This is a genomic window from Mycobacterium sp. MUNTM1 (genome assembly GCF_054660795.1).
The window spans coordinates 66,780-122,152 of sequence record NZ_BAAGDE010000007.1 but is presented as its reverse complement, the minus strand read 5'-3'; the positions used below and the strand labels follow the sequence as shown (position 1 = coordinate 122,152).

Below are 55,373 nucleotides of genomic sequence, written 5' to 3'. Positions count from 1 at the left end.
GGGTGGTGCTCAAGTCGACGTCCGAGGTGTACGGCTCGAGCGCGCACGATCCGGTGATGTTCACCGAGGACAGCACCAGCCGCCGACCGTTCCGCAACGGTTTCGCGAAGGACAGCCTCGACATCGAGGCCTACGCACGCGGATTGGGAAGGCGCCGGCCCGATATCGCCGTGACGATTCTGCGGCTGGCCAACATGATCGGCCCGGCGATGGACACCACGCTGTCGCGTTATCTCGCCGGACCTTTGGTGCCCACCATGTTCGGCCGCGACGCGCGTCTACAACTGCTGCACGAGCAGGATGCGCTGGGTGCCCTGGAGCGCGCGGCGATGGCGGGCAAGGCGGGAACGTTCAACATCGGCGCCGACGGCATCATCATGCTGTCGCAGGCGATCCGGCGGGCCGGCCGGATTCCTTTGCCAGTACCGGGTTTCGGCGTGTGGGCTCTGGACTCGTTACGGCGCGCAAACCGTTACAACGAGATCAGTCGCGATCAGTTTGATTACTTGAGTTATGGCCGGGTCATGGATACCGGCCGAATGCGATCAGAACTTGGCTACCAACCGAAATGGACGACGGCGGAGGCGTTCGACGACTACGTTCGCGGCCGCAGCCTGACTCCCATAATTGACCCGCATCGGGTACGCTCCTGGGAAGGTCGCGCCATATCTCTAGCCCAGCGCTGGGGCAGCCGAAATCCAATTCCGTGGGGTGGGGTCAGGTAGGTATCGTGGCGGGTGAAACCAGAGCGAATGTCATTCCACTGCACACTAATCGGGGTCGGGTAGCGGCTCGTCGGAGAGCCGATCAAAGAGCAGAGTCATCTCGCCAGCACCCTTCATTACTGTCGGATCCGAACGGGCGCGCGTCAGCCGAGCAGATCGCCGCGGTGGTCCGCGAAATCGACGAGCACCGCCGCGCCGCCGGCGCCTCGCCCGCCGACGCACCGCTGAACGACCTGGCGCAGCGCGTCGCCTCGGTTGCCGGATTCCTCCGCCAGCGCCTCACCGGCGACTACAGCGTCGACGAGTTCGGCTTCGACCCACACTTCAACAGCGCGATCGTTCGGCCGTTGCTGCGGGTGTTCTTCCGGTCCTGGTTCCGGGTCGAGGTGAGCGGAATCGAGAACCTGCCGGATGAGGGCGCCGCGCTGGTGGTCGCCAACCACGCCGGCGTGCTGCCGTTCGACGGGTTGATGCTGTCGGTGGCCGTCCACGACGAGCACCCCGCGCAGCGGGACATGCGACTGTTGGCCGCCGACATGGTGTTCGATCTGCCCGTGGTGGGGGAGGCGGCCCGCAAGGCCGGCCACACCATGGCCTGCACGACGGACGCGCACAAGTTGCTCGCCGCCGGCGAGCTCACCGCCGTGTTCCCGGAGGGCTACAAGGGGCTGGGCAAGCGGTTCGAGGACCGCTACCGGCTGCAGAGGTTCGGCCGTGGCGGATTCGTCACCGCGGCGCTGCGGACCAAGGCGCCGATCATTCCCTGCTCGATCATCGGGTCCGAGGAGATCTACCCGATGCTGACCGACGTCAAGCTGCTGGCGCGGTTGTTCGGGCTGCCGTACTTCCCGATCACACCGCTGTTCCCGTTGGCCGGGCCCGTCGGTCTGGTGCCGCTGCCGTCGAAATGGCACATCGCGTTCGGTGAGCCGATCTACACCGACGACTACTCGGCCTCCGACGCCGACGATCCGATGGTCACCTTCGAACTGACCGACCAGGTGCGCGAGACCATCCAGCAGACGCTGTACCGCCTGCTCGCCGGCCGCCGCAACATCTTCTTCGGCTGAGCCGCGCACTCGGCTGAGCCGAGCAAAAGGAAACGCCACCGCGAAAACCCGCGGTGGCGTTGACCTTTCGAAATCCGATTACTTGACCATCGTGAACTGGCAGACGTTGGTGTAGCCGTCGCGGAACAGGTCCGAGCAGCCCCGCAAGTACTTCAGGTAGATGTCGTAGGTCTCCTGCCCCTTCAGGGCGATCGCCTCCTCCTTGTGCGCCTCGAGGGCATCGCCCCAGGCGGTCAGAGTCGGCACGTAGTTCTTGCCGATGAAGTGGTGGCGCTCGATCTTGAAACCCGCGTCCGTGGAGTATTTGTCGACCAAATTGACCTGGGGCAACTTTCCACCCGGGTAGATCTCCTTCAGGATGAAGCTGATGAAGCGCAGCAGGGTCATGTTCACCTGCAGACCCATCGCTTTGCCCTCTTCGGCGGTGGGCACCACGATGCTGTGCAGCAGCATCCGGCCGTCGTCGGGCAGCAGGTCGTAGTACTTCTTGAAGAAGGTGGCGTAACGCTCATACCCGGCGTCGCCGGCGCCGTCGGCGAAGTGCTCGAACGCACCCAGCGACACGATGCGGTCGATCGGTACGTCGCCGGGGAATTCCTCCCAGCCCTGGATCCGCACCTCCTTGCGGCGGGGGCTGTCCATCTTCTCGAACTCCGCCACGCAGTGGGCGTACTGGTTCTCGCTGAGCGTCAGGCCGATGACGTTGACGTCATACTCGGCGACGGCGTGCCGCATGGTCGAGCCCCAGCCGCTGCCGATGTCGAGCAGCGTCATACCGGGCTCGAGGTTCAGCTTGTCCAGTGCGAGCTTGCGCTTGGCGTACTGCGCCTCTTCCAGCGTCTTGGTCAGATTCTGCGGATCGGGGTTTTCGTCGAAGTAACCGCAGCTGTAGGTCATCGACGGGTCAAGCCAGAGCTTGAAGAACTCATTCGACTTGTCGTAGTGCGACCGGACCTTTTCGACCGGTGGTTTCAGTTGCGTGCTTCCCGTGTCCCCGTGTGCAGACATTTACAACGCCCCTAACTTCCCTGCAGATATGGATGCCACTGCCGCGGCGGTAGCTTCGACGTCCTCTTGATTTGAAGACTCTCCCAGCATTGTGACAACACTCGTGACGATCGGCTTTCCATCGGCATCGGTAACTTCGCTGCGGATCTCCGCGAGCACGGTGCCGTGGGACTCAATCACCGAGTCGAGATAGGTGTCGAAGTACAGCCTATCGTGGGCGAGGATCGGCCGGTGGAACTTGAATTTCTGGTCGCGGTGAATGACCCGGGCGATGTTGATCGGAATGCTGAACTTGGTGAAGATCTCCAGCTGAACGCGGCGCCCAGCGATCGCGAGGAACGTCAGCGGCGCCACCATGTCCGGGTACCCGGCATTCTCGGATTCACTCTCGTCGAAGTGGGCCGGGTGGTCGTCCTTGATCGCCAGCGCGAACTCGCGGATCTTCTCGCGACCGACCTCGAAGTAGTCCGGTGCGCGGTAATGGCTGCCGATGAGCCCTTCGGCTTCCTTGGGGGTTGTCATCGCGTATGCCTTCCGCTCGATTGTGCCTGCGCGGCGCAGCCTATCAGCGTGATTGCCGCCGAGAGGCCAGCGCGGCCAGCGCACCACCGGCGGCGCCCAGCGCCAACGCCGAGGGCACCCCGATCCGGGCCGCTTTGCGAGCGGTGCGGAAATCGCGAATCTCCCAGCCGCGCTCCCGGGCCAGGGCGCGCAGGCGGGCATCGGGGTTGATGGCGACGGCGGTGCCCACCAGCGACAGCATCGGGACGTCGTTGAAGCTGTCCGAGTACGCGGTGCAGCGTTTCAGGTTGAGCCCCTCGCGAATTGCCAGCGACCGAACCGCGTGCGCCTTGCCGGTGCCGTGCAAGATGTCGCCGACCAGCCTGCCGGTGAAGACGCCGTCGACCGATTCCGCGACCGTGCCCAGCGCGCCGGTCAGGCCGAGCCGCCGCGCGATGGTCGCGGCGAGCTCGTAGGGCGTGGCGGTGATCAGCCATACCTGTTGGCCGGCGTCCAGATGCATCTGGGTGAGCTCGCGGGTGCCGGGCCAGATCTTGTCGGCGATGATCTCGTCGTAGATCTCCTCGCCCAGGGCGACCAGTTGTTCGACCGATCGGCCTTCGATGAAGGCGAGCGCCTTGCGGCGGCCGGCCGCGACGTCGTTGCTGTTTTCCGTCCCGAGAATCTGGAACTTGGCCTGCGCGTAGATGAATCCGACCACGTCGCGGTAGGTGAAGTAGTTGCGCGTGGCCAGGCCGCGCCCGAAATGAACCGCCGACGAGCCCTGCACGAGGGTGTTGTCTACGTCGAAGAAGGCGGCGGCGGTCAGGTCGATGGGGGGCTGCGGCCGGTCTTCGGAGGCGGCGGCTTCCCGCATGCCCTCGATCGCGCGGGCGGCGCTGGCGTCCGCAGCCAGCGACTCCGGGTCGACGTAACCGGATTGGTCCGCGCTGAGCGGGTCAGAGGAAGTCATCGTCAAACCTCCTAGATCGCTGTGTTGCCTGGCGACCCAGCGGGTGCCCGATCTCCAACCCTATCGGGCAGATGACGTGCGGGCGTTGACGTGTCCGGGATGGCGGAGCGTGACACTAGCGTCACGTTCGGTGCCGAGTGTGACGCCAGTGTCACGTTGGGGACCGGGACCGGGTTTCCTCAGTCGAACGACTTGCCATACATACCAAGACTTCACAATCTGTGGAGAGATTTCGGAAACATGGTGAGATCGACAACGAAATCTGCCATCACGAATACTCGTCTCTAGGGTTCATTCAAGAAGAACCGATCCATCAGGCCGCCGCGGCGGTGCCCGTCCACGATGTGTGTAAACGAGTTACGCGAGAATCGATTTCGGCGATCATGTCTTCGGCGTAGCGTTGAAACGCCGCCATCCGCTGCACCGCTTCGGCCAACGCCTGCGGATCGACCTGAAACGCCTCAGCCACCGCGCACCGCCCGCTCCGCCTGGGCGGACCCCTCCTCGGTGCTCTGATACGCCCCGCCGGCCTGACCCACCAGGTGCGCCAGCATCGACAACCCGAACTCGACCTCGCGGGCGCCCTTGTGCCACAACTCCCACGCGGACCCGTACGCGGTGCCCGCCGCGCCCTGCCAACCGCCCAACATCTGACCCACCTGATCGTCGAGCTGGGACAGCTGCGCCGAAAGATGCTCGGCCGCACCGCTGAGCGAGACGGCAGCGCCCTGCATGACGACGGGATCGACCCGTAACGTTTCGTCGGCCATAGTCGGAACATAATGCCTGGTAGATAGCCCCACAAGTCACCGATGACAGACTGGTGCCCATGACTGGGGCGACCGGCCGGCGGCAGGTGGAGCTGTTGACCCGCGACGGCTGCACCATCTGCGAACGCGTACACGCCCGGCTGGCCGAACTGGCCGGTGAGTTGGGCTTCGAGTTGTCGATGACCGACGTCGACGCGGCGGCCGCGGCGGGCGACACCGCGCTGCGGGCCGAGTTCGGCGACCGGCTGCCGGTGATCCTGCTCGACGGGCGCGAACACAGCTATTGGGAGATCGATGAGCCCCGGCTGCGGGCCGATCTCGGCGGCTGACCCGTGCCGCGCCGCCCGGGCGGCCGGCGCGGGGCAATTATTTGGTAGCCCAGCTGATAAACGTTTACCGTGGACAGCAGTTCAGTTACTGGAGGAAGCAAGGGAGCTGGCCAGGTGATGCTGCCGTGAGCGTCTTGCTCTTCGGGGTTTCGCACCGTAGTGCGCCGGTCTCCGTCCTGGAACAACTCAGCATCGACGAGGCCGATCAGGGCAAGATCGTCGACCGGGTGTTGCAGTCACCCCTGGTGACCGAGGCGATGGTGCTGTCGACATGCAACCGGGTCGAGGTTTACGCGGTGGTGGACGCGTTCCACGGCGGGTTAGCGGTGATCGGGCAGGTGCTGTCGGAACAGTCCGGGATGTCGATGACCGACCTCACCAAGTATGCGTACGTCCGCTACAGCGAGGCCGCCGTCGAGCACCTGTTCGCGGTCGCCAGCGGGCTGGATTCCGCCGTGATCGGCGAGCAGCAGGTGCTCGGCCAGGTCCGTCGCGCCTATGCCAACGCCGAGACCAACCGCACCGTGGGCCGGATTCTGCACGAGCTGGCCCAGCGGGCCCTGTCGGTGGGCAAGCGGGTGCATTCCGAGACCGCCATCGACGCCGCCGGCGCCTCGGTGGTGTCCGTCGCCCTGAACATGGCCGAACGCCGCCTGAACGGCTTGTCGGGCAAGACCGCCGTCCTGGTCGGCGCCGGAGCGATGGGCGCCCTGGCCGCGGCGCACCTTTCTCGAGCCGGCATCGGGCAGGTCCATGTGGTCAACCGGTCGCTGTCCCGGGGCCAGCGCCTGGTCCGCAAGATCCGTGACGTCGGCGTGCGGGCGGACGCCGTGCCCCTGGATCGTCTGCCCGACACCCTGGCGGGCGCCGACGTCGTCGTCAGCTGTACCGGCGCGGTGACCCCGGTGGTCTCGCTGGCCGACGTGCACCACGCGCTGGCCGCCGCGCACCGCGACGAAGAGGCGAACCCGCTGGTGATCTGCGACCTGGGCATGCCGCGCGACGTCGACCCGGCGGTGGCCGGCCTGCCCGGCGTCTGGGTCGTCGACGTGGACCGCGTGCAGCACGAGCCCTCGGCCCACGCCGCGGCCGCGGACGTCGACGCCGCCCGTACCATCGTCGCCACCGAAGTTGCTGCCTACCTGGCCGGACAGCGGATGGCCGAGGTCACGCCGACCGTCACGGCGCTGCGCCAGCGCGCCGCCGATGTGGTCGAAGCCGAACTGCTGCGCCTCGACAACCGGCTGCCCGGCCTCGAGAGCGCCCAGCGCGAAGAGGTGGCGCGCACCGTGCGACGGGTGGTGGACAAGCTGCTCCACGCGCCGACCGTGCGGATCAAACAGCTCGCCAGCGCGCCCGGCGGCGACAGCTACGCCGAGGCGTTGCGCGAACTCTTCGAACTCGACCAGACCGCCGTCGATGCCGTGGCCGCGGGCGAATTGCCAGTCATTGCAAACGGATTCGACGCGGGTACCCCGCAGCAGACCGCCGAGTAGGCGATTGGCGAACGTGATCCGGATAGGCACCCGGGGCAGCCTGCTGGCCACCACCCAGGCCGGGGGTGTCAGAGACGCTTTGATCGCGCTGGGACACCCGGCTGAGCTGGTGACCATCAGCACCGAGGGCGACCGCTCGTCGGCGCCCATCGAGTCGCTCGGGGTGGGTGTCTTCACCACCGCACTGCGCGAGGCCATGGAGGAGGGCCGCGTCGACGCCGCCGTGCACTCCCACAAGGACCTGCCGACCGCCGACGACCCTAGGTTTGCTGTGGCGGCCATCCCGGTGCGCAACGATCCGCGCGACGCGGTGGTCGCGCGCGACGGGCTGGTGCTCGCGGAGTTGCCAGCCGGTTCGCTGGTGGGGACCTCGTCGCCGCGGCGGGCCGCGCAGCTTAGAGCATTGGGTCTCGGTTTGGAAATCCGCCCCCTACGAGGCAACCTAGATACCAGGTTGAACAGGGTAAGCAGTGGTGATCTCGACGCGATCGTGGTAGCCCGGGCGGGACTGGCCCGGATCGGTCGCCTCGACGATGTCACCGAGACGCTAGAGCCGGTGCAGATGTTGCCAGCACCGGCTCAGGGCGCGCTCGCCGTCGAATGCCGCGCCGGCGACAGCCGGTTAGCGGCAGTGCTGGCGGAACTGGACGACGCCGACACGCGTGCGGCGGTCGCCGCGGAGCGAGCCCTGTTGGCCGAACTGGAGGCCGGTTGCTCCGCACCGGTGGGCGCGATCGCCGAAGTGGTCGAGTCCATCGATGAGGAAGGCCGGATCTTCGAAGAGCTGTCGCTGCGCGGCTGCGTGGCGGCGCTGGACGGGTCCGACGTGATCCGCGCGTCCGGTATCGGCAGTCCCGGTCGGGCACGAGAGCTCGGGCTTTCGGTGGCCGCGGAGCTGTTCGAGCTGGGCGCCCGAGAACTGATGAGCGAAGCGCGGCAAGACCCGGCGCGAGGAAATTAAATGCGAGTTACGTGGGAGCGACAATGACGACGCGAGGGCGTAAGCCGACACCCGGCCGCATCACGTACGTGGGCTCCGGCCCGGGTGACCCGGGACTGCTGACGACCCGGGCCGCGACGGTGTTGGCGAACGCCGCTTTGGTGTTCACCGACCCCGACGTGCCTGAGCCGGTGCTGGCCCTGATCGGCAAAGACCTGCCGCCGGTGTCCGGTCCGGCTCCGGCCGAACCGGCCGCCACCAACGGCGACGGCGGCCCCGACCAGGGCAAGGCGCAGCCGGCGGTGATCTCCGGTGGCCCCGATATCCGCCCGGCGCTGGGTGACCCCGCCGAGGTGGCCAAGACGCTGACCACCGAGGCACGCACGGGTGTGGACGTGGTGCGGCTGGTGGCCGGCGACCCGCTGACGGTCGACGCGGTCATCACGGAGGTCAACGCCATCGCGCGGAGCCACCTGCACATCGAGATCGTGCCCGGGCTGGCTCCCAGCGATGCCGTCCCGACGTATGCGGGGTTGCCGCTGGGCTCCTCGCACACGGTCGCCGACGTGCGCGGCGACGTCGACTGGGAGGCGCTGGCGGCGGCGCCCGGCCCGCTGATTCTGCAGGCCACGTCGTCGCATCTGGCCGACGCGGCGCGCACCCTGATCGAGCACGAGCTCGCCGAGAGCACCCCGTGCGTGGTGACCGCGCAGGGCACCACCTGTCAGCAGCGTTCCATCGAGACCACGCTGCACGGCCTGACCGACTCGGCGGTGCTAGGCGGTACCGACCCCGCCGGCCCGTTGACCGGTCCGCTGGTGGTGACCATCGGCAAGACGGTGGCCAGCCGGGCGAAGCTGAACTGGTGGGAGAGCCGCGCGCTGTACGGCTGGACCGTGCTGGTGCCCCGCACCAAGGACCAGGCCGGCGAGATGAGCGAGCGGCTGACCTCCTACGGCGCGCTGCCGATCGAGGTGCCGACCATCGCGGTCGAGCCGCCGCGCAGTCCCGCCCAGATGGAAAGGGCCGTCAAGGGTTTGGTCGACGGCCGCTTCCAGTGGGTGGTGTTCACCTCCACCAACGCGGTGCGCGCGGTGTGGGAGAAGTTCGGCGAGTTCGGTCTGGACGCGCGCGCGTTCTCCGGAGTGAAGATCGCGTGTGTGGGCGAGTCGACCGCCGACCGGGTCCGGGCGTTCGGGATCAGCCCCGAACTGGTGCCGGCCGGCGAGCAGTCCTCCCTGGGCCTGCTCGACGACTTCCCGCCCTACGACAGCATTTTCGACCCGGTCAACCGGGTGCTGCTGCCGCGCGCCGACATCGCCACCGAGACGCTGGCCGAGGGCCTGCGCGAACGTGGTTGGGAGATCGAGGATGTCACCGCCTACCGGACGGTGCGGGCCGCCCCGCCGCCGGCGGAGACGCGGGAGATGATCAAGACCGGTGGGTTCGACGCGGTGTGCTTCACGTCCAGCTCCACGGTGCGAAACCTGGTCGGCATCGCCGGCAAGCCGCACGCTCGGACGATCATCGCCTGCATCGGTCCCAAGACCGCGGAGACCGCGGCCGAATTCGGTCTGCGGGTGGATGTCCAGCCCGAGACCGCCGCGGTCGGCCCGCTGGTCGACGCGCTGGCCGAACACGCCGCGCGGTTGCGCGCCGAGGGTGCGCTGCCGCCGCCGCGCAAAAAGAGCCGCAGGCGCTAGTGGCCGGCCGGCAGCCGAGCGCGCGTGTTTGTGCAGCGACACGCCGTCGAAGCTGGCAGTCTGTGCACGCTCGCGGTGCGACGTGAGCGGTAGCGGTTACCCGCGGCACCGTCCGCGCCGGCTGCGCACCACCCCGGCCTTACGCCGTTTGGTGGCCCAAACGTCTTTGGAGCCAAGACATTTGGTGTTGCCGATGTTCGTCGCCGACGGCATCGACGAACCACGGCCGATCACGTCCATGCCGGGCGTGGTGCAGCACACCCGTGATTCGTTGCGCAGCGCGGCCGCCGATGCCGTCGCCGCGGGCGTGGGGGGGCTGATGCTGTTCGGCGTGCCCCGTGACGAGGACAAGGATTCGATCGGGTCGGCCGGGACCGACCCCGACGGCGTCCTCAATGTCGCGCTGCGGGACTTGGCCAAAGACCTCGGCGAGGCCACCGTGTTGATGGCCGACACCTGCCTGGACGAATTCACCGACCACGGGCACTGCGGCGTCCTGGACGACCGGGGTCGGGTCGACAACGATGCCACCGTGGACCGGTATGTGGATCTTGCTGTGGCGCAAGCTGAATCGGGTGCTCACGTGGTGGGCCCGAGCGGCATGATGGACGGACAGGTGGGCGCGATTCGCGACGGGCTGGACGCCGCCGGCTTCACCGACGTGGCGATCCTGGCCTACGCCGCCAAGTTCGCCTCGGTGTTCTATGGCCCGTTTCGTGAGGCGGTCGGCTCCAGCCTCTCCGGGGACCGGCGTACCTATCAGCAGGAGGCCGGCAACGCCCGCGAGGCACTGCGCGAGGTCGAGCTCGACCTCGACGAAGGCGCCGACATTGTCATGATCAAGCCGGCGATGAGTTACCTCGACGTGGTCGCGGCCGCGGCCGACGTCTCGCCCGTTCCCGTCGCCGCCTATCAAGTGTCGGGGGAGTACGCCATGATTTGTGCTGCGGCCGCGAATAATTGGATCGACGAGCGCGCCGCGGCGCTGGAGTCACTGACCAGCATCCGGCGCGCCGGGGCGGATATCGTTCTCACCTATTGGGCTGCGGATGCGGCAGGGTGGCTCTCGTGAGATGGGGCTTGCGATGACTACCGGCGGCGACACCGAACCCAAGCGGTTGTTCTACGAACCCGGCGCCAGCTGGTGGTGGCTGGCGTGCGGCCCGGCCGCCGCGGTGGCGATGGTGTTGATCGAGATCTGGAGCGGTGCCCCGGTGTCGCTGGTGGTCCCCGCGATCTTCCTGGTGCTCGTATCGGCGTTCCTAGGGATACAGGTGAAGGCCGCGCGCATCCACGTCTCGGTCGAGCTCACCGAGGACGCCCTGCGCCAGGGCACCGAAACAATTCTGGTCCGCGAAATCATCAAGGTGTATCCCGAGCCGGAGAACCACGAAGCCTCCGGGAAAGACCTGGCGCGGTGGCAGTCGTCGCGGGCGCTCGGCGAACTGGTCGGCGTGCCGCGCAAGCGCGTCGGCATCGGTCTCAAGCTCACCGGCGACCGCACGGCCCAGGCCTGGGCGCGTCGCCATCGTCAGCTGCGCGCCGCCCTGACCCCACTGGTCCAGGAGCGGGTGGAGCCCAGCCGATCGATCGACGGAGACTGGGACGACGACACCGGGACGACGCAATGAACACCCGCTACCGCGCGCTGCTCGAGCTCGGCCTGGCCTGCGTCGCGTTGGTGTGCTCGGGACTGACCTGGTGGCACTCGCATCACACGGTGGTCGTGGCACCGATCGCCGACGGGCAGCCCTCCACCACGTCGCTGTTGTACGACCCGCAGCTGCTGCTGCTGACGCTGGTGCTGCTGACGAGCGCCGGGGTACTGGCGGTCATCGGGGTTGCCAGGCTGCGACGCGTGCGCTCGGGCGCTAAGACGGCTTCCTGACGAGCGGCAACGCCATCCGACGGCGCAGCGCGATGGCGTCGGCCCTGCCCTGCAGCGCCTCGTGGACCGAACGCATGATCGGAAAACTGGCGTCGTGACCGGTGTCATCCAGCACCCCGGTCACCGCTGAGCTGGCGACCAGGGTCCAATCCACCCCGGCGGCACGACAATCGGCATCGAATGCATAGAGCAGCGAGATGCCGGCCTCAGCAAATTCATTGACATCGGCCACGTCGAGCACCACGGGATTTTCTCCGAGCGTGAAGCGCGCAATGTGGTCGCTGAGGCGATCGACATTTCTTTCGTCGATTTCGCCGCGAATGTGCACCACCGTCGCCAGGTGGCGGTGGTGCGCCCGGACCTGTGCGCCGTCGCAGTCAAACACGCAGTTGTCGTGGCCAGCTCGGCTGCCTGCGACCGTCATGAGGACCCCTCACTCTCCGTGGCGCTCGCGCCGCCTTCGGAAGCGCCTGCACGCTCACCAAAGAGTGTTTACGACGTTAGGCCGCAAGCCTAAGGAGACCGGAAGCCGTTTCTAACGCTTTGCTAAGAAGCGATTGGGGGTATATCGCGAATCGGCGGCTGAGCAAACGCCCAGCGGCTTATTGGGGCACAGGAATACCCCGGAAAGCCGTATGCCACACCACAACCGTCCACGCGTGCCGCCGATTCCGCTGCTAGGCTGCCTAGGCTGCCGGTTGCTAGTCGGGGGGCTTGTGAAAAGGCGAGTTTTCCCGCTCAGCCGAAGTAGCGGCAGGACGAAACGCCAGGATTCGGACGGGAAGAGCAGCGTGCGGGGCGGAGAGATCAAGGGCGAGATCACCGCCCTGACGGGGCTCCGCATCGTCGCCGCGCTGTGGGTGGTGCTGTTCCACTTCCGGCCGATGCTCGGCGATGTCTCACCCGACTTCCGCGACGCGCTCGCGCCGGTGCTCAACTGTGGCGCCCAGGGCGTCGACCTTTTCTTCATCCTCAGCGGCTTCGTGCTGACGTACAACTATCTCGACCGCATGGGCCGGTCGTGGTCGACCCGCGCGACTTTGCATTTCCTGTGGCTGCGCCTGGCCCGGGTGTGGCCGGTGTACCTGGTCACCCTGCACCTCGCCGCCCTGTGGGTGATCTTCACGCTGCACGTCGGTCATGTGCCGTCGCCGGATGCGGCCTCGCTGACCGCGATCAGCTACGTGCGCCAGATCCTGTTGGTGCAGTTGTGGTTTGTGCCGTTCTTCGACGACTCGAGTTGGGACGGGCCGGCCTGGTCGATCAGCGCGGAATGGCTGGCCTATGTGCTCTTCGCCGTCCTGGTGTTGGTCCTGTTGAGGATGAAACAGGCGACCAGGGCGCGCAGCCTGATGGTTCTGGCCTTCGCGGCATCGCTGCCGCCCGTGGTGATGCTGCTCGCCAGCGGCCACTTCTACACACCGTGGAGCTGGCTGCCCCGCATTGTCACGCAATTCACGGCGGGCGCGCTGGCCTGTGTCGCGGTGCGCAGGCTGCGGCTGAGCGATCGTGGCCGCCGTGTCGCCGGGTACGTCTCTTTGCTGCTCCTGGCGGCGATGGTCGGCGTGCTGTATTGGTTTGGCGCGCACCCGATATCGGGAGTGGTGGAGAACGACAGCGGCGGTGTCGTCGACGTGTTGTTCGTTCCGCTGGTGATATCGCTGGCCATCGGGCTGGGCAGCCTGCCGCGGGTGTTGTCGACGCGGGCGATGGTGTACGGCGGCAAGATCTCGTTCTGCCTGTACATGGTGCATGAGCTGGTGCACACCGCCTGGGGTTGGGCCGTCGAGCAATTCGAGCTTCCGACCCTGGACAACCCGTGGAAATGGAACGTCATCGGCCTGCTCGCGATTGCCCTGGGCTTGTCGGTGCTGCTGTATCACGGTGTCGAAGAGCCCGCCCGCCGCTGGATGCGCAAGATGGTCGACGTCAGGGCCGTCGACGCTCGAAGCGATCCCGGCGAATCACACAGTAAGCTGCATCCGATCGACCGTCCGCTGGAAGCGGTTTCGGCCCGCGCGGTGTGATGGCCGCCTCAGCGGCCGGCCGCGTCTTACGGGGAACACTTGATGAGGACGCGGCGGCACCCGACGATGCCGTTGACAGTGGAGGTGAGAGTGAGTCGTCTGGCCACCTTTCTCATTGGGTTGAGTTTTCTGGCGGGCGTAGGCATGGCATACCCGGCGCAGGTGCGCACCTACGAGACACTGACGCTCGACTTCCGGCTGAATCATGTGGCGGTGGTGGGGGATTCGTATACCACCGGAACGAACGAGGGCGGTCTGGGCTCGAGGTCGTGGCCGGTGCGCGCCTGGCAGGTGCTCGGTTCGCGGGGTTCGCGGATCTCGGGCAGCGTGGCGGCCGAAGGTCGAGCCGGTTATGCCACGCCCGGTGACCACGGCAGCATCTTCGAGGACCTGACCGCCAGGGCGGTCCAGCCCGACGATGCGCTGGTGGTGTTCTTCGGCTCCCGCAACGACCAGGGTGTCGATCCCGCGACCTTGACCGTAAAGACCCATGCCGCTTTGGATGTGGCGCGCCAACTCGCGCCGGCGGCACGGCTGCTGGTGATCGGACCGCCGTGGCCGACCGCCGATGTGCCGCCGTCGATGTTTTTGATCCGCGACGTCCTCGCCGGCGCCGCCGGCGCCGCGGGGGCGACGTTCATCGACCCGATCGCCGAAAACTGGTTCGTCGGCCGCCCCGACCTGATCGGCGCGGATGGCGTGCATCCCAACGACGCGGGCCATCAATACATGGCGGACAAGATCGCACCGCTCATCCGTACGCAGCTGTCGACCTGACTCAGGTGTGGCGGCCGCGGGTGTCAGTCGTTGGCGTGCCGGTCGTAATCCCAGCGCTCCAAGCGGTCTTGCACGTGCAGGAAGGCGATGCCGGCGAAGGGCGCGGCTACTGCGATGCAGACCAGCAACAGCGGAGACATGACACTAAAACCTCCAAAAACCCTTCACTGATCTGACGTTGGTCAGCCTCGAGAAGTTCATTGCTTACCCGCCCGCTTCCAGGGCGCGGTCCGCGAGCGCACCCATCAGCGGTGCCACCAACTGCGCGTACTCGGTTGTCACATGGTTGTCGTCGCGGAACACGAGCGTGTTGCCGACGATGAGGGGGCAGCGGTCTGGGGTGCAGAACATGTCGGTCAGATCGGCGTAGTGCCCGCCGCTGCGGGTGGTCGCGGCCTGCTCGGCGGCGATCCCGTCGCCGTCCACCGCCGCGGGTTTGGTTGGCGTGCAAGCGTTCACGTCGTCGAGGTGGGTGGATAGGCACGCCGGCGCCGACGAGCGCGGGTCGGGGGCGGGCCCCAGCACCAGGACGGTCGCGCCGGTGCCGCGCAGCTGCGCCACGGTGCGTCCGAGGGTGTCGATCCAGGCCGGGTCGTAGGAGGTGAACCCGAAGTCCCCGCCGTAGCGCCGGCTCATGTCCAGCACGATCAGGCGCGGGTGTTCGGCGTTCATCCGGCTCATGATCTGGGCGCGCCACTGTTCGCACTCGGTGTACTCGCGGCCCAGATACGGGCTCGTGATGTGCAGGTCCTGCAGCGGGCAGGTCACCTTGGCCAGGGTCTCCAACCGCCAGTGCCGCTGCTCGGCGAGCCGCTCGAAGGCGGGATTCCACATGGCGGCGTGCGAGTCGCCGATCAGGGCGACCGTGGTCGGTGAGGCGGTGTCGCCGGACGCGCATTCGCTTTGTCCGACGTCGCGCCAGGAACGTACGCAGCCGTTGACGAACACGACGGCCTTGTCGGCGGGCGCCTTGGCCAGCGGCGGGTCCAGGTTCGACGGGACGACACGCAGGCCGACGGCCGCCGCGAGCGCCACCCGGGCCTGGTCGAATGCCTGACGCACCGCCGCTTCCTGGGGAGTGACGGCGGGAACATTGGCCGGCGGCGTCGCGATGATGTTGGCGCGCGGGGCGGCGACCCCGTGGCCGACCGGGGCCGGGATCACGTTCAGCAGCACCATGCATGCGCACGCGGTGGCGGCACTGGCACCGCCGGCAACGGCCAGGCTGACTTTCGCCGACCGGCGCAGCGCCGCGGCGAAGCGGCCCGGGTTCTCCACCAGGTGCAGGGTGATGACGGCGAGTCCGGCGGAGACGGCCGTGGCGCTGAGCCTGGCCGGCAGCCCCGCGGGCTCGCCGAGCAGCGCGGGCATCAGCAGCAGCACCGGCCAGTGCCACAGGTACCACGAGTACGAGATCCGGCCGATGGCGCGCATCGCCGGCCGGGACAGCAGGCGACCGGGCCCGAGCCCGCCGGTGACGGCGCCGCCGCCGATGATCAGCGCGGTGCCCAGCACCGGCAGCAGCGCCTCGGTGCCGGGATATGGGGTGTGGGAGTTGAGTTGGGTGCAGGTCAGCAGGATCAAAGCCAGGCCGCCCCAGCCGGCGATCGACGCGGTCCGCAGCGACAGCCGGCGCCACTGCTGCAGCGACAGGGCCACCAGGCCACCGGCGGCCAGTTCCCACGCGCGGGTGGGCAGCGAGAAGAACGCCCACGATGGCGACGTGCGGGTCCACAGGGCGCCCGCCGTCAACGACGCCGCGGCGACCACCGCGAGGACCACCGCACACGGGGTCGCGCGCGTCGCGGCCCCGCGAAGGCGCGGGACCCGCCGGACCGCCCAGGCGACCGCGATGATCAGCACCGGCCACACCAGGTAGAACTGTTCCTCCACGCCCAGTGACCAGTAGTGCTGGAACGGCGACGGGGCGTCGGCGGTCAGGTAGTCGGTGCCCCGCTGGGCGAACCGGTAGTTGCCGACGTACAGGGCGCTGGCGATGCCGTCGAGGAACACGCTGCGCGCCTGCAGCGGGGGCAGCACCGCGGCCGCGCCGATCGCGGTGATGGTGCCGACGATGGCCGCGGCCGGCAGCAGGCGCCGGGCGCGCGCACCGTAAAACCGGCCCAGCGCAACGGTATTCGTGGTGCTCGCCTCGCGAAAGAGCAGCCCGGTGATGAGGAAGCCGGAGATGACGAAGAAGACGTCCACACCGATGTAGCCGCCGGAGATTCCCGGGATGCCGGCGTGGTAGAGCACGACGGCGATCACCGCGACGGCGCGCAGCCCCTCGATGTCGGGCCGGAATCCGTTCCGGGAAGTCCGCCGCGCAGGTGGCTGTGGGCTGCCGGCGACTGATTCCTCCCGAAGTGTCATTTGCGTGGGCTAGGTCGCCATCCAGGCCAGCTCACCGGGCAGTTGACTGCGCCAGTAGGCGATGTCGTGTCCGCCGAGGGAGAAGCTGCCCGCCGGTTGGGTCTTCAACTGGTAGACGAATTGCTTTGTGGCGAAATAGAAGCGGTCGAAGTTGCCGCAGTCCACGCGCAGCGGAATCGCGTTCAGTGCGGGCAGGCCCAGCACGCTGTTCTGCACGAAGTCGTCGTTGCTGTCGAACGCCCCCGGCGCACTCAGCGGATACGAGGTGTACAGCGCCGGGCTGATCGCGCAGATGCCGGCGGTCCGCGCCGGCCCCAGCTTGGCGCCCAGGCGAAGCGCCCCGTACCCGCCCATCGACCACCCCATGAAACCGACCCGGGAGGTGTCGAAACCCATGGTGGACAGCATCGGCAGCAGCTCGTCGAGCACCATGGCACCGGAGTCCTCGCCGGAAGTCCTTTTGTGCCAGTAGGTGTTGCCGCCGTCGACGCCGACCACGGCGAACGGCGGCTTGCCCTCCTTGGCCAGTTGGGCCAGCCCGTCCGGGACGCCCATGTCGAGCATCTGGTTGGCGTCGCCGTCCACGCCGTGCAGCGCGATCACCGGGCGCAGCGAGCCGGTCTGGCCCGGCGGCATGGCGATCACATAGTTGGTCTTGATCCCCCCGCGGGCGGCTGACACGAACGACCCGGTGAGCCGGGTCGGCAGGGACTTGCCCGCCGTCGGCGGCTCGAACGGCGCGGGCGCCTGCGGCAGCGTCGCGGCGCGCGAAGCGGCCGGAGCCAGCAGGGAGCTGAAGGAGAGCACGCCGGCGGCTCCGAGGCTGGCACCGGCGCCCATCCGGAGCACCGCTCGGCGTGTGAGGTCAGGCATGATCGCAATAATGCCGCGCTGAGCGGGGATTACCGGCCGAGCCACGCCGTATTGGAAGCATTGTGTGATCTGGCGTGATCTTCCGGTGCCGAAGCGGTGATCTTTTCGGCGTCGTCCGGCGCCCGTGGCGGCGCCGAGTTGCGGCATCGCACGAGATCGTGATCATGGTAGCGCCGAATCCGCCGGTTGCCCCCGGCCGAATGATTGCGATCGTATTGCCTTCTGGGACAGTGGGAGACGCGGTGACGCCGGCCGCGTGCCCGGCGCCTCGCCGTCGCGAACCGACGCACGCGGCCGCCGGCCGGCGCGCCGACGGCGTCGTCCGGCCGGGATGCAATCTCGCAGGTTTCAACCCTCGCCCATCGGCGCGGACTTCAGAAGGATGTAACGGGCCTCTGCCACGGGGCGAAAGCGGAGCGGAAAAAGGATTGTGAATTGAGTCTCGCGTTTCATTGGTTTCTGCCGACCTACGGCGATTCGCGGAATCTGGTCGCGGGCGGGCACGGCACGTCGATGTCCGGCGACCGGCCGGCCACGCTGAAGTACCTGCACCAGATCTGCACGGCCGCCGAGGACAACGGTTTCGAGGCCGTCCTCACGCCCACCGGATTGTGGTGTGAGGACGCGTGGTTGACGACGGCGATGCTGGTCGAATCGACCGAGACGCTGAAGTTCTTGGTTGCGTTCCGTCCCGGGATGCTGAGTCCGACCCTGGCCGCGCAGATGGCCGGCACCTTCCAGCGGCACTCGGAGGGACGGCTGCTGCTCAACGTGGTCACCGGCGGCGAACCGCACGAGCAACGGGCCTACGGTGACTTCCTGGACAAGGAGGCGCGGTACGCCCGCACCGCCGAGTTCCTGCACGTGGTGCGCCAGCTGTGGACCGCCAAGGAGCCGGTCACCTTTGCGGGAGAACACATTCAGGTCGAGGGCGCCCAGCTGAACAACCCGCCCGATCCGATCCCGGCGGTGTTTTTCGGCGGGTCCTCGGCAGCGGCCGGGCCGGTGGCGGCCAAGCACTCCGACGTGTATCTCACCTGGGGCGAGCCGCTGACGGCGGTCGCCAAGAAGCTCGACTGGATCCGCGGACTGGCCGTCGACGAAGGCCGGATCCTGCAGTACGGCTTGCGGATTCACGTGATCAGCCGCGACACGGCCGCTGAGGCGTGGGCCGAGGCCGACCGGTTGCTGGCCGCGATCGACCCGGCCGATGTCGAGCGGGTGCAGGCGAGCCTGGCGCGCAGCGAATCCGAAGGCCAGCGCCGCATGCTGGACCTGCACGGCGGCAACAGCAGCAAATTGCTGGTCGCGCCCAACCTGTGGGCGGGGGTGGGTCTGGTCCGTGGCGGAGCGGGCACCGCCCTGGTCGGGTCGCACGCCGAGGTCGCGGAGCGGTTGGCCGAATACGCCAAATTGGGCATCAGCCATTTCATTCTGTCGGGTTATCCGCATCTGGAAGAGGCCTACTGGTTCGGCGAGGGCGTGCTGCCGATCCTGGAGCGGATGGGTTTGTGGCGGCACCCCAACCGCCAATCGCATCCGGCGGGGGCCACGCCGTTCGCCGTCGCCTCGGCGCACTAAGGGGCCATGGCGTCCACCCTGCCCGCGTCCGCGGTCACCACCCCGGGACCCGATGCGGTCGACGAATCCTTCGAGCAGCAGCGCCGGCGGTTGCGCATCGTCGTCGCGGCGAGCTTGCTGGGCACCACGGTCGAGTGGTACGACTTCTTCCTGTACGCCACCGCGGCCGGCCTGGTCTTCAATAAGGTGTTCTTTCCCAACGAAAGTTCTTTGGTGGGAACGCTATTGGCGTTCGCTACCTTCGCCGTGGGGTTCGTCATGCGACCCATCGGCGGCCTGGTGTTCGGCCACATCGGCGACCGGATCGGCCGCAAGCGCAGCCTGGCGCTGACGATGCTCATCATGGGCGGCGCGACGGCGCTGATCGGGGCCTTGCCGACGGCCGCCCAGATCGGCGCTTGGGCGCCGGTGCTGCTGCTGGCTTTGCGCGTGCTGCAGGGTTTTGCGCTCGGGGGCGAGTGGGGCGGGGCGGTGCTGCTGGCCGTCGAACACAGCCCCGGCGACCGGCGCGGACGCTACGGGGCGATCCCGCAGGTCGGGTTGGCGCTGGGCCTGGCACTGGGCACCGGCGTATTCGCGTTCCTGCAGGTTGCCTTGGGTCAGACGCGATTTCTGTCCTACGGTTGGCGCATCGGCTTCCTGCTGAGCGTGTTGCTGGTGGCGATCGGCGTAGTGGTGCGGCTGCGGGTCGAAGAAACGCCGGCGTTCCGTCAGTTGAGCGACCTCGAGGCCGCGTCCACCGTGCCCATCCGCGACATCGTCCGCGAACCCCGTTCTCGGCGAAACACCTTGCTGGGACTGCTGTCTCGCTGGGCGGAGGGCTCGGCCTTCAACACCTGGGGCGTTTTCGCGATCAGCTACGCGACCGGGGCGCTGGGCTTCAACAAGGTCTCGGTCCTGGTCGTGGTCACCATCGCCGCCTTGCTGATGGCGGTGCTGCTGCCCGTCTCGGGAGCGTTGACCGACCGGTATGGTGCACGACGGGTATACCTGGTGGGCGTGGCCCTCTACGGCCTGGCGGCGTTTCCCGCGTTCGCCCTGTTCGGCACCAAAAACCTGGTCTGGTTCGGGCTGGCCATGATCCTCGTGTTCGGCGTGGTGCACGCGCTGTTCTACGGCGCGCAAGGCACCCTCTATTCCTCGCTGTATCCCACCGGCACCCGCTACACCGGTTTATCGTTCGTCTACCAGTTCTCGGGCGTGTACGCGTCCGGGGTGACGCCGATGATTCTGACCGCGCTGATCGCGGCCGTCGGCGGCGCGCCGTGGCTGGCCTGTGGATATCTGGTCGCCACTGCGGTGATCAGCGTGATCGCCACGGCGCTGATCCGCGACCGCGACCTGTACCTTTAGGCGACGCCGAAGGCGCAGTCCAGTCTCTGAGGTCCGCGGATGGCAGGGTTGTCTCGCCATACTGGCGTGCCTCGCAGCGTGGGTCCGCGTGCCAGGATGTGTTGCAGCGCAATGATCACCTCGAGGCGGGCGAGTGCGGCCCCAAGGCAAAAGTGGGCGCCGTAGCCGAATGTGATCGGCGCCGGGCCTGAGCGGTGTGTTCGAAATTGGCCGGGCTCGTCGAAGACGGCCGGATCCCGGTTGGCAGCGGCCAGCGCCACGAGGGCGGACTCGCCGGCGCGAATGGTCACACGGTTGATGACGTGGTCTTGCGTGGCGGTGCGCATTACGGCCTGCACGGGACTGTCCAGGCGTAGCAATTCGGTGACCAGCCGACCACCGACGGAGTCGATGGTATCAATCGGTCGGACACCGGTGGGCGTTGTCGTCATCAGCCGAACCATGGCTGCGCCCAGTAGGTTTGCGGTGGTCTCGTGTCCGGCGATGGCGATGATGATCGCAGTCATGACGACGTCGTCGAGTTCCAGAGCCGGGTCGGCGCCGATGAAGCTGAGCAGGTCGTCACCGGGATTGGCGCGACGGTCGGCCGCCAAAGGAAGGATTTCAGTCAGCAGGTTCGCGAACGCCGCAGTACCTGCTTCGAGAGCACCGATGTCGTTGAATTCGGCCAACATTCGGCTGATGGCCGGTGACTCTTCGCGTAACAGCCATGTCGAGTCAACGTCCAGTCCGAGCCACGCCGCTGCGATGGCGATCGGCACAGGCAGTGCGACCTCGAGCATGAAGTCGAAATCGACTCGGGCTGGGACGAGGCCGATCGTCTGAGCGGCGATGGCATCGACGCCCTCCCGGAGCCCGGCGATGAATGATCGAGTAAAGACGTCACGGACCGCGCCGCGTAGCCTGCTGTGGGCGTCGCCGTCTGTCATCAACATGTTGCGCCGCAATATATCTCGGACAGACTCTCTGGCACCGACTGGGGCATTCGGGTTCGCCAGCGGATCGCTCGACCAGCCGGCCCCACCAAGGATCTGTCGCGCCGGGTGGTAGCCGAGGATCAGCCAGGCGGCGGCGGTGTCGTCCCAGACTACGTCGCCTTCGAGACGCCGCCGCTCGTAATAACGGTAGGGGTCGGCCGCGTCCCAGGGCAGCCTCGGCTTGATCTGGGCATCAGGGGTGGTCATGATGGTCCAATGCGCCGGGGAGACCACGCTCCCGCACCCAGGCGTGGTGCAGCTTGCCCAGTTCGGTGACGGGCTCGGTGACTCCGTCCATGTCGTCAAAGATTGCCCGGATGGGCAGAGTCGCCTGCAAACCCGCGGCGACACTATTGAATGCGAGAACGATCCGGGAAGTGAAGACATGTTCTCGCGGAACAGTGATCTTTGCCACCGGGTGATCGCGGTCGCGAACATCGAAGAACCCGCCGACGACCCGCGCGACGGCATCGGGTGTGAACGTAACCGGTTGCGGCAGGGTCATCGGATAGTTCGTGTAGGAGATCCATTCCCGCAATTGGTCGTTCGTCAGACCTGAGTCAGCAGTGATGATGCCCAATTCTGTCAACAATTCGTGGCTGTCGTTCGTATGCTCTTCGACCGCGGCGCGCAGAAATGAAACCCAAAGCCAGCGCTGTGTTTCGGGAAGTGTTGACGTGCAACCGAAATCAAGAAATCCGACGGTGCCGTCGGGATTGAATCGATAATTTCCTGGATGGGGATCGGCGTGGACCAAGTTGGCGTGTCGGAAGTTGCCGTTCATGAACCTTGTCATCACCTCGGCCCAGGTGTTCTTCAGGTCCTGGTCGGCCTGTTGCGCTGCCGGATAGTCCAATCCCTCGAGGTAGGTCATCGTCAGCACGCGATCACCAGATGTTTCAGATATGACATCGGGGACACGGATGAACGGGTGGCCACGATACAGCTCACTGACGGTGGTGATCATGTCGGCTTCGTGGCGGTAGTCGACCTCCTCCGCGATCCGGGCCGATGCTTCTCGGGCGAGGCTTTTGATGTCGACCTTCATTCCTGACGCGGCGACCACAAACCTCAGGAACGTGGCGATAAGTTCAGTGTTGGCCAGGTCGTCGCGGATCGCTTGAGCCACACCGGGGTATTGAATTTTCACGACGACCTCGCGGCCGTCGCGCATTAAGGCGCGGTGCACCTGACCGACCGATGCTGCGGCCATCGGCTCCTCGGAGATGGCCTCGAAATGATCAACTGCGGAACCCAATTCGTCGTGTAGAACTTTTCGCACAAGCGTGGGGTGCATCGGTGGTGCATCGGCATGAAGTCGGGCGAGCGCCTTCTGATACGGCCAGTAGCCTCCGGTGCCGACAGCGCGGGCATCTACCATCGACAAGATCTGACCGGCCTTCATCAGAACACCTTTGGAGTGGCCCAGCAATTCGGCATAGCGCTCGGCGGTGCGTTCATGGAATCGCGCGACCGCGCCATCGTTGCCCGTTTTCTCCCGAAGTCCGGCGACCAGCCGTCCTCCAGCGGCTCGGGCGGTGAAACCTGCTAGCGGCATGGTCCGCCGGATGCGGCCGCGTGGCACGGAATCGTCGTGCTGCGACATCCAGTCCCCCCCAGCGCGGTTGGCCCGTAATAAAGTATGCTCTTGCTAAATGTAAGTGATCACTTTGGAGAGGTCAATGGCTGCACCGGTTCGAACTCGCGAGCGGCTGGTCATCGAGGCGATGCGGCTGTTCAGCGCCAAAGGATTTGAGGCGACCAGCGTGTCCCAGATCGAGGCCGCAGCTGGCCTGGCGCCGGGGTCGGGAGCCCTGTATCGCCACTTCAGATCCAAGGACGCGCTGCTCGATGCGGGCATTGATCGGCAACTGGACCGGCGCCGCGCAATGCGGGACATCCGCGCGCTCTTCGCCGGACTGGGGGATCTGCGTGCGGAACTGACTGCGCTGGGCCGCTACCTGCTCAGCGTGGTCGACGAAGAGATCCAACTGCTCCAGATCGCCGCCCGCACGCCGGCCGGTCAATCCGACCGGCTCGACACGGCCTACGCAGCACTTCTCGACGGGCTCAATGCGGAGCTGGCCGACTGGATCGGCGCCTGGACGCCAAAGCTCGCCGAGCAGGACCGCATCGTACTGGCCGCACTGGGGGTCAACGCCATTCTTGGAGCCCGCCTGACGCACAGGCTATTTCACGAACTCGGGGACCGCGATGCGGACGACCGGTATCTCACGGAGTGGACGGCGTTGCTAGCCTGCCGTATCGAGGCGCTCACCTCACCCTGACCGCGTGATGCCCGTGCGTTGGCGCCGAGAACACCGATATGTTGTGGTTAGTGACAAATAGCAGGTGGCGGGCATCGCCGGAATGGGCTCAGGAGGTGGCTAGCCATGGCTAGCAATCCACAACTGCGCCAAGGATTGTCGCAGCGCCAGCTGAGCATGATCGCGCTCGGCGGCGTGATCGGTGCCGGCCTGTTCGTCGGCTCCGGCGTGGTGATCAAGGACACCGGCCCGGCCGCGTTCCTCACCTACGCCCTCTGCGGGCTGCTCATCGTCCTGGTGATGCGGATGCTGGGCGAGATGGCGGCCGCCAACCCGTCGACAGGATCGTTCGCCGACTACGCGGCCAAGGCCCTGGGCGGCTGGGCGGGATTCTCGGTCGCCTGGCTGTATTGGTACTTCTGGGTGATCGTGGTGGGCTTCGAGGCGGTCGCCGGCGGCAAAGTGCTCAACTACTGGTTCCACGCGCCGCTGTGGCTGCTGTCGCTGTGCCTGATGCTGTTGATGACCGCAACCAACCTGTTCTCGGTGTCGTCCTTCGGCGAATTCGAATTCTGGTTCGCCGGAATCAAAGTCGCGACGATCGTGATCTTTCTGGTCGTGGGGACGGTCTATGTCCTGGGATTGGTGCCGGGCCATCACGGAGGTCTGGCCAATTTGGGATCACACGGCGGCTTCTTTCCGCACGGGGTTGGCGCGGTGTTCGCCGCCATCGTGGTGGTGATCTTTTCCATGGTGGGCGCCGAGATCGTCACCGTCGCCGCCGCCGAAAGCCGCGACCCCGAGCTCGCGGTGCAGAAGGCGACCCGGTCGGTCGTGGCCCGCATCGCGATCTTCTTCGTCGGTTCGGTCTTCCTGCTCGTGGTGCTGTTGCCCTGGGACTCGGTCGAACTCGGCGCCTCGCCGTACGTGGCCGCGCTCAAACACATGGGGCTTTCCGGCGCCGATCAGGTGATGAACGCCGTCGTTCTGACCGCGGTGCTGTCCTGCCTGAACTCCGGTCTCTACACCGCGTCGCGCATGCTATTCGTGCTCGCCGAGCGGGGCGAGGCGCCGACGCGGTTGGTCAAACTGAGCGGACGCGGCGTTCCGCACTTCGCGATCTTGTGTTCGTCGGCGGTCGGGTTCGGCTGCGTCATCATGGCGCGCGTCGCGCCGAACACGGTGTTCCTCTTCCTGCTCAACTCGTCGGGCGCCATCATCCTGTTCGTCTATTGGCTGATCGCGTGCTCGCAGATCATCCTGCGCCGCCGCACGCCCGCGGAAAAGCTGACGGTGAAGATGTGGTTCTACCCGGTGCTGTCGATTCTCACGCTGACCGGAATCACCGCCGTGCTGGTGCAAATGGCGTTCGACCACACGGCGCGCAGCCAGCTATGGCTCAGCCTGCTGTCCTGGGCGGTGGTGATCGGCCTGTACTTCCTCGCCCGATCGCGCGGCCGCGTCGGCGCGATCTCCGGGGAATAGGTCATTCCGAAACGCGCCAGCACAGTCGCTATCGGATTCTGGACACACACAATCCCCGAGTTCTCGGCGCCCGGTCGCGCACGTGACCAAGGAACAGTTACCCCGCGTGCGCCTCGGTGCGCGTCCTCAGCAGGCCGAGCCGCTGCAGATCGGTGACGTATTTGTCGATCAGGGCCTCGGTCACGTGCGGGACGTCCTTGAAGCTTCCGATGCCGGCGGATTGGACTGCGGCACGGAACTTTTCGGCGGGCATGCCGGTGCCGTGCGTCGGCTCACCGGGCTTCGCGTAGGCGTTCATCAGCGGCAGCAGGGAGCTCTTGCGCTGCTTCTCCGGCAGCGCGTTCATCGCCTCGGTGAATCTGGCCAGCCACTGCCGGTAATCGTCGATGCGCTCGATCTTGTGCCCGTCGGCGATGAGCCAGTCGACGAAGGTGTCCAGCGAGACGCCGTCGTCGTGGGTGTTGAGCACGTTGTAGGTGTGGTAGCCCTGCCGGGCGCGGGCCCCGAGCGTAGTGATGGCCTCGGCGGTGAAATCAGCCGGCAGCCCGTCGTAATGGGCGCGCTGCGGATTGCCGGACGCATCGAGTTGATAGAACGAGCGCGGTGCGAGCCCGGTGGCCACCAGGCTCAGGATCAGGCGGGTGAACATGTCGGGCACATTGAGCTGGCCGGCGAAGTCGCTGTGCGCCAAAATCATGTCGGACCGGAACACCGCCACCGGCAGCCCACACAGGTCGTGTGCCTCCCTCAGCAGCACCTCGCCCGCCCATTTACTCGTGGCGTAGCCGCTGGCATACGACTCGTCCAGGGACCGCGACGGGCTGGCCACCCGGACGTCGACGTCCTCGCCGATGAAGCTGCCGTCGGGCAGCGCGGTCACCGCGACCGTGGAGATGTAGTTGATCGGCTTGAGCCGCTTGGTGATTGCGAGTTTGATGATCTCGGCGGTGCCCACCACGTTGGGCCCGAACAGCTGGCTGTAGGGCAGCACGTGGTTAACCAGGGCGGCCGAATGCACGACGAGGTCGACCGACTCGGCGAGACGCTGGTAGGTGGGCGTGTCCAGGCCGAGGTTGGGCGCTCCCACGTCGCCGACCAGCACCCGCAGATGCTTGTCGGCCAATCGCCGGAACCGCTCGGACAGTTCGGTGTCACCGCTGTCGATCGCGGCCTCGATGCGCTGACGCCCGGCCGTCGGGTCGGCGCCGCGGGCCAGGCAGATCACCGTGCCGCCGTCCGGGGCCAGGCGTTCCAGCCAATCCAGGCACAGGAAGCGGCCGAGATAGCCGTTGGCTCCGGTCAGCAGCACGGTGTCGATCACGCCCGCCGCGGCGGGCAGCCGGGGTGCGGCGGCCAACGTCTCGGCGTCGATGAAGTTGTCCAGCGTCAGGTCCGCCGCGCGGGCCACCGCGGTGCCGCGGCCGTGCACGGACGCGAACGTCGGCCGCGTCGACACCGAAGTGCGTTCGCCGTCAACGAAGTTCGCGACCGTGGTCAGGTCCGCGGTCGGGCTGACGATGGTTTGCACCGGCACGTCGATGTGGAAGATCTCCGACAGCAGTGTGGCAAAGGAGAACGCCGACAGCGAATCACCGCCGAGCTCAATGAATTTCGCGTCGGCGCGCAGCGTGGTGTCCGCAGGTAGGCCCAGGGTGGCGGCGGCCGCGCGCCGGACCGTGTCGATGGTGGGCAGCTCGGTGCTCGCGGCGCGGAGCTCGTCGAGCTGGTTGCCGTGGCTGGCCTCGATGTCGTCGTACATGGCGTCGAGGCGTTCCCCGTAGTGGGCCTTCAGGGCCGGCCGCAGCAGCTTGCCGACCCCGGACAGCAGCCCGTTGTCGCGGGTGAAACGTTGTGACTCCAGCAGGAAGTCGCGCGGGATCTCGTACGGCTGAAGGTGGTTGTCGGCGGCGATCCGCTGCAGCGATTCGGCGATTAGGGCGCGCGCATCCCCGTCGCCGACGGTGTCGGTATTCGGCACGACGACCGCGAGCAAAAACGGCTGCTCGCTGCTGCCGTAGAGGAAGATCTGCCGGATGTATGGGCTGGTCGAGAAGGTCGCCTCCAACTGGGAGACCGCGACGAATTCACCCTGCGAGAGCTTGATCACGTTGTTGCTGCGATCCAGATACATCAGGTGGTCGGGCCCCAGCTCGGCCATGATGTCGCCGGTCTTGTAGAACCCCTCGTCGTCGAAGATCTTCGCCGACAGCTCGGGGTGCTTGAAATAGCCGGGAATCACGTTGCTGGCCTTGAGGCGTAGCTCGCCGCGCGGGTAGGGCTTGTCGGTGGTGAGGTAGCCCAGCTCGGGGACGTCGACCAGTTTGTAGTCGGTGACCGGTGGGCGCCTGATCCGGCCGCTGCGCATGATGCCGCCGCCGGTCTCGGTGGCGCCGTAGCCGTCGGCCACCGGGATGTCGAGCAGCGATTCCATGAAAGCATGCATCTGCTTGGACAGCGGGGCGCTGCCGCACATCGCCGATATCACCCGCCCGCCGATGAAGTCCTGCCGCAGTTCGGCTTTCACGGCGTCATCGAGCTGCTCACCGGAGAGCTCATCGCCGGAGCGCTGGTCGAGCTCCTTGCGATAGCGCCGAAAGAACATGTCGCACACCCGGGGAACGAGGTTCAGGGCCGTGGGCCGGACCAGGCCGATGTCGTCGAACAGGGTGGACATGTCACTCTTGGCGGCGAAGTAGCCGATGCCCCCGGAGGACAGCGTGGCGATCAGCCACTCCAGCCCGTACACGTGCGACAGCGGCATGTACTGCAGGTGGATCGCCGGGATCGGCCTGCCGATGTCCACCGAGGGACTGTGCGGACGCTGCCAGGTCCGGGTCATCATGTCGGCGGTGTACATGGCGCCCTTCGGGGCGCCGGTGCTCCCCGAGGTGTAAATCAGTGTGGCAAGCGGGTTTTCGCCATCCTGCGGGAGGAATGCGGTGGGCGGTGGGAGCTGGCGGCCGGACTCGAGCTCGGCGGACAGCGACACCACCTGTGCGCGGTGTCCGGCGTCGCGCAGCCGGGCGCGGGCGTCGTCGTAGTGGCCGCGCTGTTCGTCGTCGTCGCTGGTGTAGTCGAATACCACCAGGCGTTCGACCGAGCGCGCTCCGGCAACTACATCGACTGCGGTGCCCAGGGATTCGACGCTCACGGCGAGGATACGCGGTGCCGTCTCGGCGACGATCGGGCCGAGCTGGGCCGCCGTGGAACTGGTCTGCAGCGGTACGAACACCGCACCCAGCCGGATGCACGCCAGGTAGTGCACGACGTAGTCGATGCTGGTGAAGCCCAGGACGCCGACGAAGTCGCCCGGGCTGAAGCCGCCGGGCAGACCGGACTGCCACGCGGCGGCCAGCGCCGCGACCCGCTCGCCCAGCTCACGGTAGGTGATGGTGCCGAACCCGGACAGCAGCGTCGTCGCCGCCCGGCCGGTCGCCGGATCGCGCACCACCTCGCAGGCGCGCTGCCCCAGCGCGGGCCGGTCGGCGTAACCGCTCAGGTAGGTGTCGACGACCTCGGCCAGCCGCAGACCCGGATGATGTGCGGCGTCGGTCACCTCCGGCAGCGATGCGGCGGCCCTAAACTGCGGATCGTTGGCGTACAGCTGTTCGACGCGCTCGGTTATCCGCTGCTCGCGGTCCGAGTCGGTGACGGTCTCGGTCATCGGCGGCTTCCTCTCATCGCGGCGTATGCCGGTGCCGTATACCCGCCCTGGCTGCGCCCAGTCAGCTCCATCGGCTTTCGATCGCTTTGATCAGCGCGGTCAGGGTCGCGTTCACCGGCGCCGCGACACCGACGCGGGCGCCCTGGCGCGGGACCGCGCCGTTGATGACGTCGATCTCGCTGACCCGGTGCGCCTCGTGGTCCAGCAGCGCCGACGGTTTGGCGTCGGGCATCTGCGCGCCGAAGGCGCGCACGTGTTCGACGGCATCGGTGACGGCGACCGCGATGCCCGACGCCCGCGCGACCGTCCACGCCTCCGTCGCGGCCGCCTGGCTGACCGGCGCCATGTCCGGGTCGTCCATCACCTGCCCGACGGTCATGCCGGTCAGCGCGCACGGTGCGCTGTAGGCGGCGTTGCAGATGAGCTTCTCCCATTGCATGGCCGCGATGTCGGTGACCGCGGCCGCATCGAACCCGGCGTCGCGCCACGCCCGCGCGATCGACTCGACGGTGGCGAGCGGCAGCGACGAGTAGGCGCCGAACCGCATCGCTTTCATGGCGTTGTGGCGGACATGCCCGGGGGCCACGGTCGCCGCGCCGAATCCGCTGGCGATCCCGACCGCGACCCGCTCCGCGCCGACGATGCCCGCCACGGTCTCCGCCGATCCCAGGCCGTTCTGGATGGTCAGCACCGGCGTGGAGGCGCCCAACATCGAAAGGGCTTGTCGCGCACCGGCTGTCACGTCGGCCGCCGTTACGGCCAGCACGATCAGGTCCATCGCCTCGTCCGGCGCGGTGGTGCTCGCCCGCAGCGGCACCACCCGGTCGTAGCCCGGACCGGTGACCCGCAGCCCGTGTTCGGCGATCCGATCGATGCCGGGCTGGTAGCGGTCGATGGCCAGCACGTCGTTGCCCGCGGCGGCCAGCCGGGCGGCATAGATGGAACCCATTGCACCGCAGCCGATTACCGCGATCTTCATCCCTGCGCTCTCCCGTCGGTCAGCTCGGCGATCAGTTCGGCCAGGCCGGTCTTCTGCTCGAGCCCGAAGCCCGCGGCGTCGGTCGGCGAGATCCGGCCCTCCGACAGCGCGCAGGCGTCGGGGTAGCCGCCGAACGGCGCGAACACGCCGGGGTAGGCCTCGCAGCCGCCCAGGCCCAGCCCGGCCGCGACGTGCAGGTTGATCAGATGACCGCCGTGCGGGAAGGCGAAGCGGCGGTCGAAGCCGTGCGACGCCGCGACGTCGAGCATCCGGATGTACTCGGTCAGCCCGTAGCTCAGGCCCGGATCCATTTGGAAGACATCATGATTGGGCCGCATGCCGCCGTAACGCAGCAGATTGGTCGCATCCGACACCGAGAAGAGGTTCTCCCCGGTGGCCACCGCACCGTCATAGCAGTCCGTCACCGCCCGGTTCAGCGCGTAATCCAGCGGGTCGCCCGGCTCCTCGTACCAGCGCAGGCTGTACGGGGCCAGCGCGCCCGCCCAGCGGGTGGCCTCGGCCCGGTCGAACCGGCCGTTCGCGTCGACCGCGACCCGCTTCCCGTCGCCGACGATGTCGATGACGGCCTCGATCCTTGCGAGGTCCTCGCCCAGCTCGGCGCCGCCGATCTTCATCTTGACCGCGTCATAACCCGCGTCGAGGTATCCCCGCATTTCGGCGCACAGCGAATCGACCCCGCCGTCGGCGTAGTAATAGCCGCCGGCGGCGTACACCGGCACCGACGATTCGGGTTCTCGTCCGGCGTGGCGGGCGATGGTCGCGCAGGCCGGCTCGTCACGCAGTTTGGCGTTCAGGTCCCAGCAGGCCAACTCGAGCGCGGCCGCGGCCGCCGCGCGGTCGCCGTGCCCACCGGGCTTCTCATCGGTGAGCGCGCACGCCAAAACCGCGGCGGGATCGACGGATCCGGAGGCATCCAGCAGGGCGTCGGGGGAAGCGGCCAGCACGCGCGGGATCATCCGGTCGCGCAAGATCCCGCTCTGGGCGAACCGGCCGATCGAGTCGAAAGCCACGCCGACGACGGGCCGTCCGTGCCGCATCGCGTCGGTGACCACCGCGACCAGAGAGACCGTGTGGTGGGCGAAATTGACCACCGCATTGGCGGGCCCCCCGCGTCGGCCGCCGTCCAGGCCCACCGCCCGCTCGACGATCGCGGTGATTCGCATCACCCGGTGGTCAGGAGGTCTTGGTGAGCAAAACCGCCTGCTCGAACGGCAGCCGCGCGAAAACCGGTCGCACCCCGCGGGTTACGTGCGCCGCCGCTTCCTCCTTGGTGACCACCCGCGGATCGGCGATGCCGATTTCCTTGCCCTTGCTGCGCAGCCGCCCGCCTCCCGCGGCCTTCAGGTTCTTCAGCCAATCCCGGTCGGGCCCGTAGGTCAGCAAAATGGCCACCCCGGGTTTGCCGTCGACATCGGTGCTGAACACGTTGACTGGTGTGCGGTACGCCTTGCCCGAGCGCCGCCCGACATGCTCGACGATCCCGAACGGCGGGAGCCAACCGGCCCACATCCGCTGAATCGGGTTGGTGACGTGACGGTTGAACCGGGCAAGTCCTTGTGGGAGTTGCATACCGCTATCCAACTCGCAGGCGCCGGGCGAGGACAACCCCCGGCTTCGGCGCGGCAAAGGGTCTACTGTCGTCTCATGGGAGAGGCGGCAGGTAACGAGGCGGCCCGGCGCGCCCAGGAGCTGTTGCACCGGGGACAGGAACTCGCGTCCGGCAAGGCCATCACCGCCGCGGACGTCAAGCGCGCCGCCGAGCGCGCCGAGGCTTCTCGTGAGCGCGACCAGGCGGCGCACCGCCGCGAAGTGGATCGCCACTATCAAGCCGGCGTCGCACACGAGCGTGCCGCGGAAGTCGAGGAACGCGCGGTCGCCGAGGGCCTCGGCGATGTCGCCGCGCATCGGCGGGCGGCGGACAAAGAACGCGAGGCCGCGCGCCGCAACTTCATCGCGGCCCAGGAAGCCGGGCAGCAGGACGCCGATTAACCCGCACACCGGCACCCCCCTTTAGCACGTTCTGCTACACCCTGTAGTTGAATGGCCCGCGCGGGCTGGGACACTAGTCGTCATGGGAAGCAGTGATCAGGCGACCGCGCACGCCACCGGGGCCCCGCGGGCCACGGCGGCGTCGGCCCGCTTGTTCGAGGATGCCTGCGCCGTCATTCCCGGTGGGGTGAACTCGCCGGTCCGCGCATTCAGCGCGGTGGGCGGGACGCCGCCGTTCATCACCGAGGCGCGCGGGTGCCGGCTGACCGACGCCGACGGCAACCAGTACGTGGACCTGGTCTGCTCGTGGGGGCCGATGATTTTGGGTCACGCGCACCCGGCCGTCGTCGAGGCGGTCGCCAAGGCCGCCGCCTCGGGTCTGTCGTTCGGGGCGCCCACGCCGGCCGAGAGCGAGCTGGCGGCCGAGATGATCGGGCGGGTGGCGCCGGTCGAGCGGATCCGGCTGGTCAACTCCGGCACCGAGGCGACCATGAGCGCGGTGCGGCTGGCCCGCGGCTTCACCGGTCGCGCGAAGGTCATCAAGTTCTCCGGCTGCTACCACGGCCACGTCGACGCGTTGCTCGCCGACGCGGGCTCCGGGGTGGCGACGCTGGGCCTGCCGTCCTCGCCGGGAGTCACCGGCGCCACGGCGGCCGACACGATCGTGTTGCCCTACAACGACATCGACGCCGTGCGGCAGAGCTTCGCGAAGTTCGGCGACCAGATCGCGGCGGTGATCACCGAGGCCAGCCCCGGCAACATGGGCGTGGTGCCGCCCGCGCCCGGCTACAACGCGGCGTTGCGCGCGATCACCGCCGAGCACGGCGCGCTGCTGATCATCGACGAGGTGATGACCGGCTTCCGGGTCAGCCGAAGCGGTTGGTACGGAATCGATCCCGTCGAGGCCGACCTGTTCACCTTCGGCAAGGTGATGAGCGGCGGCCTGCCCGCCGCCGCATTCGGCGGGCGGGCCGAGGTGATGGAGCGCCTCGCCCCGCTGGGCCCGGTGTATCAGGCCGGCACGCTGTCGGGTAACCCGGTGGCGATGGCGGCCGGGCTGGCCACGTTGCGCAACGCCGACGCCGCCGCCTACGCGACGTTGGACGCCAACGCCGACCGCCTGGCCGGGCTGTTCTCCGAGGCGCTCACGAAAGCCGGTGTGGCGCACCAGATTCCGCGGGCCGGCAACATGCTGAGCGTGTTCTTCGCCGAAACGCCGGTGACGGACTTCGCGTCCGCGCGGGCCACCCAGACGTGGCGGTATCCGCCGTTCTTTCATGCGCTGCTGGACGCGGGGGTCTACCCGCCGTGCAGCGCCTTCGAGGCGTGGTTCGTCTCAACCGCGCTCGACGACAGCGCGTTCGACCGGATCGCCGCCGCCCTGCCCGCGGCGGCCGGGGCCGCCGCGCGGGCCGAGGAGGGGAAGTCCTGATGGCCGAGCTCACCCGGGTGCACGTCGTGCGGCACGGCGAGGTCTACAACCCGAGCGGCATACTCTACGGGCGCCTGCCCGGATTTCACCTCTCCGACAACGGCCGCGCCCAGGCGGTCGCGGTGGCCGACGCGCTGGCCGGCCGCGACATCGTCGCGGTGATCGCCTCGCCGCTACAGCGGGCGCAGGAGACCGCCGCGCCCGTCGCCGCCCAGCACGGCCTGGCCGTGGACACCGACCCGGACCTGATCGAATCGGCCAACTTCTTCGAGGGCAAACGGGTCAGCCCGGGCGACGGCGCCTGGCGCGACCCGCGGGTGTGGTGGCAACTGCGCAACCCCTTCCGGCCGTCCTGGGGCGAGCCGTACGCCGAGATCGCGGCCCGGATGCAGACGGCGGTGGACAAGGCCCGCGCCCGGGGCGCCGGCCACGAGGTGGTGTGCGTCAGCCACCAACTCCCGGTGTGGACGCTGCGGCTGCACGTCACCGGGCGGCGGCTGTGGCACGACCCGCGGCGGCGGGAGTGCGGGCTGGCGTCGGTGACGACCCTGGTCTACGACGGCGACATGCTGGCCGGCGTCGAGTACAGCGAACCGGCGGCGCCTTGACCGCGCGCCGACGACGATGCAGAGCGAAGCGATGAGGAGGAGTGGCGCCTTGACCGCGCGCCGACGGGCGATGGCCGGGGCGGCGCTGGTGGCGCTGCTCCCCGGCCTGCTCGGCTGCTCGTCCGGGCACGACGCCGTCGCCCAGGGCGGCACCTTCGAATTCGTCTCGCCGGGCGGCAAGACCGACATCTACTACGACCCGCCGTCCAGCCGCGGCCGGCCCGGCACGCTGGCCGGTCCCGACCTCGCCGATCCCGCGCACACGCTGTCGCTGGCCGACCCGATCTTCGCCGGCCGGCTCGTGGTCATCAACATCTGGGGGCAGTGGTGCGGGCCGTGCCGAGCCGAGGTCACCCAGCTGCAGCAGGTGTACGACGCCACCCGCGGGTCCGGGGTGTCCTTCCTGGGCATCGACGTCCGGGACAACAACCGGCAGGCCGCGCTGGACTTCGTCAACGACCGCCAGGTGACGTTCCCGTCCATCTACGACCCGGCAATGCGCACGCTGATCGCGTTCGGCGGCAAATACCCGACCACCGTGATCCCGTCCACGCTCGTCCTGGACCGCCAGCACCGGGTCGCGGCGGTCTTCCTGCGCGAGTTGCTGGCGACCGACCTCAAGCCGGTGGTGCAGCGACTGGCCGGCGAGGCCTCGCCCACCCCGGTCGGCGGGGCGGCGCCGTGACGGGTTCGGAGCCACGATGACCGGATTCACCCAGATCGCCGCTGCCGGACCGCTTCTGGTGGCGCTTGGCGCGTGCCTGCTGGCGGGGCTGGTGTCGTTCGCCTCGCCGTGCGTGGTGCCGCTGGTGCCCGGCTACCTGTCGTACCTGGCCGCCGTCGTCGGCGTGGACGAACAGCCGCCGGAAGGCGCGATGAAGGCCCCGCCGGGCGCCCGCTGGCGGGTCGCAGGATCCGCGGCGCTGTTCGTCGCCGGGTTCACCACCGTGTTCGTGCTCGGCACCGTCGCCGTCCTCGGAATGACGACCACGCTGATCACCAACCAACTGCTGCTGCAGCGGGCCGGTGGAGTGCTGACCATCGTGATGGGGCTGGTGTTCGTCGGCCTCATCCCGGCCCTGCAACGCCAGGCCCGGTTCAGTCCGCGGCAGCTCAGCACGGTCGCCGGCGCGCCGGTGCTGGGCGCGGTGTTCGCGCTCGGGTGGACGCCGTGCCTGGGCCCGACGCTGGCCGGCGTGATCACCGTCGCCTCGGCCACCGACGGTGCGAGCGTGGCGCGCGGAATCGTGCTGGTGATCGCCTACTGCCTGGGCCTGGGCATCCCGTTCGTGCTGCTGGCGTTCGGCTCCGCGGGCGCGGTGGGGGGCCTGGGCTGGCTGCGCCGGCACACCCGGGCCATCCAGATCTTCGGGGGCGTGCTCTTGATCGCGGTCGGCGCGCTGCTGGTGACCGGGGTGTGGAACGACTTCATCTCCTGGCTGCGCGACGCGTTCGTGTCCGACGTGAGGTTGCCGATTTGAGGCACCTTCTCGCCTGGAGCCGCAACACCTGGCGCGCGCTGACCTCGATGGGCACCGCGCTGGTGCTGTTGTTCCTGCTCGCGCTGGGCGCGATACCGGGGGCGCTGCTGCCGCAGCGCAACCTCAACGCCGGCAAGGTCGACGACTATCTGAAGGCCCATCGCGTGATCGGGCCCTGGCTGGATCGGCTGCAGGCCTTCAACGTGTTCTCCAGCTTCTGGTTCACCGCCATCTACGTGCTGCTGTTCGTGTCGCTGGTCGGCTGCCTGACCCCGCGGATGATCGAGCACGTGCGCAGCCTGCGGTCCACCCCGGTGGCCGCCCCGCGCAACCTGGCCCGGCTGCCCAAGTACGCCAGTCATCGGGTCCAGGCCGGGCCCGACGAGGTGAACGCCCTGGCCAACACGCTGGCCGAACGGCTGCGCGGCTGGCGCACCGCCATCCGGCACCAGGACGGCGCCGAGCCGGCCGACGCCGAGGTCGCCGAGGTGTCCGCCGAGAAGGGCTACCTGCGCGAGTTCGGCAACATCGTCTTCCACTTCTCGCTGCTGGGCCTGCTGGTCGCGGTGGCCGTCGGCAAGCTATTCGGCTACGAGGGCAACGTCATCGTCATCGCCGACGGCGGACCCGGCTTCTGCTCGGCGTCGCCGGCCGCGTTCGACTCGTTCCGGGCCGGCAACACCGTCGACGGCACCTCGCTGCACCCGCTGTGCATCCGGGTCGACGATTTCGCGGCGCACTACCTGCCGTCGGGGCAGGCCACCTCGTTCGCCGCGAACATCGACTACCAGTCCGGCGAGGACCTGACCGCCAACACCTGGCGGCATTACCGGCTGGAGGTCAACCACCCGCTGCGGCTCGCCGGCGACCGGGTGTATTTGCAGGGCCACGGCTACGCGCCCACCTTCAGCGTCACCTACCCGGACGGGCAGGTCCGCACGGCGACCGTGCAGTGGCGACCCGACAACCCGCAGACCCTGCTCTCGTCGGGTGTGGTGCGCATCGACCCGCCTGCCGGCAGCTACGCAGGCGCCGCGGAGCGCCGCAACCACGAGATCGCCATCCAGGGCCTGCTGGCCCCGACCGAGCAGCTGGAGGGCACGCTGTTGTCCTCGCGCTTCCCGGCGCTGGACGCCCCCGCGGTGGCCGTCGACATTTACCGCGGCGACACCGGGCTGGACACCGGGCGCCCCCAGTCGCTGTTCAGCCTGGATCCCCGCCTGATCGAGCAGCACCGGCTGACCAAGGAGAAGCGGGTCAACCTGCGTGCGGGCCAGTCGGTCCGGATCGATCAGGGGCCGGCGGCCGGCACCGTGATCCGCTTCGACGGCGCCGTCCCGTTCGTCAACCTGCAGGTCTCGCACGACCCCGGCCAAGCCTGGGTGCTGGTCTTCGCGATCACAATGATGGGCGGTCTGGTGGTGTCGCTGCTGGTCCGCCGCCGCCGGGTGTGGGTCCGTCTGACGCCGGACGCCGGCGGTTCGCCGGGTACGGTGAACGTCGAACTGGGTGGCCTGGCGCGCACCGACAACTCCGGTTGGGGCGACGAGTTCGAGCGACTGTCCGAGCGGCTACTGGACGGGCTCGGCGAGCCGGCGGCCCAAAGGAGTACTGAGGTGGACGTCAAATGAACACGGTGCACGTCAACATCGAGCTGGCGCGCTACTCCGACTGGGCGTTCACGTCGGCCGTGGTGGCCCTCGTCATCGCGCTGCTGCTGCTGGCCTTCGAGCTTGCCTACGCCGGCGGGCGCCGGGCGGATCAGCGCGCGCGGGTGCTGGCCGGCGCCGTCAGCGCCGACTCCGTCACCCCGGGCGTCGTGGACGAGGCCAACCAGCGCCCGCTCGACGAGCGCGTCGGCCGGGCCGGCCTGTCCGTGGTGTACCTGGGCATCGGGCTGCTGCTGGCCTGCCTGGTGTTGCGCGGCCTGGCCACCCTGCGGGTGCCCTGGGGCAACATGTACGAATTCATCAACCTGACCTGCCTGTGCGGGTTGATCGCCGGGGCGGTCGTGCTGCGCCGCCCGCAATTCCGCCCGCTGTGGGTGTTCCTGCTGTTGCCGGTCCTGATCCTGCTCACGGTGTCCGGGCGCTGGCTGTATACCAACGCCGCGCCGGTGATGCCCGCGCTGCAGTCCTACTGGCTGCCCATCCACGTGTCGGTGGTCAGCCTGGGATCGGGCGTCTTCCTGGTCGCCGGCATCGCCAGCATCCTGTTCCTGCTGCGGACGTCGCCGCTGGGGGAGCCTGACCGCGCCGAGCACAGCGCGCTGAGCCGGCTGGTGCAGCGGTTCCCCGACGCGCAGACCCTGGACCGCATCGCCTATCGAACGACGATTTTCGCCTTTCCGGTGTTCGGTTTCGGTGTCATTTTCGGGGCCATCTGGGCCGAAGAGGCCTGGGGCAGATATTGGGGCTGGGATCCCAAAGAGACTGTGTCATTTGTCGCCTGGGTGATTTACGCCGCGTATCTGCACGCCAGGTCGACGGCGGGCTGGCGGGACAGGAAAGCCGCCTGGATCAATGTCGCGGGGTTTGTGGCCATGGTCTTCAATTTGTTCTTCGTTAACCTGGTCACTGTGGGCCTGCATTCTTATGCGGGCGTCGGGTGACGGTGAACAACCGGCCCGAATAGCGCACAACACGGGAAAAAGCACAACAAGGGGGAAGTGCAGTGACCGAGCATCCGACGTCGGGCGTGGGGTCGCCCGAACAACCGACCACGCAGATACCTCCACAGACAGCGTCGGCGGCGGATCAGCAGGGGAGCGCGCAGCCGCAGGCCCAGTCGGGTGGTGACGACGCCCCCACCCGCGCCTTCGCCGGATTCCGCACCGAACGCCGCGTCCCCGGGCCCGAGCGCCAGCAGGCCGCGCCGCCCCCGGCGCCCCGGCCGGGCGGCATGCCGCCGTGGGATCCCACGCCCATGACCGGCATCCCACGGGTCGACCCGACCGCGTACGGCGCCTACTACGACGGCCAGGACGCGCCGCCCACCCAGATGCAGGGGCCCCCGCCGCAGCAGCGTCCCGAGCACCTGCCGCACACGCCGTACCCGGAGCTGTCCACCGGGATGCTGCTTCGCCCGGTCGCCCCGCCGCCGTCGGACGGCTGGCGGCTGCTGCTGTTCAAGCTGTCCGGCGGCCTGATCAACCTGGGCGAGAGCCCGCGGGCGACCCGGTACAACAACCTGGTCGCCCAGGTGAACCGGCCCCTGCGGGGTTCCTACCGGGTGGCCTTCCTGTCGCTCAAGGGCGGCGTCGGTAAGACCACGATCGCCGCGACGCTGGGCGCCACCTTCGCCTCCATCCGCGGTGACCGGGTGGTGGCCGTGGACGCCAACCCCGACCGCGGCACGCTGAGCCAGAAGATCCCGCTGGAGACGGCGGCGACGGTCCGCCAGCTGCTGCACGACGCCGGCACCATCGAGCGCTACAGCGACGTGCGACGCTACACCTCCAAGGGCCCGAGCGGCCTGGAGGTACTGGCATCCGAAACGGATCCCGGCATCTCGGACGCCTTCAGCGCCGAGGACTACACGCGGATCCTGGACATCCTGGAACGGTTCTACGGCCTGGTGCTCACCGACTGCGGGCCCGGCCTGCTGCACTCGGTGATGAGCTCGGTGCTGGACAAGGCCGACGCCCTGGTCGTGGTCAGCTCGGCATCCATCGACGGCGCGCGCAGCGCCTCGGCGACGCTGGACTGGCTGGACGCCCACGGCCACGAGGACCTGGTCCGCAACTCCATCGCGGTGATCAACGGGGTGAAGCCCCGCCCGGGCAAGGTCGACATGAACAAGGTGATCGATCACTTCTCCCGGCGCTGCCGCGCGGTACAGCTGGTGCCCTTCGACCCGCATCTGGAAGAGGGCGCCGAGATCGAGCTGGACCGGCTGCGCCGCGGGACGCGCGAAGCGCTCACCGAGCTGGCCGCCATCGTCGCCGACGGGTTCCCCGGCGACCAGCACAACCCGGGAGTGCTCGGTTAGCTAGCGGAGGTCGCAACGGCGGCGAAGCCGGGTGCGGCGGGCCGCCGCCGTCGAGCTAGCGCGGGTTGTTGTCGCCATGACCCAAGCGCCGCAAGAAGTCTGGATCGTCGTCGGGTCCGATGACGCGCGTCTTCGGCCGGTGGGCCTGCGACCGCGCCGCACGCCAGCCAACATAGATCAGCGTCCCCAAAATCACGACGAGCAGCAGGTAGAGCACCAAACACCTCCTTTGGGCGAATATACCCGCGCCGTAGGCTCAGGCTGTGTCACACGAAGCTAGCGACGACAGCACCGGCAGCACGGAGAACCACGCCGCAGACGACGGCACGGCGCGACGGGCCGGAACCCACGTCGCCGTCCACGTCGCCGCGTACATGGCAGCGCGGGTGCTGCTGGCGGTGGTGCTCACCGGCGTGATCTACGGTGTCGCGCGGCTAACGGGCGTCACGCAGTTCCCGATCGTGGTGGCCGTGCTGTTCGCCCTGATCATCGCGATGCCGCTGGGCATCTGGGTGTTCGCCCCGCTGCGCCGCCGGGCCACCGCCGCGCTCGCGATCGCCGGGGAGCGGCGGCGCCGGGAGCGCGAACTGCTCCAGGCCCGGCTGCACGGGGACGCCGCGCCCGAGGAAGGTGGCGACCAAGAATCAGGGCGCGGTTAGCCGTTCGGCAGCCGGACGACCTGGGCGGCGTAGCTCAGGCCCGCGCCGTAACCGAGCAGCAGGGCCAGGTCGCCGGCCTTGGCCGCGCCGGTCGCCAGCACTTCGGCCATCGCCAGGGGGATGGACGCCGCCGAGGTGTTTCCGGTGTGCTCGATGTCTTTGGCGACGACCGCATCCGGGCGCAGATCGAGGCTCTTGGCCAGCACCTCGTTGATCCGGCTGTTGGCCTGGTGCGGCAGGAACACGTCGATCTCGTCGGGCCGCACACCCGCCGCGTCCATGGCCTGGCGGCCGACCTTGCCCATCTCGAACGCCGCCCAGCGAAACACCGCGCTGCCTTCCAGCCGCAGGTACGGGCGCTCGCCGGTGCGGTTGTCCAAGAAGTCGATCCACTCGATGTCCTGGCGGATGGCGGTGGCCTGTGCGCCGTCGCTGCCCCAGACGGTGGGTCCGATGCCCTGGTCGGGGGTCTCGCCCACCACCACCCCGGCCGCGCCGTCGGCGAAGATGAAGCAGTTGCTCCGGTCCTGCATGTCCACGGTGCAGGACAGCTTCTCCGAACCGAGCACCAGCACCTTGGCGGCGGTCCCGCCGCGGATCATGTCGGCCGCCACACCCAGCGCGTAGCCGAAGCCCGCGCAGCCGGCCGAGATGTCGAACGCGGGCACTCCGGTGGCACCCAATGCCGTCGCGACCGCCGGCGCGCACGGCGGGGTCTGGGTGAAATGGGTGCTGGTGGCGACGAGGACGCAATCGATGTCGGATGGCTCGAGGGAGGCCTTGGCGATCGCCTCCACCCCGGCCGTGGTCGCCATGGAGGTGACGGACTCGTCGCGCCTGGCGAACCGGCGGGTCTTGATCCCGGTCCGCGAATAGATCCACTCGTCGGACGAGTCGATGTTCTCGCAGAGCTCATCGTTGGTGACGACCCGTTCGGGCCGGTATGAGCCCACGCTGAGCAAGCCGATGTTCGTGGGCCCGCTGGTCGCGGCAATCTGCTTCATTGCGGTCCTTCGCTATCGCCGAGCCGACGCAAAAGTACCCCAAACGCGCCGCCCTCGGAGTCCTTTGCCTGCACTATAGGTAACTCCCGCCCGGCCCTTAGGTGGCCAGCGCCAACGCCGCGGCCACCGCGACCGCCCACGCCACCATCGCCAGCCCGGTATCGCGCAGCACCGGGATCAGCTCCGGGCCGCCGCGGCCCGATCGCACCGGGCCCGCCGCGCGCAGGGCCAGCGGCGTGGCCACGAATCCCGCGGTGCACCACGGGGTCGCCAGCATCAGCACCAGGGTCAGCGCCCCGGCGGTCCCCAGCAGCGCCTGGTACAGGATCCGGGTGCGCGAGTCGCCCAGCCGCACCGCCAGCGTGACCTTTCCCGAGCGCGCGTCGGTCGGGATGTCCCGCAGGTTGTTGGCCACCAGCACCGACGACGACAGCGCCCCGGTCGACACCGCCAGCACCAGACCCACCCAGTCCACCCGCAGCGCCTGGGTGTACTGGGTGCCCAGCACGGCGACGAGCCCGAAGAACAGGAACACCGCGACCTCGCCAAAACCGGCGTAGCCGTAGGGTTTCGACCCGCCGGTGTACAACCACGCCCCGGCGATGCAGGCCGCTCCCACCGCGATCAGCCACGGCGCGCTGAACAGCGCCAGCGCGAGCCCGGCGAGCGCGCCGACGGTCAGGCTGGCGACCGCAGCGGCCAGCACCGCCCGCGGCGCGGCCAGCCGCGAGCCGACCAGACGCACCGGCCCGGCCCGGTCGTCGTCGGTGCCGCGGATGCCGTCGGAGTAGTCGTTGGCGTAGTTGACGCCGATGGTCAGCGCGAGCGCGACGGCCAGCGCCAGCAGCGCCTTCCACCACACCGCGGAATGCAGCCACGCCGCCGCACCGGTCCCCGCGACGACCGGCGCCACCGCGTTGGGCAACGTCCGCGGCCGCGCACCGGAAACCCATTGCCCGAAGTTGGCCACACGAACATCCTGCCAGGATGCGGGCCGTCCCTCCCCGGGCCCCGCAGCCGCGATCACCGCGGCGTCATGCACCACAATGGTCGGATGCTCGGAGTGATCGGCGGCAGCGGCTTCTACACCTTCTTCGGATCCGGCTCCCGCGACGTCGCCGTCGACACCCCGTACGGGCCGCCCAGCGCCCCGGTCACCGTCGGCGCCATCGGCGATCACGAGGTGGCGTTCCTGCCCCGCCACGGCGCCCGCCACGAATTCTCCGCGCACACCGTGCCGTACCGCGCCAACATGTGGGCGCTGCGCAAGCTCGGCGTGCGTCGGGTGCTCGCGCCGTGCGCGGTCGGCAGCCTCACACCCGAACTCGGTCCGGGGGCGGTCGTGGTGCCCGACCAACTCGTCGACCGCACCCGGGGCCGCGCCGACACCTACTTCGACTCCGGCGGCATCCACGTCGACTTCGCCGACCCCTACTGCCCGACGCTGCGCGACGCGGTGATCGGCCTGCCCGACGTGGTCGACGGCGGCACCATGGTGGTGATCCAGGGGCCGCGCTTTTCCACCCGCGCCGAGAGTCAGTGGTTCGCCTCGGCCGGCTTCTCGCTGGTCAACATGACCGGTTATCCCGAGGCGGCGCTCGCCCGTGAGCTCGAAATATGTTATGCGGCAATCGCTTTGGTGACTGACCTGGATGCCGGCGTGAGCGCCGGGGAGGGCGTCAAGGCGGTCGACGTGTTCGCCGAATTCCAGAAGAACATCGAAGTGTTCAAAACGCTGGTCCGCCGGGCCATCGGCCGGGTCGCCGCCGACCGCTCCTGCACGCACTGCCTGCCGCACGCCGGAGTCACCCTGCCCATCGAGCTGCCGTGAGGGTGCTGCTGACCGGGGCGGCCGGCTTCATCGGCTCGCGGGTGGCCGCGGCGCTGCGGGACGCGGGGCACGACGTGGTCGCCGTCGACGCGCTGCTGGCCGCCGCGCACGGCCCAAACCCGGTGCTGCCGCAGGGATGTCACCGCGCCGACGTGCGCGACGCCGGCGCGTTGGCCCCGCTGCTGGCCGGCGTGGACGTGGTGTGCCATCAGGCGGCGATGGTGGGTGCGGGTGTGGACGCCGCCGACGCCCCCGCCTACGGCGGGCACAACGACCTGGGCACCACCGTCCTGCTTGCGCAGATGTTCGCCGCGGGGGTGCGGCGCCTGGTGCTGGCCTCGTCGATGGTGGTGTACGGGCAGGGCCGATATCACTGCGACCGACACGGATCCGTGGACCCGCTGCCGCGGCGCCGCGCGGACCTCGACGCTGGAATCTTCGAGCACCGGTGTCCGGTCGGCGGGGAGGAACTGCACTGGCGCCTGGTCGACGAGGACGCCTGCCTGCGGCCCCGAAGTCTGTACGCCGCCAGCAAGACCGCCCAGGAGCACTACGCGCTGGCATGGTCGGAGGCCACCGGCGGCTCGGTGGTGGCGCTGCGCTACCACAACGTCTACGGCCCCGGCATGCCGCGCGACACCCCTTACTCCGGGGTGGCGGCAATATTCCGATCGGTGCTGGAAAAGGGCGAGGCGCCAAAGGTTTTCGAGGACGGCGGGCAGATGCGCGACTTCGTCCACGTCGACGACGTGGCCGCCGCCAACGTCGCTGCGACACAGTGGTCCGAGGGCTTCGCCGCCGTCAATGTCTGCTCGGGACAACCCATTTCGATTGCCGAGGTGGCCGACGCGCTGTGCGACGCGCGCGGCGCTTCGTTGTCCCCGGTGGTCACCGGGCAGTACCGCAGCGGCGACGTGCGCCACATCGTCGCCGACCCGTCCCGGGCCGCCGAGGTGCTCGGTTTCCGCGCGGCCGTCCCGCCGGGCGAGGGGCTGCGCGAGTTCGCGTTCGCGCCCCTTCGCTAACCGTGCGGGGGGCGGTAGATCTGCGGCTTCTGCGCGGGCATCTGGCGCGTGCCGGAGTCGTCGCCGCGGAAGATTCGGGGCGCATTGCCCAGCGGCGGTATCTCCGTGGTGGGCGGTTCGTGGTCCCCGCCGGGAACACCGGCCGGGATGCGGGTGGTCGCCGCGGACGACGGCCCCGCGCCCTGGCCCACCGGGACCCGGGTGGTCGGTGCCGCCGCATTCGCCGCGGCGGCGCGCCTGCGGGCGGCGCGACGGGCCAGCCGTCGACCGCTCAGCTGTCCGGTGACGATGGCCGCCACCAGGATGCCCAGGGCCAGGCCGCACAGCGTCACGTCGAAGGTGCTGGTGATCTGTTGGGCCAGGTTGTTGCCGTAGACCGGGTGCAGCGCAGGCGAATTGGGCGAGTCTTCGAAGCGCGGCGCCAGCTCGAGGCCGACGACGACGCGGGCGACGCTGAGCGTGGCCACCAGCCCGCACAGCGACGTGACCATTCGCGCCGAGAGCGTGGCCAGCCTGCGGCGCAGCCAGATCGCCAGCACCGCGGTGGCCAGATCGAACGTGGCCAGCACGATGCTGGAGTACCGGGAGAACGGGTAGTTCAGGATGATGCCGACAACGAGGTCGGTGATCCGCATCGCCACCGACCCGACGGACCAAACGGCGATGAGCAGCAAGCCATTTCGGGTCGTCGCGCGCCACGCGGACTCCTCCGTCGGCGAGGCGTTCCGGTGACCGAACAGGGCCCGCGGCGCGAACAGCGCCGCGCCGGCCGCCCACGCCAGGTAGCCCTCGAACCCGACGCCGGCGGTGGACGTGTTCTGCGCGATGCCGTGGAACGCGTCGATGTCACGGCCGACCGGCAGGAACCACACCAGGACCCCGGCGGCCAGCGTCGACGCACCGAGCGCGATGGTGGTCAGCCGGCTCTCCCGCGCGTTGCGCAGCAGCCACCGCGAGGCGACCAGCACCGCGACCAGCGCCACCACGCCGTACACCACCGCGGTCGCGATCACGGCGATGTTCTGCTTGCCGAATTCTTCGGCGCCGCCGGTGCTTTGCAGCGCGTAGCGCAGCCGCCAGTACAGGTTGAAACCGAAGCTGAGCACCGCGGCGAGCATCGACAGCGTGCCGATGGCCCGGGCCGACCGGTGCCACCCGGTGGACTCGTCGCCGCCCGGAACCGGTCCGGCGAGCGCGCCGGCCGGCACCGCCTGGGCGCTCAGCAGCGCGCCGGCGATCCCGGCCCAGGCGCCCGGCCCGATGCCGCCCGGCACGTTGACGGTGCCACCGAAGCGGACGGTCTCGTACGCGTCGAACACGACGAAGGCGAGCACCAGCAGCAGGTAGGGGACGTTGAGCGCCAGGCGAAGCCGGGCCGCCCGCCCGGGGTTGAACCGCGCGCCGGCCGACCGCCACGAGCCGGCGACCCCGACCGCGACGAGGGCCAGCACCGTCACCGCAATCAGCACGCCGAACAGGACCGTGCTGCTGTCCGGGATCCCGACGCCGAAGTAGAGGTTCCACGGCAGGAACATCGCCAGGACCAGCAGCGCCACCGCGGTCAGGTCACCGGCGAAGTGCCGGTACCGCTTCGTCCCGGCGGCCGCGGCTGGCCCGCCGCCCGTGGCGTGCGGGCGGATGATGCGCGGCGCCGGTGCCTGCTGCGTCTGACGGCGGATGGGACCGGTCGGCGTCTCGTCGCTGCTCTGGCTCACCATGCCCCCCGGGATTCAAGGACGGATATTCTCGGCGCAGGTTCGGGTGTTCGGCGAGGGATTACCCCGCCGAGCGGAATGCACTGCTCGCTTGCGAACATATTCTCCGTTCGGATGCCGTGGCAGTGGCTGTGACCGGCTGCTGGGGCGGAGATGATTCCGCGGTGACGCGTCCTGTCGTTCGAAAAGCTGGTTACGCTGCGCTAGTAGACGAAGCTTGTCGCCTGAATGATCGATACTGCCAACGGTATCGCAAGTGTAATGATGCCGGGACATTGCTGGTTGCGGGGTAGCCGGCGTGAAGGAGAACCGGGATGGACGTCGTTTTGGGGGTTGCGGTCACCGGACCCGTCGCGCGCTTGGCCCTGGTCGGGTCGGGGGCGCAGGGGGCCGACGTGATCGACCAATCCGTCGTCGACCTCGCTGACAATCCGATCGGGACGCTGACCGAGACCGTGGTCGGCACGAACCGGCTGCTGGCCGGTGAGAACCACCGGCTGGTCGGCACCCGGCTGTGCTGGACCGACCATCCCGCCGCCGACCGGTTGCGGCGGGCGCTGGAGGACTCGGGTGTGCACAACGTCGCGGTGCTCTCCGAATCGCAGGCGGTGGCCGCCCTGATGCGCGCGGCCGGCCGACCCGGGGCGGCGCTGGTGATGGACGACGCGACTGCGACGCTGTCGATGGTGGGTTCCGGCGGTGGCGATCCCGACGCGCCGCCGACCGTGTTGGCCAGCCAGCCGCTGGCGGGGGAGTCGGGCGGCGATGCGACGGCCGCGTTCCACACCATGATGGCGAACTTGAGCGCCCACCCCGACGCCCCGCAGGACGTGTACCTGCTCGGTGCGTCGCCCGATCTGCACCGGGTCGCCGACGAGCTTCGCGACGCCTCGACCATGCGGGTGCGGGTCGCCGAAGATCCCACCTTCGCGCTCGCCCGTGGCGCCGCGATCGCCGCCGCGCCGGCGGCGCTGCTGGGGGCCGGGGGTGCGACGGCCATGGCGCCGGCGATCGGGCTGACCGGCGACGAGACCGCCATGGCCCCCGCGGCCGGGGACGCCACCGCGCTGGCGCCGGCGTTCGGGGATGCCACCGCGATGGCCCCGGCGGCGGGGCTCACCGGCGATGAGACCGCCTTCGTGCCGGCGTCGGAGTTCGCCGACCCGAACGCCGAAGACAATCAGCTGGCCTATTCGATGGCCGACGAAGGCGAGCAGTACCCCGGCGAATTCGACGAGTACGACCCCGAATTCGACGACTACGAGTACGGCGACGTCGACGAGGAAGCGCCGGCGAAGCTGTCGCGGCGATCGCTGGTGATCGGCAACGCCGTCGTCGCCTTCGCGGTCGTCGGGCTGGCGTCGCTGGCCACCGCGATCGCGGTCGCCGTGGAACCGACCGCCAGCCGGCAGCCGGTGGTAGGGGTGCAGAACGGCACCCCCGGCAAGTTCATGCCGATCCTGCCGAGCCAGCAGCAGGCGCCGCTGCCCCCGCCCCCGGCCGATGCGCCCAACGCCGGGTTCCAGGGCGGCACCGTCCCGGCTCCCAACAACGTCCCGGCCCCGCAGCAGGTCGCGCCCCCGTCGGGCGGTGGCGTGCCCGCCGGCCCCGCGCCCGAGGCGCCGGTCAATCCCGGCGTGGTGCCCAATCCCAATCCGGGCTGGGCGCCTCGCCCGAATCCCATTGTGCCGGTGCCCATTCCGATTCCGATCCCGATCCCGGGGTGGGGCCCGAACTACCCGCCCTACAACCCGCCTTACACGCCGCCGACGAGCGCGCCCTACACGCCGCCGACCACCACGTACCAGCCGCCGACGACGACGTATTCGCCTCCGACGACGACGTATTCGCCGCCGAGCACCACACACCAGCCACCGACGAGCACCTATTCGCCGCCGAGCACCCACGAAACCACCCAGGCGCCGCCGCCGACGCACACCCAGCAGACCCTGCCGCCGACGCATTCGCAGCCGGTCTACCCGCAACAGCCGATGTACCCGCAGGAGCCACACCCCCACCGCGGATTCTGAGCGTGCCCGACGCCGACGGTCTGGTGACGGTGGTGCTGCCCTGCCTCAACGAAGAGGAGTCGCTGCCCGCGGTGCTGGCCGCCATCCCCGCCGGATACCGGGCGCTGGTGGTGGACAACAACAGCACCGATGACACCGCCGGGGTCGCGAGCCGGCACGGCGCCCGGGTCGTCGCCGAACCGCGGGCCGGATACGGTTCGGCCGTCCACGCGGGCGTGCTGGCCGCGACCACCCCGATCGTGGCGGTCATCGACGCCGACGGCTCGATGGACGGCGGCGATCTGCCCCGGCTGGTCGCCGAGCTCGAGCGAGGCGCCGACCTGGTGACCGGCCGGCGCCGGCCGGTGCCGGGGCTGCACTGGCCGTGGGTGGCCAGGGTGGGCACCGTCGTCATGAGCTGGCGGCTGCGCACCCGGCACGGCCTGCCGGTGCACGACATCGCGCCGATGCGAGTGGCCCGGCGCGAAGCGCTGCTGCAACTGGGAGTCGTCGACCGGCGGTCGGGCTATCCGCTGGAATTGCTGGTGCGTGCCGCCGCCGCCGGCTGGCGCGTCGTCGAACTCGACGTCAGCTACGGCCCGCGGACGGGCGGCAAGTCGAAGGTCAGCGGTTCGCTGCGGGGCAGCATCACCGCGATACTCGACTTCTGGAAGGTGATCTCGTGAGCGCGCTGCCGGTGACCCTGCTGGTGGTCGCCAAGGCGCCCGAGCCGGGTCGGGCCAAGACGCGGCTCGCGGCGACCGTCGGCGACCGCGTCGCCGCCGAAATCGCAGCCGCCGCACTGCTTGACACGCTAGATGCGGTGGCCGCCGCCCCGGTGGCCGCGCGGGTGGTGGCGCTGGCCGGCGACCTGGACGCGGCCGCGAATGCCGCCGAGATCCGGCACCGGCTCGCGTCGTTCACCGTGATCGCGCAGCGCGGTGCGGATTTCGCGGCCCGGCTCGCCAACGCGCACGCCGACGCGGCCGGCGGGTTTCCGGTGCTGCAGATCGGCATGGACACCCCTCAGGTGACCGCGGACCTGTTGGCCGGGTGCGCGCGGCGCCTGCTCGAGACGCAGGCCGTGCTGGGGCCGGCGCGCGACGGTGGCTGGTGGGTGCTCGGCGTGGCGGAGCCCGCGATGGCGCAGTGCCTGCGCACGGTGCCGATGTCCGCACCCGACACCGGCGACCTGACCATGAAGGCCTTGCACGACAACGGCATTGACGTGGTGACCGTCGAGGCGCTGGCCGACGTGGACGTCGTCGACGACGTCGCGGTGGTGCGCGACGCCTGCGCACCCACCAGCCGCTTCGCGCGCGTCACCCGCGCGGCCGGCCTGTAGACGATTCTGCCGGCACCGCTCGGGAGTCAGCACGCGACAGGACAACACCGGCTTTTTGTATAAGGATGGAGCGGTGCGAATGCTTCTCGTGTTGGCGAGCTTCGCCGCGGTCATCGGTGCGGCAACGCCTGCACACGCCGAGCCGGGCGGCAACCCAGATGCGAACTTCTTGGCGGCGCTCGATCAGGCCGGCGTCCCCTATAAGAACGGCGCCGTCGCCGTCCGGGTCGGCAAGAAGGCCTGTGAATTAATGGATCAGGGCCACTCTCAGGCCGACGTCATCCAAAGTGTGTCGTCAGAAAATGCCGGATTCACCGTGGCGGACGCGACCCACTTCACGACCAGCGCCGTCAGTGCCTATTGCCCACAGCACCTCGGCGAACCGACCACTGAGCCGCCGCCCCCGCCGGACTGGTCGAATATTCCTTGGTTTCCCTTCCCGGCGCCAGCGGCTGCGTAGGGTGATCGTACTCGGCGCACCGGTCTCTACCAGTTCGTCAGGATGATCGTGTTGAGCGCCAGCGCGCCGACGGCGTTGAGCGCCAACCAGATCCGGTGTGCACGCACCGGCAGGAGTGCGCCCGCCGCAGTGAGCCAGACCGTGAACGGCAGCCAGATGCGTTCCACCTCAGCCTTGCTGAGCATGCTCAGGTCCGCGACGACGATGGCGGCCAGCATGGCCAACAGCAGCAGATGAAAACCGGAGCGGCGGCGAATGGCGGGCCAGTCGAACACCCGGCTCAATCCGGCGACCCCGCCCAACCCGATAGCACACACCACGCACGCCAGGTTGGCCCAGCTCCAATACTGGAACGGGCGGTCCTTGGCGATGCCCTGCCAATAGCGTTGCTGCACCAGGGTATAGCCGTCGAACCAGAAGAACCCCGCGACGGCGAAGGCGACCGCCACCGCGATCGCGGCCAGCGCCGCCGGGCCCAGCGCCCGCAGGATCGCCCGCCATTGCGCCCAGCGGCTGCCCACCCCCTGGGCCGAGGCCAGCACCGCCACCGCCGGCAACCCCATCAGCATCAGGCCGTAGTTGCAGAACACCCCCCAGCCCAGCAGCAGGCCCGCCCCCGCGGCCGTCAGCGCGGGGAGGCGGACCGGGCGGTGCACCGCCACGGCCAGCAGCGCGATGCCCCACGCCGCCACCCCGGCGAAGTATGCGTCGGCCGACACCGCCACCCAGATCGCCGTCGGCGCCAGGGCGACGAACGGGGCGGCGCGCCGCGCGGTCGGCTCGTCGGCCAGCGCGCGCAGGGTGACCATCACCGCGGCCGCCGCGCTCGATCCGGCCAGCAGGCACAGCAGCCCGGCCCAGGCGCCGCCGTGCAGGCCGAGCCGGTCCAGCCAGACGAACGTCAGCAGCGCGCCGGGTGGATGCCCGGACACGTGGGTGGTCCACGAATTGGGCTGGTAGTCCACGATCCGGCTGGCGAACGTGCGCAGCGTCGCGCCGATGTCGGTGATGCCCGGCACCTGTGACAGGTATTCGTCGCGGGTGGTCAGCCGGCCTGCGAAGCCGCGCTGCCAGCCGTCGATCATCGCCAGCGCGAACGCCCACCCGCACGCGGTGGCCCAGCTGCCCAGCGTCAGCATCCACCACGAAAGGCGTTGCGCCAGAATCGGTCCCCACGCGACCACGGCGATCGCGAGGGCGATGGCCGGCCCGGTGCCCCAGCCGGCGTGGATCAGCCACTCGCCGAAGATCGGTGCGGCGCCGGCGTGGGTGGCGAACTTCTCGACGCCGACGTCCAAGCGCGGCCGCACCCCGAGGTGCATCCGCGGCAGCACGAACGCCGCCGCCACCAGCACCACCCCGACCGTGACCGCTATCGCCTGGCGCGCTGCCTTCCGTCGAGCGATCCCCACGGACGAACAGCCTATTGACCGCTCGGGCGGGTGAACCGGCGCACCAGTGCGGCCCGGTCGACCTTGCCGATGCCGCGGCGGGGTAGGGCGTCGACGAAGTGCAGCTCGCGCGGCGCAGCGGTGGCGTCCAGAATGCCGGTCACCTGAGCGCGCAGCGCGTCCAGGGTCGGGGCGGCGGACCCGTCGCGCACCACGACCGCGGCGACCACCCGCTGGCCCAGCCGGTCGTCGGCCACCCCGAAGACCGCGCAATCGCGCACGGCCGGGTGGGCGCACAGCGCCGCCTCGACCGGCTGCGGCAGTACGGTCAGCCCGCCCGTGCTGATCGCGTCGTCGGCGCGGCCCAGGACGGTCAGCACGCCGGCGTCGCTGACGGCGCCGAGATCGTCGGTCGCAAACCAGCCCGGCTCGGCGAACGGGTCCGGGTCAACCGGGTTGCGGTAACCCTTGGCCAGCGTCGCGCCGCCGATGACGATGCGCCCGTCGACCGTGCGCAGCCGCACCCCGTCGAGCGGGACACCGTCGTACACGCAGCCCCCGGCGGTCTCGCTCATCCCGTAGGTGCGGACCACGGTGATGCCCGCCGCGGCGGCGGCGTCGAGAACCGGTCGCGGCGCGGGTCCGCCGCCGAGCAGCACGGCGTCCAGCTCGGCGAGGGCGGCCGCTGCCGCCGGGTGGCCGAGCGCCTTGGCCAGCTGCGCGGCGACCAGCGAGGTGTAGCGCCGCCCCGAACCCAATGCCCTTATCGCGCCAGGCAATTCGGCGACGTCGAATCCCGCGGAGACGTCCATCTCGGCCGGTGTCGAGCCGGCGAGCAGGCTGCGCACCAGAACCTGCACGCCGGCGATGTGGTGGGGCGGCAGGGCGAGCAGCCAGCTGCCCGGCCCGCCGAGGCGGTCATGGGTGGCCGCCGCGCTGGCCGTCAGGGCAGCGGCGGTCAGCAGCGCGCCCTTGGGAATTCCGGTGGTTCCCGACGTCGCCGCGATCAGGGCCACGTTGTCGTCGATGGCCTCCCCGACGCGCAGCGCCGCCGACAACGCATCCGATTCGCGGTTGTCGCCCGCGGGCAGGGCGACCAGTGCGGGGTCACGCCCGTCCAGCACCCGTTCCAGCGCCGGCAACAGTGACGAGGCCGCCGAACCCGGCGGGACGTGCAGCGCGCGCAGTACGGCTATGCCGGGTCCCCGGCCTCGTCGGCGTCGTCGAAGGGCCAGCCCTGGGCCGCCAACCGGACCCGCACCCGCTCGACGTCGGCGGGCGACGGCAACTCATCGGTGATCTGGGTGATCAGGACGCCGATGTCGACGTCGTCGAACTCGCCGCGCCGCACCAGCTCGCAGGCCACCGCCTTGGCTTCGTCGTTGGACAGCCGGCGGGTCAGCAACGCGAGCACCGGGAAGGTGTCGGTCGCTGGAACGCCTTCCGGGTATCCCGCGCGCAGCCAGGAGACGATCGAATTGAGAAATCCGTTCACGCTCTGACAACACCCCCCGGTGTTTGGCTTAGCAAATCCGTGGGCACCAATCGATGCTACTTCGCTTTGGCTCCGAGGAACGGGTAGCCGGTGTGATGAGCGATGAAGTCCCGCGAGATGTACGCCAGGGCGAACGCGATCACCAGGATCACCACCGCATAGATCACCCAGGCGATGGCCAGCAGCGCCGGGTTCTTCTGCGGCGAGCCGCCATGGGTGCTGACTTGTCCGCCGCCGATCGCCTGGAATCGCAGCCCCAGGGCGAACAGCCCCGGTAGCGCGGCGCCGGCCAGCATCGAGAAGAGCAGGATCTTGAGGGAGGCCTGGTAGTTGAACCAGTCGCTGAAGTGACTCATCACGCGTTCGCCTTAATGGTGGGGTCGTCGGAGTCGGATCGGGGGGTCGTACCGCCGCCGACCGTGGGTCCGGCGTCCGAGGGCGGGTGCTGATCGTCGGTCTCCTCGAGCCCGCTGGTCAGGTCGCCCTTCCATTCGGCGTTGACGTTGTGGTGGTCGACCTTGACCTTGCGCGACCGGATGTAGATGGTCGCCGAGACCGCGATCAACAGCGCGAAGCCCACGATGGCGCCCGGGTAACCGCCGATCAGGTGCACGATCCAGTAGGTGAGCGCACCGACGAGCCCGGCCAGCGGGAGCGTGACCAGCCACGCGACACCCATGCGGCCGGCCACGCCCCAGCGGACCTCGCCGCCGGGCTTGCCCAGCCCGCTGCCCAGCACCGAGCCGGTGCACACCTGGGTGGTCGACAGCGCGTAGCCGAAGTGGGCGGAGAGCAGAATCACCGCGGCCGAAGAGGATTCGGCCGCCATGCCCTGCGGCGACTGGATCTCGACCAGGCCCTTGCCCAGGGTGCGGATGATCCGCCAGCCGCCCAGGTAGGTGCCGAGCGCCATCGACACCGCGCAACCGACGATGACCCACAGCGGCGGCATGGAGGCGGTCTTGCTGACCGAGCCGTAGGACATCAGCGCCAGGAAGATGATGCCCATCGTCTTCTGCGCGTCGTTGGTGCCGTGCGCCAGCGAAACCAGCGACGCCGAGCCCCACTGCCCGTACCGGAAGCCGGCCTCGGTGCGCTTGTTCGGGATGCCGCGGGTGATCCGATAGACCAGCCAGGTGGCGACCGCACCGACCACGATGGCCAGGATCGCCGACACGACCGCCGGGATGATCGCCTTGGACACCACGCCCTTCCAGATCACCCCGTGTGCGCCGACGGCGGCGATGGTGGCGCCGACGATGCCGCCGATCAGGGCGTGCGACGAACTCGACGGGATGCCGAGGAGCCAGGTCAGCAGGTTCCACACGATGCCGCCGACGAGGCCGGCAAAGACCAGCTCCAGCGTCACGATGTGCCCGTCGATCAAGCCTTTGGCGATCGTCGCGGCGACGGCGGTGGACATGAACGCACCCACGAGGTTCAGCACCGCGGACAGCGCGACCGCTGCTTTGGGCTTGAGCGCGCCGCTGGCGATCGAGGTCGCCATCGCGTTGCCCGTGTCGTGGAAGCCGTTGGTGAAATCGAAAGCCAATGCCGTGATTACGACAATGATCAAGAGGAACAATTGGATGTTCACAGGCCCTGATTCTGGTGGTAGGAGGTTTCCATTGTCGAATGCTGGCGGTGGCGAATTCCGGGTGTACCTTGAACCGTCGCCAGATGTTACCTCTCAGTTAACCGGCGTTTCCCTGACGTTCACTTCGGGTGTCGCGCCGTAGCGGGTGCTCGGGCGGCACTTCGACGAAAATGAGCGTCAGGCCATCCGGATCGGTCACGTGCATCTCTTTCAAGCCCCACGATTCCTGGCGAGCTTCGCGCGCGATCGGGACCCCGCGGCCCTCCAATTCGGCCTGGGTGGCTTCGACGTCGCGGACCTGCAGCCACAGCGCACCGGGAAAGGCGTCCTGGGACGGGTCGGGCTGGCCGTAACCGGCCAGCTCCAGCAAGGACTGGCCCGCGAAAAAGACTGTGCCGGCGCCGTAGTCGCGCCAAATCGCCAGCCCGATCTCGTCGCGGTAGAACGCTAGCGACCGCTGATAGTCCGACGGCCGCAGCAGCATCCGACTGGCCAGGATCTCCATGAGACCGTGTCTATCACAGTGCCCGGATCAGCCATCGGTCTTGCGGTTGGGCTGGATGCTTTGCCGCTGCATGACGGCGTTGACCCAGCGCGGGCCGAAGGTGTCCAGCGCCTTGGCGGCGATCGCCATCCGCGGTGCGATGCGCACCGGGCGGGTGCGGGCGGCGGTGATCATCCACTCGCCGGCCTCCTCCGACGTCAGCGCCGGCATTCCCTGGTACGCCTTGGTCGGGGCGATCATCGGGGTGGCCACCAGCGGGTAGTACAGCGTGCTGGAGTGCACGCCCTTGTCGCCCCATTCGGTTTCCACCACCCGGCTGACGGTCGACAGCGCGGCCTTCGAGGCGTTGTACACCGCGAACAGCGGCGAGGCCTCCGACAGCACCCCCCACGTCGAGACGTTGATGATGTGGCCGTCGCCGCGCTCGATCATCCCGGGTGCCAGCCCGCGGATCAGCCGCAGCGGCGCGTAGTAGTTGAGCACCATCGTCCGCTCGACGTCGTGCCAGCGTTCCAGCGACTCGGCCAGCGGCCGGCGGATGGACCGGCCGGCGTTGTTGATCAGGATGTCGATTCCCCCCAGACGGTTTTCGACCTCGGCGACCAACGCGTCGACGGCGTCCATGTCCGAGACGTCGCACGGGATCGCCACGGCTTCACCGCCGGCGCCGGTGATCCGCTGAACCAGCGCGTCCAGCAGATCCTTTCGGCGGGCGACGACGACCACGGTGGCCCCCGCCCGGGCGAACTGTTCGGCCGCGGCCTCGCCGATCCCCGACGAGGCCCCGGTGAGCAGGATGCGCTTGCCGGCCAGCTCGATCGGCTTGATCAGCGGCCGGTTGACCAACACCTGCGGCGCCATCGGGGGGCGCATGGTCGCCAGCACGAACTGGTCGGCGATCCGGCGGAGGGGACTCTTGCTCACTGACGGGAGTCTAGGCGGGCGCTCGGGGCCGTGGGGCGCCCCCCCCCCCGGACCCCCGCCCCCCCCCCCTGCTCGCGGATCGCTTGGCGCCGCAGCGCGACGAGCCGCAACTCCGAGTCGATCTTCTCGCGGT

At 69.0% G+C, this 55,373-nt stretch carries 54 protein-coding genes and 1 pseudogene (1 of these 55 only partly in view); 30 read left to right on the top strand and 25 right to left on the bottom strand.

From position 1 onward, the window contains the following. Positions 1-725: the 3' portion of an SDR family oxidoreductase gene (locus tag ACYQ8K_RS06275; protein ID WP_459967615.1), read on the top strand. It extends 403 nt beyond the left edge of the window; only the last 725 of its 1,128 coding nucleotides appear in the window; its start codon lies beyond the left edge, outside the window; it ends in the stop codon at positions 723-725. Beyond that, on the top strand, positions 707-1,795 hold the full coding sequence (locus ACYQ8K_RS06270) for a lysophospholipid acyltransferase family protein (protein ID WP_459967614.1): 1,089 nt from the start codon (positions 707-709) through the stop codon (positions 1,793-1,795). Before ACYQ8K_RS06275 ends, ACYQ8K_RS06270 begins: the two co-directional genes overlap by 19 nt. Before the next feature lie 78 nt (positions 1,796-1,873). Here the strand turns inward: ACYQ8K_RS06270 and ACYQ8K_RS06265 are convergent, their stop codons facing one another. From ACYQ8K_RS06265 to ACYQ8K_RS06245, 5 genes and pseudogenes are all read right to left on the bottom strand, one after another. Further along, a complete protein-coding gene (locus ACYQ8K_RS06265) occupies positions 1,874-2,803 on the bottom strand; it encodes a cyclopropane mycolic acid synthase family methyltransferase (protein WP_459967613.1) in 930 nt (309 codons plus the stop codon). Further along, the gene (locus ACYQ8K_RS06260) at positions 2,804-3,325 is read right to left on the bottom strand and encodes an FAS1-like dehydratase domain-containing protein (RefSeq protein WP_459967612.1); all 522 of its coding nucleotides are present in this window, start codon (positions 3,323-3,325) and stop codon (positions 2,804-2,806) included. 43 nt (positions 3,326-3,368) lie between these two features. Continuing rightward, a complete protein-coding gene (locus ACYQ8K_RS06255) occupies positions 3,369-4,277 on the bottom strand; it encodes an HAD family hydrolase (protein WP_459967611.1) in 909 nt (302 codons plus the stop codon). Between the two features lie 316 nt (positions 4,278-4,593). Continuing rightward, positions 4,594-4,746 (bottom strand): annotated as a pseudogene (locus ACYQ8K_RS06250) (WXG100 family type VII secretion target); the annotation flags it as partial. Next, positions 4,739-5,047, bottom strand: a complete 309-nt coding sequence (locus tag ACYQ8K_RS06245) for a WXG100 family type VII secretion target (protein WP_459967610.1) — start codon at positions 5,045-5,047, stop codon at positions 4,739-4,741. The gene ACYQ8K_RS06245 and the pseudogene ACYQ8K_RS06250, both read right to left, overlap by 8 nt. Before the next feature lie 59 nt (positions 5,048-5,106). On the opposite strand from ACYQ8K_RS06245, the gene ACYQ8K_RS06240 reads away from it, so the two are divergent. The 7 genes from ACYQ8K_RS06240 to ACYQ8K_RS06210 all read left to right on the top strand — a co-directional run bounded on the left by ACYQ8K_RS06240 (position 5,107) and on the right by ACYQ8K_RS06210 (position 11,403). After that, complete coding sequence (locus ACYQ8K_RS06240; RefSeq protein ID WP_459967609.1) at positions 5,107-5,376, top strand: glutaredoxin family protein; 270 nt, start codon at positions 5,107-5,109, stop codon at positions 5,374-5,376. Positions 5,377-5,501: 125 nt separating this feature from the next. Beyond that, a complete protein-coding gene (locus ACYQ8K_RS06235) occupies positions 5,502-6,872 on the top strand; it encodes a glutamyl-tRNA reductase (RefSeq protein WP_459967608.1) in 1,371 nt (456 codons plus the stop codon). Between the two features lie 13 nt (positions 6,873-6,885). Next, a complete protein-coding gene (gene hemC / locus ACYQ8K_RS06230) occupies positions 6,886-7,833 on the top strand; it encodes a hydroxymethylbilane synthase (protein ID WP_459967607.1) in 948 nt (315 codons plus the stop codon). 23 nt (positions 7,834-7,856) lie between these two features. Further along, on the top strand, positions 7,857-9,515 hold the full coding sequence (locus ACYQ8K_RS06225; RefSeq protein WP_459967606.1) for a bifunctional uroporphyrinogen-III C-methyltransferase/uroporphyrinogen-III synthase: 1,659 nt from the start codon (positions 7,857-7,859) through the stop codon (positions 9,513-9,515). Between the two features lie 82 nt (positions 9,516-9,597). Next, positions 9,598-10,587 (top strand): porphobilinogen synthase, encoded by a 990-nt coding sequence (gene hemB / locus ACYQ8K_RS06220; RefSeq protein ID WP_459967605.1) that lies wholly within the window; start codon positions 9,598-9,600, stop codon positions 10,585-10,587. A 13-nt stretch (positions 10,588-10,600) separates the two neighbouring features. Next, on the top strand, positions 10,601-11,146 hold the full coding sequence (locus ACYQ8K_RS06215) for a DUF3093 domain-containing protein (protein WP_459967604.1): 546 nt from the start codon (positions 10,601-10,603) through the stop codon (positions 11,144-11,146). Further along, positions 11,143-11,403, top strand: coding sequence for a hypothetical protein (locus ACYQ8K_RS06210; RefSeq protein ID WP_459967603.1), 261 nt, complete (start codon positions 11,143-11,145; stop codon positions 11,401-11,403). Before ACYQ8K_RS06215 ends, ACYQ8K_RS06210 begins: the two co-directional genes overlap by 4 nt. Here the strand turns inward: ACYQ8K_RS06210 and ACYQ8K_RS06205 are convergent. After that, entirely contained in the window at positions 11,387-11,827 is a 441-nt protein-coding gene (locus tag ACYQ8K_RS06205; protein ID WP_459967602.1) for an STAS domain-containing protein, read from the bottom strand. The genes ACYQ8K_RS06210 and ACYQ8K_RS06205 overlap by 17 nt on opposite strands. Before the next feature lie 367 nt (positions 11,828-12,194). Between ACYQ8K_RS06205 and ACYQ8K_RS06200 the strand changes: the two genes are divergently transcribed. Both ACYQ8K_RS06200 and ACYQ8K_RS06195 read left to right on the top strand, forming a co-directional pair. Continuing rightward, a complete protein-coding gene (locus tag ACYQ8K_RS06200; RefSeq protein ID WP_459967601.1) occupies positions 12,195-13,430 on the top strand; it encodes an acyltransferase family protein in 1,236 nt (411 codons plus the stop codon). A 90-nt stretch (positions 13,431-13,520) separates the two neighbouring features. After that, a complete protein-coding gene (locus tag ACYQ8K_RS06195) occupies positions 13,521-14,207 on the top strand; it encodes an Rv0518 family GDSL lipase (protein ID WP_459967600.1) in 687 nt (228 codons plus the stop codon). 204 nt (positions 14,208-14,411) lie between these two features. On the opposite strand, the gene ACYQ8K_RS06190 is transcribed toward ACYQ8K_RS06195, so the two are convergent. After that, the gene (locus tag ACYQ8K_RS06190; protein ID WP_459967599.1) at positions 14,412-16,580 is read right to left on the bottom strand and encodes an acyltransferase family protein; all 2,169 of its coding nucleotides are present in this window, start codon (positions 16,578-16,580) and stop codon (positions 14,412-14,414) included. A 9-nt stretch (positions 16,581-16,589) separates the two neighbouring features. Next, entirely contained in the window at positions 16,590-17,453 is an 864-nt protein-coding gene (locus ACYQ8K_RS06185; RefSeq protein WP_459967598.1) for an alpha/beta hydrolase, read from the bottom strand. A gap of 435 nt (positions 17,454-17,888) precedes the next feature. On the opposite strand from ACYQ8K_RS06185, the gene ACYQ8K_RS06180 reads away from it, so the two are divergent. Further along, the gene (locus tag ACYQ8K_RS06180) at positions 17,889-19,034 is read left to right on the top strand and encodes an LLM class flavin-dependent oxidoreductase (RefSeq protein ID WP_459967597.1); all 1,146 of its coding nucleotides are present in this window, start codon (positions 17,889-17,891) and stop codon (positions 19,032-19,034) included. Between the two features lie 6 nt (positions 19,035-19,040). After that, positions 19,041-20,387, top strand: coding sequence for an MFS transporter (locus ACYQ8K_RS06175; RefSeq protein ID WP_459967596.1), 1,347 nt, complete (start codon positions 19,041-19,043; stop codon positions 20,385-20,387). On the opposite strand, the gene ACYQ8K_RS06170 is transcribed toward ACYQ8K_RS06175, so the two are convergent. After that, positions 20,384-21,571, bottom strand: coding sequence for a cytochrome P450 (locus tag ACYQ8K_RS06170; protein ID WP_459967654.1), 1,188 nt, complete (start codon positions 21,569-21,571; stop codon positions 20,384-20,386). The genes ACYQ8K_RS06175 and ACYQ8K_RS06170 overlap by 4 nt on opposite strands. Further along, the gene (locus ACYQ8K_RS06165) at positions 21,558-22,970 is read right to left on the bottom strand and encodes an ABC1 kinase family protein (protein ID WP_459967595.1); all 1,413 of its coding nucleotides are present in this window, start codon (positions 22,968-22,970) and stop codon (positions 21,558-21,560) included. Before ACYQ8K_RS06165 ends, ACYQ8K_RS06170 begins: the two co-directional genes overlap by 14 nt. 76 nt (positions 22,971-23,046) lie before the next feature. On the opposite strand from ACYQ8K_RS06165, the gene ACYQ8K_RS06160 reads away from it, so the two are divergent. Further along, a complete protein-coding gene (locus ACYQ8K_RS06160; RefSeq protein ID WP_459967594.1) occupies positions 23,047-23,652 on the top strand; it encodes a TetR/AcrR family transcriptional regulator in 606 nt (201 codons plus the stop codon). A 105-nt stretch (positions 23,653-23,757) separates the two neighbouring features. Then, positions 23,758-25,116, top strand: a complete 1,359-nt coding sequence (locus ACYQ8K_RS06155; protein WP_459967592.1) for an amino acid permease — start codon at positions 23,758-23,760, stop codon at positions 25,114-25,116. A gap of 97 nt (positions 25,117-25,213) precedes the next feature. On the opposite strand, the gene car is transcribed toward ACYQ8K_RS06155, so the two are convergent. The 4 genes from car to ACYQ8K_RS06135 form a co-directional block, all read right to left on the bottom strand. After that, positions 25,214-28,780 (bottom strand): carboxylic acid reductase, encoded by a 3,567-nt coding sequence (car, locus tag ACYQ8K_RS06150; protein WP_459967591.1) that lies wholly within the window; start codon positions 28,778-28,780, stop codon positions 25,214-25,216. 61 nt (positions 28,781-28,841) lie between these two features. Continuing rightward, the gene (locus ACYQ8K_RS06145) at positions 28,842-29,759 is read right to left on the bottom strand and encodes a ketopantoate reductase family protein (protein WP_459967590.1); all 918 of its coding nucleotides are present in this window, start codon (positions 29,757-29,759) and stop codon (positions 28,842-28,844) included. Then, positions 29,756-30,943 (bottom strand): enolase C-terminal domain-like protein, encoded by a 1,188-nt coding sequence (locus tag ACYQ8K_RS06140; RefSeq protein ID WP_459967589.1) that lies wholly within the window; start codon positions 30,941-30,943, stop codon positions 29,756-29,758. The genes ACYQ8K_RS06145 and ACYQ8K_RS06140 overlap by 4 nt, the downstream gene beginning before the upstream one ends. Positions 30,944-30,953: 10 nt before the next feature. Then, positions 30,954-31,349, bottom strand: coding sequence for a nitroreductase family deazaflavin-dependent oxidoreductase (locus tag ACYQ8K_RS06135; RefSeq protein WP_459967587.1), 396 nt, complete (start codon positions 31,347-31,349; stop codon positions 30,954-30,956). A gap of 75 nt (positions 31,350-31,424) precedes the next feature. Between ACYQ8K_RS06135 and ACYQ8K_RS06130 the strand changes: the two genes are divergently transcribed. From ACYQ8K_RS06130 to ACYQ8K_RS06095, 8 genes are all read left to right on the top strand, one after another. Beyond that, positions 31,425-31,769: a hypothetical protein gene (locus ACYQ8K_RS06130; protein ID WP_459967586.1), complete on the top strand. Its 345-nt coding sequence runs from the start codon at positions 31,425-31,427 to the stop codon at positions 31,767-31,769. Positions 31,770-31,851: 82 nt separating this feature from the next. Continuing rightward, entirely contained in the window at positions 31,852-33,201 is a 1,350-nt protein-coding gene (gene hemL, locus ACYQ8K_RS06125; RefSeq protein WP_459967585.1) for a glutamate-1-semialdehyde 2,1-aminomutase, read from the top strand. After that, a complete protein-coding gene (locus tag ACYQ8K_RS06120) occupies positions 33,201-33,809 on the top strand; it encodes a histidine phosphatase family protein (RefSeq protein ID WP_459967583.1) in 609 nt (202 codons plus the stop codon). Before hemL ends, ACYQ8K_RS06120 begins: the two co-directional genes overlap by 1 nt. A gap of 70 nt (positions 33,810-33,879) precedes the next feature. Further along, the gene (locus ACYQ8K_RS06115; protein ID WP_459967653.1) at positions 33,880-34,494 is read left to right on the top strand and encodes a TlpA disulfide reductase family protein; all 615 of its coding nucleotides are present in this window, start codon (positions 33,880-33,882) and stop codon (positions 34,492-34,494) included. A 16-nt stretch (positions 34,495-34,510) separates the two neighbouring features. Next, positions 34,511-35,290, top strand: coding sequence for a cytochrome c biogenesis CcdA family protein (locus tag ACYQ8K_RS06110; RefSeq protein WP_459967582.1), 780 nt, complete (start codon positions 34,511-34,513; stop codon positions 35,288-35,290). 47 nt (positions 35,291-35,337) lie between these two features. Continuing rightward, complete coding sequence (locus ACYQ8K_RS06105) at positions 35,338-36,921, top strand: cytochrome c biogenesis protein ResB (protein WP_459967652.1); 1,584 nt, start codon at positions 35,338-35,340, stop codon at positions 36,919-36,921. Continuing rightward, positions 36,918-37,901, top strand: a complete 984-nt coding sequence (gene ccsB, locus ACYQ8K_RS06100; RefSeq protein ID WP_459967581.1) for a c-type cytochrome biogenesis protein CcsB — start codon at positions 36,918-36,920, stop codon at positions 37,899-37,901. Before ACYQ8K_RS06105 ends, ccsB begins: the two co-directional genes overlap by 4 nt. Before the next feature lie 62 nt (positions 37,902-37,963). Beyond that, a complete protein-coding gene (locus ACYQ8K_RS06095) occupies positions 37,964-39,280 on the top strand; it encodes a MinD/ParA family ATP-binding protein (protein WP_459967580.1) in 1,317 nt (438 codons plus the stop codon). Between the two features lie 55 nt (positions 39,281-39,335). On the opposite strand, the gene ACYQ8K_RS06090 is transcribed toward ACYQ8K_RS06095, so the two are convergent. Continuing rightward, positions 39,336-39,497, bottom strand: coding sequence for a hypothetical protein (locus ACYQ8K_RS06090; protein ID WP_085977768.1), 162 nt, complete (start codon positions 39,495-39,497; stop codon positions 39,336-39,338). Between the two features lie 46 nt (positions 39,498-39,543). On the opposite strand from ACYQ8K_RS06090, the gene ACYQ8K_RS06085 reads away from it, so the two are divergent. Continuing rightward, the gene (locus ACYQ8K_RS06085; protein ID WP_459967578.1) at positions 39,544-39,939 is read left to right on the top strand and encodes a DUF4229 domain-containing protein; all 396 of its coding nucleotides are present in this window, start codon (positions 39,544-39,546) and stop codon (positions 39,937-39,939) included. Here the strand turns inward: ACYQ8K_RS06085 and ACYQ8K_RS06080 are convergent. After that, a complete protein-coding gene (locus ACYQ8K_RS06080; protein WP_459967576.1) occupies positions 39,936-40,943 on the bottom strand; it encodes a beta-ketoacyl-ACP synthase III in 1,008 nt (335 codons plus the stop codon). The genes ACYQ8K_RS06085 and ACYQ8K_RS06080 overlap by 4 nt on opposite strands. A 97-nt stretch (positions 40,944-41,040) precedes the next feature. Continuing rightward, positions 41,041-41,913: a 1,4-dihydroxy-2-naphthoate polyprenyltransferase gene (locus tag ACYQ8K_RS06075; protein ID WP_459967651.1), complete on the bottom strand. Its 873-nt coding sequence runs from the start codon at positions 41,911-41,913 to the stop codon at positions 41,041-41,043. Positions 41,914-41,997: 84 nt separating this feature from the next. On the opposite strand from ACYQ8K_RS06075, the gene ACYQ8K_RS06070 reads away from it, so the two are divergent. Then, positions 41,998-42,774 carry an S-methyl-5'-thioadenosine phosphorylase gene (locus tag ACYQ8K_RS06070; protein WP_459967575.1) on the top strand — a complete coding sequence of 259 codons (777 nt, stop codon included), beginning with the start codon at positions 41,998-42,000 and terminating at the stop codon, positions 42,772-42,774. Next, positions 42,771-43,799 carry an NAD-dependent epimerase/dehydratase family protein gene (locus tag ACYQ8K_RS06065; RefSeq protein WP_459967574.1) on the top strand — a complete coding sequence of 343 codons (1,029 nt, stop codon included), beginning with the start codon at positions 42,771-42,773 and terminating at the stop codon, positions 43,797-43,799. The genes ACYQ8K_RS06070 and ACYQ8K_RS06065 overlap by 4 nt, the downstream gene beginning before the upstream one ends. Here the strand turns inward: ACYQ8K_RS06065 and ACYQ8K_RS06060 are convergent. Next, entirely contained in the window at positions 43,796-45,517 is a 1,722-nt protein-coding gene (locus ACYQ8K_RS06060) for a DUF7937 domain-containing protein (RefSeq protein WP_459967573.1), read from the bottom strand. The two genes, ACYQ8K_RS06065 and ACYQ8K_RS06060, sit on opposite strands and share 4 nt — an antisense overlap. Before the next feature lie 311 nt (positions 45,518-45,828). On the opposite strand from ACYQ8K_RS06060, the gene ACYQ8K_RS06055 reads away from it, so the two are divergent. The 4 genes from ACYQ8K_RS06055 (at position 45,829) to ACYQ8K_RS06040 (ending at position 49,328) form a co-directional block, all read left to right on the top strand. Next, positions 45,829-47,544, top strand: coding sequence for a hypothetical protein (locus tag ACYQ8K_RS06055; RefSeq protein ID WP_459967572.1), 1,716 nt, complete (start codon positions 45,829-45,831; stop codon positions 47,542-47,544). 2 nt (positions 47,545-47,546) lie between these two features. Beyond that, a complete protein-coding gene (locus ACYQ8K_RS06050) occupies positions 47,547-48,209 on the top strand; it encodes a glycosyltransferase family 2 protein (RefSeq protein ID WP_459967571.1) in 663 nt (220 codons plus the stop codon). Continuing rightward, positions 48,206-48,868 (top strand): TIGR04282 family arsenosugar biosynthesis glycosyltransferase, encoded by a 663-nt coding sequence (locus ACYQ8K_RS06045; RefSeq protein ID WP_459967570.1) that lies wholly within the window; start codon positions 48,206-48,208, stop codon positions 48,866-48,868. The genes ACYQ8K_RS06050 and ACYQ8K_RS06045 overlap by 4 nt, the downstream gene beginning before the upstream one ends. Positions 48,869-48,947: 79 nt before the next feature. Next, the gene (locus ACYQ8K_RS06040; RefSeq protein WP_459967569.1) at positions 48,948-49,328 is read left to right on the top strand and encodes a DUF732 domain-containing protein; all 381 of its coding nucleotides are present in this window, start codon (positions 48,948-48,950) and stop codon (positions 49,326-49,328) included. A 26-nt stretch (positions 49,329-49,354) separates the two neighbouring features. On the opposite strand, the gene ACYQ8K_RS06035 is transcribed toward ACYQ8K_RS06040, so the two are convergent. The 7 genes from ACYQ8K_RS06035 to ACYQ8K_RS06005 all read right to left on the bottom strand — a co-directional run bounded on the left by ACYQ8K_RS06035 (position 49,355) and on the right by ACYQ8K_RS06005 (position 55,240). Next, positions 49,355-50,704: a hypothetical protein gene (locus tag ACYQ8K_RS06035; protein ID WP_459967650.1), complete on the bottom strand. Its 1,350-nt coding sequence runs from the start codon at positions 50,702-50,704 to the stop codon at positions 49,355-49,357. 47 nt (positions 50,705-50,751) lie between these two features. After that, a complete protein-coding gene (gene menE / locus ACYQ8K_RS06030; protein WP_459967649.1) occupies positions 50,752-51,843 on the bottom strand; it encodes an o-succinylbenzoate--CoA ligase in 1,092 nt (363 codons plus the stop codon). Between the two features lie 68 nt (positions 51,844-51,911). Beyond that, entirely contained in the window at positions 51,912-52,214 is a 303-nt protein-coding gene (locus ACYQ8K_RS06025; protein ID WP_459967568.1) for a DUF3349 domain-containing protein, read from the bottom strand. Positions 52,215-52,270: 56 nt separating this feature from the next. Further along, positions 52,271-52,570, bottom strand: coding sequence for a hypothetical protein (locus tag ACYQ8K_RS06020; protein WP_459967566.1), 300 nt, complete (start codon positions 52,568-52,570; stop codon positions 52,271-52,273). Further along, the gene (locus ACYQ8K_RS06015) at positions 52,570-53,811 is read right to left on the bottom strand and encodes an inorganic phosphate transporter (RefSeq protein ID WP_459967564.1); all 1,242 of its coding nucleotides are present in this window, start codon (positions 53,809-53,811) and stop codon (positions 52,570-52,572) included. Before ACYQ8K_RS06015 ends, ACYQ8K_RS06020 begins: the two co-directional genes overlap by 1 nt. 97 nt (positions 53,812-53,908) lie before the next feature. Continuing rightward, complete coding sequence (locus ACYQ8K_RS06010) at positions 53,909-54,316, bottom strand: VOC family protein (protein ID WP_459967562.1); 408 nt, start codon at positions 54,314-54,316, stop codon at positions 53,909-53,911. Positions 54,317-54,343: 27 nt separating this feature from the next. Continuing rightward, positions 54,344-55,240 carry an SDR family oxidoreductase gene (locus tag ACYQ8K_RS06005; RefSeq protein ID WP_459967561.1) on the bottom strand — a complete coding sequence of 299 codons (897 nt, stop codon included), beginning with the start codon at positions 55,238-55,240 and terminating at the stop codon, positions 54,344-54,346. Between the last annotated feature and the right edge of the window lie 133 nt (positions 55,241-55,373).

Bases quoted from the DNA above. Each gene is read 5' to 3' on its own strand.
- ACYQ8K_RS06115 (WP_459967653.1), top strand. From the start codon at position 33,880: ATGGCCGGGGCGGCGCTGGTGGCGCTGCTCCCCGGCCTGCTCGGCTGC.
- ACYQ8K_RS06110 (WP_459967582.1), top strand. From the start codon at position 34,511: ATGACCGGATTCACCCAGATCGCCGCTGCCGGACCGCTTCTGGTGGCG.
- ACYQ8K_RS06215 (WP_459967604.1), top strand. From the start codon at position 10,601: ATGACTACCGGCGGCGACACCGAACCCAAGCGGTTGTTCTACGAACCC.
- ACYQ8K_RS06130 (WP_459967586.1), top strand. From the start codon at position 31,425: ATGGGAGAGGCGGCAGGTAACGAGGCGGCCCGGCGCGCCCAGGAGCTG.
- ACYQ8K_RS06265 (WP_459967613.1), bottom strand. From the start codon at position 2,803: ATGTCTGCACACGGGGACACGGGAAGCACGCAACTGAAACCACCGGTC.
- ACYQ8K_RS06070 (WP_459967575.1), top strand. From the start codon at position 41,998: ATGCTCGGAGTGATCGGCGGCAGCGGCTTCTACACCTTCTTCGGATCC.
- ACYQ8K_RS06255 (WP_459967611.1), bottom strand. From the start codon at position 4,277: ATGACTTCCTCTGACCCGCTCAGCGCGGACCAATCCGGTTACGTCGAC.
- ACYQ8K_RS06055 (WP_459967572.1), top strand. From the start codon at position 45,829: ATGGACGTCGTTTTGGGGGTTGCGGTCACCGGACCCGTCGCGCGCTTG.
- ACYQ8K_RS06245 (WP_459967610.1), bottom strand. From the start codon at position 5,047: ATGGCCGACGAAACGTTACGGGTCGATCCCGTCGTCATGCAGGGCGCT.
- ACYQ8K_RS06260 (WP_459967612.1), bottom strand. From the start codon at position 3,325: ATGACAACCCCCAAGGAAGCCGAAGGGCTCATCGGCAGCCATTACCGC.
- ACYQ8K_RS06105 (WP_459967652.1), top strand. From the start codon at position 35,338: ATGGGCACCGCGCTGGTGCTGTTGTTCCTGCTCGCGCTGGGCGCGATA.
- ACYQ8K_RS06010 (WP_459967562.1), bottom strand. From the start codon at position 54,316: ATGGAGATCCTGGCCAGTCGGATGCTGCTGCGGCCGTCGGACTATCAG.
- ACYQ8K_RS06165 (WP_459967595.1), bottom strand. From the start codon at position 22,970: ATGTCGCAGCACGACGATTCCGTGCCACGCGGCCGCATCCGGCGGACC.
- ACYQ8K_RS06170 (WP_459967654.1), bottom strand. From the start codon at position 21,571: ATGACCACCCCTGATGCCCAGATCAAGCCGAGGCTGCCCTGGGACGCG.
- ACYQ8K_RS06210 (WP_459967603.1), top strand. From the start codon at position 11,143: ATGAACACCCGCTACCGCGCGCTGCTCGAGCTCGGCCTGGCCTGCGTC.
- ACYQ8K_RS06120 (WP_459967583.1), top strand. From the start codon at position 33,201: ATGGCCGAGCTCACCCGGGTGCACGTCGTGCGGCACGGCGAGGTCTAC.
- ACYQ8K_RS06175 (WP_459967596.1), top strand. From the start codon at position 19,041: ATGGCGTCCACCCTGCCCGCGTCCGCGGTCACCACCCCGGGACCCGAT.
- ccsB (WP_459967581.1), top strand. From the start codon at position 36,918: ATGAACACGGTGCACGTCAACATCGAGCTGGCGCGCTACTCCGACTGG.
- ACYQ8K_RS06020 (WP_459967566.1), bottom strand. From the start codon at position 52,570: ATGAGTCACTTCAGCGACTGGTTCAACTACCAGGCCTCCCTCAAGATC.
- ACYQ8K_RS06080 (WP_459967576.1), bottom strand. From the start codon at position 40,943: ATGAAGCAGATTGCCGCGACCAGCGGGCCCACGAACATCGGCTTGCTC.
- ACYQ8K_RS06205 (WP_459967602.1), bottom strand. From the start codon at position 11,827: ATGACGGTCGCAGGCAGCCGAGCTGGCCACGACAACTGCGTGTTTGAC.
- ACYQ8K_RS06240 (WP_459967609.1), top strand. From the start codon at position 5,107: ATGACTGGGGCGACCGGCCGGCGGCAGGTGGAGCTGTTGACCCGCGAC.
- ACYQ8K_RS06135 (WP_459967587.1), bottom strand. From the start codon at position 31,349: ATGCAACTCCCACAAGGACTTGCCCGGTTCAACCGTCACGTCACCAAC.
- ACYQ8K_RS06190 (WP_459967599.1), bottom strand. From the start codon at position 16,580: ATGACACTTCGGGAGGAATCAGTCGCCGGCAGCCCACAGCCACCTGCG.
- ACYQ8K_RS06225 (WP_459967606.1), top strand. From the start codon at position 7,857: ATGACGACGCGAGGGCGTAAGCCGACACCCGGCCGCATCACGTACGTG.
- hemL (WP_459967585.1), top strand. From the start codon at position 31,852: ATGGGAAGCAGTGATCAGGCGACCGCGCACGCCACCGGGGCCCCGCGG.
- ACYQ8K_RS06060 (WP_459967573.1), bottom strand. From the start codon at position 45,517: ATGGTGAGCCAGAGCAGCGACGAGACGCCGACCGGTCCCATCCGCCGT.
- ACYQ8K_RS06185 (WP_459967598.1), bottom strand. From the start codon at position 17,453: ATGCCTGACCTCACACGCCGAGCGGTGCTCCGGATGGGCGCCGGTGCC.
- ACYQ8K_RS06160 (WP_459967594.1), top strand. From the start codon at position 23,047: ATGGCTGCACCGGTTCGAACTCGCGAGCGGCTGGTCATCGAGGCGATG.
- car (WP_459967591.1), bottom strand. From the start codon at position 28,780: ATGACCGAGACCGTCACCGACTCGGACCGCGAGCAGCGGATAACCGAG.
- ACYQ8K_RS06155 (WP_459967592.1), top strand. From the start codon at position 23,758: ATGGCTAGCAATCCACAACTGCGCCAAGGATTGTCGCAGCGCCAGCTG.
- ACYQ8K_RS06140 (WP_459967589.1), bottom strand. From the start codon at position 30,943: ATGCGAATCACCGCGATCGTCGAGCGGGCGGTGGGCCTGGACGGCGGC.
- ACYQ8K_RS06040 (WP_459967569.1), top strand. From the start codon at position 48,948: ATGCTTCTCGTGTTGGCGAGCTTCGCCGCGGTCATCGGTGCGGCAACG.
- ACYQ8K_RS06145 (WP_459967590.1), bottom strand. From the start codon at position 29,759: ATGAAGATCGCGGTAATCGGCTGCGGTGCAATGGGTTCCATCTATGCC.